A 57,477-nucleotide genomic window follows, 5' to 3' on the forward strand; every position below is an offset into this window, starting at 1 on the left:
CCCGTTGATTGGCAATCGGTAGCCAAATAACAACAGCCGTAGGATGGGTTGAGCGCAGCGATACCCATGCTGCCGAGTGATGGGTATCGCAGGCTCAACCCATCCTACGTACCACTTACTCCTGGGGAGCTAGCGCCTCACGCAGGCGCTGGATCGCTGCCTGACAGGCGCTGCTGTCGGCGAATGCCGGGCTTTGCGCGACGCACTCGTCGTCCAGCCAGACGCCAAAGCCGCCGTCCTGCTCGCGGATATCCAGTGCTTCGCCGGACTGCAGACGCTTGTTGATCATGCCGGCCGCTTTGCCATCGGCAAACGACTTGGACAGCAACAGCTGCTCACCGGCGGCATCCAGCAGGCGGAAACGGAAGCTGCCGTCGTCGTCGCGGAAGCTGACAAAGCGACTTTTCTTGGCTTTTTTCTTAGCTGCTTCAATTTCAGCGATCCCTTCAGCCATTCCCTCAGCAAACTCTTGGGCTTTTCCCAAAAGGCGCGCCACTCCTCTTCCAACATCCTGAAGAGTAAGTTGTTGCTGAACTGGTTTTGGCTTGAATGAACGCAGGCCCACAGCCTCGCGTAGCTCGCCGAGGAAAGGCCTGGCGATATTTCGGGCCTTCTCGGCGCCAACAAGGAGGATATCCTCCAGATCCGCCGGCTTGCTGATCAGTGCCTGATAACGCTCGCGGGCTTCGCCCAGCTCATTATTGAGCAGTTGAAACAGGCGGCTCTTTGCTTCGCCCCAAGCCAGACCATTAATCAACTCGGCACGGAACTCCGACAGCTGAGCAGGCGTGGCGAAGGCTTGATAGAGAGTGAACAGATGTGAGTTGTCTGGATCTTTAGGTTCACCCGGAGCTTTCGAATCGGTAACGATCAAAGAAATAACTTTCTTGAGCTCTTTCTCACAACTGAACAGCGGAATGGTGTTGTCGTAGCTCTTGCTCATCTTGCGCCCGTCGAGGCCTGGTAGGGTGGCCACGTCGGCTTCGATAACCGCTTCGGGTAAGGTGAACAACTCTCGGCCTTGGCCAAACAGATGGTTGAAGCGTTGAGCGATGTCACGGGCCATTTCTACGTGCTGGATCTGGTCACGGCCGACCGGCACCTTATGCGCGTTGAACATCAAAATGTCCGCGGCCATCAGCACCGGATAGCTAAACAGCCCCATGGTGATGCCCGCATCCGGGTCTTCACCATCGATCAAGTTCTTATCCACCGACGCCTTGTAGGCGTGGGCGCGGTTAAGCAGGCCCTTGCCGGCGACGCAGGTAAGCAGCCAGCACAGCTCGGGAATCTCGGGGATATCCGACTGACGGTAGAAAGTTGCCTTGTCGGTATCCAGACCCAGCGCCAGCCAGGTGGCGGCGATTTCCAGACGCGAACGCTGAATGCGCGCAGGGTCGTCGCATTTGATCAGCGCATGGTAGTCAGCCAGGAAGTAGAACGAATCCGCATCGGCGGCGCGGCTGGCAACGATGGCCGGGCGAATCGCGCCCGCGTAGTTGCCCAGATGCGGCGTGCCGGTGGTGGTGATGCCGGTAAGGATACGAGTAGTCATAACGTTCGCTTATTGGGGCTCAATCAGATCAGAGACGCGGCAGCAGTAGATCTTTGAGATCAGTAAGCTTGCCGTGAAAAAAGTGGCCGCATTCTGCCACTTTCAGCAGCTCATGGGCACGCCCGAGTGCCGCCGACCATTGGTAGACCACCTGCGGGTCGATCACTTCATCGTCTTCGGGCTGAATCAGGATCAACGGGCAGTTGCTGGCTGGGGGCACCTCCTCGCTCAGGCGATGCACCGCCGGGGCCACCATAAACAGCTTATCGAGCTTCACACACTGGGCTTCCAGGCGGGCGCCGAGCGCAGCGGCAACAAAACCACCGAAGGAAAAACCCAGCAAAGTCAGCGGCAACTCGGGGCGCTGCGCACGCAGCCAGTTGGCCACGGCTTCGGCATCATCCACTTCACCGCTTTCCATATCGTGGCTGCCGGCGCTGGCGCCGACGCCGCGGTAATTAAAGCGCAACGTGGCCAGGCCACTGTCACGGGCAGTGCGCTGCAGGGTGGAGACCACCTTATTGAGCATGGTGCCGCCCTGCACCGGGTTGGGGTGGCAGATCAGCGCCACGCCACGGGCGTCGGGGGTGTCCAGCCACAGGGCTTCGAGTTGGCCGCAGGGGCCAGCAATCATCAGAGGGGTTTCGCGGGTGAGCAACAGGGAACTCCGTGACCTCGCAGTGGGTCGACTCGTCTAGCTGACAGCCTGCGCTGCTACACAGCCATACCGCCGCACACATCTCGGCATTGCATTGCGGTATACAGCACAGGTTCGAGCCGTTAACGTAAAGCAAAGCCGTTTAGAGAGGAAGGACTCGTGGAACAGACGCTTACCGCCTGGTTGCTACCCGCCATTACCCTGGTAGCAGGCATTGCCATTGGCTTCCTGATTGCCCGCCTGGCGCCCAATGCAGCCCCTAGCCGCACCCAGCGCCAGCTGGATGAAATTCAAGAACGCTTCGATACCTACCAAAGCGAAGTGGTGACTCATTTCAACACCACCGCCAATCTGGTGAAAAAGCTCAGCCAGACTCAACTGGACGTGCAACAGCACCTGTCTGACGGGGCCAACCGCCTGGCACTCGACGAGCTGACCCGCCAGCGCCTGCTCGCCACCCTGCATGCCGATGAAAGCAGTGAAAAGCGCGAACGTATCAAGGCACCGGTCCACCATGAAATGCCTAAGGACTACGCGCCGAAAAGCGCCGATGTGCCAGGCATGCTCGATGAAAGCTACGGTTTGAAGAACAAGTAACAGTGGCTGATCCGGTCACTTCGATGACCGGATAGGCAATAAAAAGCCCCGCACTAGACGGGGCTTTTTAATGTGCAGCAGATTTAGATCGCGCCGCGCTCACGCAGCAGAGCCAATACAAGCTTGACCCCTTCATCTACCGACACAGACTGCGTATCGATCACCAGATCGGCATTCAGCGGCACGTCATACGGGAAGGACTCACCCGGGATATTGTCGCCACCCGCCGCGTACAAGCCTTGCGGGTCACGCTCGGCGCAAACCTGCGGGGACGCCTGCACGTACACGGTGATCAGGCGTTCGGCACCGATCAGCGCTTTGGCCTGCTCACGGCCTTCGGCATCCGGCGCAACAAAGGCTGCCAGGGTCAGCAAGCCGGCTTCGTTGAACTGACGCGCAACGTGCGCGGCACGGCGCCAGTTCTCGGTACGCCCGGCGCGATCCTGCGGCAGCCCCTTGTTCAGGTCATGGCGCAGGTTCTGCCCGTCCAGCACATAGACCGCGCGACCGGAGTCGAACAGCTTGCGCTCCACGGCATAAGCCAGGGTGCTCTTGCCAGCGCCGGACAGGCCACTGAACAGCACGGTGGCCGGCTGCTGGCCGAAGCGTGTAGCCCGCTCTTCAGTAGACACATGCGCCAGCTTGCCGTGATGGCCGCCCGAACCCTGCGCGCCAACTGGCTCGGCGATGATCATGCCGGCGCCGACGGTGCCGTTGGTCAGGCGATCAATCACGATAAACGAGCCGGTGGTGCGGTTGTGCGCATAGCCGTCCAGCGCAATCGGCGCATCCAGGGCGATGCGCACCTGGCCGATTTCATTGAGCTGCAGGCTGCTCGCCGCGCCCTCTTCCAGAGTGTTCACATCGACGCGGTGGTTGATGCTGGCAATCGAGCCCGGCACATAGCTGGTGGCGCGTTTGATGTCGTACTTCTTGCCCGGCAGCATCGGCTCTTCGGCCATCCACACCAGCATGGCGTCGAAGCTGTCGACCACCTGCGGACGGTTGTCGGCATGTACCAGCATGTCGCCACGGGAGACGTCGATTTCGTCTTCCAGGGTGATGGTAATTGCCTGACCTGGACCGGCCTGTTCCAGTTCACCTTCGAAGGTGACGATGGATTTGACCTTGCTGCCCTTGCCCGACGGCAGGGCGATGACTTCATCGCCCTTGCGCACGATGCCGCTGGCCAGGGTGCCGGCGAAACCACGAAAGTTCAGGTTGGGACGGTTGACGTATTGCACCGGGAAACGCAGGTCGGTGAAGTTGCGATCACCGGCGACTTCCACGGTTTCGAGAATTTCCATCAGCGACTGGCCGGTGTACCAAGGCGACTGCTCGCTCTTGTTGACCACGTTGTCGCCCTTGAGCGCCGACATCGGTACGAAGTGCAGCGAGCTCGGCTTGAGCGCGATACCTTCGGCGAACTTCAGGTAATCAGCCTTGATCTGCTCGAATACGCCTTGATCGAAGCCCTTGAGGTCCATCTTGTTGATGGCCACAACGATATGCTTGATGCCCAGCAGGCTGGCGATAAAGCTGTGGCGTTTGGTCTGGGTCTGCACACCATAGCGCGCGTCGATCAGGATGATCGCCAGGTCGCAGGTGGAGGCGCCAGTGGCCATGTTGCGGGTGTACTGCTCATGGCCGGGGGTGTCGGCGATGATGAATTTGCGCTTGGCGGTGCTGAAATAGCGGTACGCCACGTCGATGGTGATGCCTTGCTCGCGCTCAGCCTGCAGGCCGTCGACCAGCAACGCCAGATCCACCTCCTCGCCGGTGGTGCCGGACTTCTTCGAGTCACGGGTAATGGCTTCCAGATGGTCTTCGTAGATCATCTTCGAGTCGTGCAGCAGGCGGCCAATCAGGGTGCTCTTGCCGTCGTCAACGTTGCCGCAGGTGAGGAAGCGCAGCAGTTCCTTGCGCTCGTGCTGGGCCAGGTAAGCGAGGATGTCTTCGCTGATCAGATCGGATTGGTGCGACATATTAAAAGTACCCCTGACGTTTTTTCTCTTCCATGGAACCGGCGGCATCGTGGTCGATAACGCGGCCCTGACGCTCGGAAGTACGGGTCAGCAGCATTTCCTGAATGATGTCGGTCAAGCTGGTTGCAGTGGACTCCACCGCGCCGGTCAGCGGGTAGCAGCCGAGGGTGCGGAAACGCACCATCTTTTTGGTGATACGGGCTTTCTCTTCGTCGGAGAGGTGCTCAAGGATGCGGTCGTCGTCGATCATGATCAGCGTGCCGTTCTTCTCGATCACTTCACGCTCGGCGGCGAAGTACAGCGGCACGATCGGGATCTGCTCCAGATAGATGTACTGCCAGATGTCCAGCTCGGTCCAGTTGGACAGCGGGAACACACGGATCGACTCACCCTTTTTGACCTTGCCGTTGTACACGTTCCACAGCTCAGGACGCTGGTTCTTAGGGTCCCAGCGGTGCTTGCTGTCGCGGAAGGAGTAGACACGCTCTTTGGCGCGGGACTTTTCTTCATCGCGGCGCGCACCACCGAAGGCGGCGTCAAAACCGTACTTGTCCAGCGCCTGCTTGAGACCCTCGGTCTTCATCACGTCGGTGTGCTTGGCACTGCCGTAGGTGAAGGGGTTCATGTCCTGCGCCACGCCATCGGGGTTGATGTGGGTGATCAGGTCCAGGCCGTACTCTTTGACCATCTTCTCGCGGAAGCTGTACATCTCCTGAAACTTCCAGCGCGTATCGACGTGCATCACCGGGAAGGGCAGCTTGCCCGGAAAGAACGCCTTGCGCGCCAGGTGCAGCATCACGGCGGAGTCTTTACCGATGGAGTACAGCATCACCGGGTTATCGAACTCGGCGGCTACCTCGCGGATGATGTGGATGCTTTCCGCCTCCAACTGCTTCAGATGCGTCAATTTATCGAGCATGGCTACTCACGGCTATCTCATGAAGAGAGCGTTATTGGACGGCCTACGGGCCGTGGACGAGGGCGGCACTTTATCACAGCACCCTATTCTATTCAGGAGGCCTCTTAGATCGAAACGATCTAGCTTTATACCTACAGGAAAGGCCGGAAATGCGACCTAAATGGGATTGGGGCAATCGATAAACACATGCTCAATGGCAAAGCGCCGCGCCAGATAATCGCCCAGCGCCTGCACCCCATAACGCTCGGTAGCATGATGGCCAGCGGCGATAAAGCTGATGCCGTTTTCCCGGGCGCTGTGGAAAGTCTGCTCAGAGGCTTCGCCTGTCAGGTACAGGTCAACCCCGGCGGCAATCGCCTGATCGATATAGCCCTGGCCACCGCCAGTGCACCAACCAACCCGGCGAATCATCGCGCCCCCCTCAACCAGCAGCGGCTCACGGCCGAGCACCTGATGCACATGGCGGGCGAAATCACGCGCGGTCATGGCTTCTGCCAGCGAGCCGATCAGGCCGACGGTACGCGAATTTTCCGGTTCCAGCGGGCCTTCCACGGTAATCCCCAGCTGCGCGGCCAGTTGTACGTTATTGCCCACCTCGGCATGCACATCCAGCGGCAAGTGATAGGCCAGCAGGCTGAGGTCATTGGCCAGCAGGGTCTGTAGACGGCGGCGCTTCATCCCGGTGATGCAGGGGTTTTCGCCCTTCCAGAAGTAGCCGTGGTGCACCAGCAGCACATCGGCTTGCGCTTCGACCGCTGCATCGACCAACGCTTGACTGGCGGTAACGCCGCTGACGATCCGCCGCACCTGTGGCCGGCCTTCGACCTGCAGGCCATTGGGGCAGTAATCATTGATGCGCGCAGCATTCAGGTAGCGGTCGGCTTCTTCCACCAGGGTCGCCAGAGCAATGGCCATAAGGTTTCCTTATCAACAGTTGCACGGCGCTGCTTTATTCGCAGCGGCTTCTCTATAATGGCGCACCTTAAGGGGCACACCCGCCCCCGGCAACCCTCAGGATTGGATCGATGTTCAAGTCCCTGCGTTTCCTCGGCTGGCCCCTGCTGGTCGGCGTGCTCTCAGCACTGCTGATCATGCAGTATTTCCCGCAATGGGTCGGCCTGCCGGGGCAAGACGTGCACGTACGTCAGGCACCGTTCTATAGCCGCATGCAGGAAGGCCCGGTGTCCTATGCCGATGCAGTCACCACCGCATCGCCCGCCGTGGCCAATCTCTACACCACCAAATTCGTTAACAAAGCCGCACACCCGCTGTTCGAGGACCCGCAGTTTCGCAAGTTCTTCGGCGACAACCTGCCCAAGCAGCGGCGCATGGAGTCGAGCCTGGGCTCGGCAGTGATCATGAGCCCGGAAGGCTATCTGCTGACCAATAACCACGTGGTCGCCGGTGCCGACCAGATCGTTGTGGCCCTGAAAGATGGCCGCGAAACCCTGGCGCGGATCATTGGCAGCGACCCGGAGACCGACCTGGCGGTGCTGAAGATCGACCTGCAGGACCTGCCCTTTATCATCCTCGGCCGCTCGGACAATATCCGTATTGGCGACGTCAGCCTGGCCATCGGCAACCCGTTCGGCGTCGGTCAGACCGTGACCATGGGCATTATCAGCGCCACCGGGCGCAACCAGCTGGGCCTCAACACCTACGAGGACTTCATCCAGACCGATGCGGCAATCAACCCCGGCAACTCCGGCGGCGCGCTGGTGGATGCCTACGGCAACCTGGTGGGCATCAATACCGCGATCTTCTCCAAATCCGGCGGCTCGCAAGGCATCGGCTTTGCCATCCCGGTAAAGCTGGCGATGGATGTAATGCAGGCGATTATCGAGCACGGCCAGGTGATTCGCGGCTGGCTGGGGATCGAGGTGCAACCGCTAACCCCGGAGCTGGCGGAATCCTTCGGCATGGACGGTCGCCCTGGCATCGTCGTGGCTGGCATCTACCGCGACGGCCCGGCACAGAAAGCCGGCCTGCAACCGGGCGATCTGATTCTCAGCATCGACGGCGAAGCCGCCGGCGATGGCCGCCGCTCGATGAACCAGGTGGCACGCGCCAAGCCGGGACAGAAGATCAGCATCGACATCCTGCGCAACGGCAAACCGCTGCAACTGAGCGCAGAAATCGGCGTACGGCCGCCCGTCAACGGCAGCTAACCCCCTCCTTTTGCAAATTGCGCAACGCAAGCGATAACTCTTCTCAGATTTAATGTTATGTTATTACATTAAATCTCAATTGAAGGATGCTCTCCCTTGCGCGCCGCCCACGCCTTACTTGCCAGCCTGCTGGTTCCCAGCGCCTTTGCCGCTGCAGCAGAAAACCCCGTTGAGCTGTCCACCATCACCGTCACCGCGCGCCAGGAACAGGCGGATGGCCCCGTGCAAGGCTATCGCGCCACCCGCTCAGCCAGCGCTACCCGCACCGATACGCCGATTGCGCAGATCGCCCAGAGCATCAACGTGGTACCCGCACAGGTGCTCGATGACCTGGGCACCACGCGCATCGACCGCGCCCTGGACTTTGCTGGCGGCGTGTCCAGGCAGAACAACTTCGGCGGCCTGACCTTCCTCAATTACAGCGTGCGCGGCTTCACCACCGGCGAGCTGTACAAGAACGGCTTCACCATCAACCGCGGCAGCTCCAGCTCGCCGGATACCTCGGGTATCGAGCGCATCGAGGTGCTCAAAGGTCCGGCCGCCAGCCTGTATGGCCGTGGCGACCCGGGCGGCATGATCAATATCGTCAGCAAGAAACCGCAGGCCGAAGCTTTCAGCCAGCTCAGGGCCAGCGCCGGCAGCTGGGACCGCTACCGCAGCAGCCTGGACGTCAACACCCCGCTGAATGACGAGGCCACCCTGTTGTCGCGGATCAACCTGGCGGTGGAGGACAACCAGAGCTTTCGCGATCACGTCGGCAGCGAACGGCAGATCGTCAGCCCTTCGCTGAGCTGGCAGCTGAACCCCGACACCCTGCTGCTGATCGAGAGCGAATTCAGCCGCACCGAGTCGGTATTCGACCGTGGCATTCCGGCGGTGAACAACCGCATGGGCGCGGTGAAAAACTCCAGCTTTATGGGCGAACCGAACGACGGCAGCGTGCGAAACGACAACCAGATGCTGCAGGTCAGCCTGGAGCGCTACCTTAATGACAGCTGGAAACTGCGCCTGGCCAACCACTACGCCCAGGGCCGCCTGCAGGGCAACAGCTCCGAGCCATCGCGCCTGGTCGGCGACACGCTGACGCGCTTCTATCGCCAGCGCAGCTTTGAGTGGAACGACAGCATCACCCAGGCCGAGCTGCACGGCAGCTTCAACCTGGGCAGCTGGCAGCACCAGACCCTCGCCGGCCTGGAGTACGAGAACTACCGCAACAGCCAAAAGTACCCGCAAAGCGCGACAACCCTGGGCTACGGCCAGAACATCTACCAACCGCAGTACGGCCAGGCCAAGCCGGCCATCGTCAACCCCAACGATTTCTTTGAGCACACCGAGAGCTATGCCCTCAACCTGCAGGATCAGATCAGCTTTAGCGAGCGCCTGAGTGGCCTGATCGGCGCACGCCTCGAACGCTTCGAGCAAACCGCGCTGAACCGCAGCACGCGGGTCAGCAACAAGCAGAACCAGGATGTCGCCACCGCCCGCACTGGCCTGCTCTATCAACTGACCCCGCAGGTCGGGGTGTTCGCCAACGCCTCCACCTCGTTCAAACCCAACAGCATCAGCAGCCAGGGCACGGTATTCAAACCGGAAAAGGGCCTGGGCTATGAGACTGGGCTCAAGCTCGACCTGCTTGATAGCCGCCTGGGTGCAACCATCGCGCTGTTTCATATCGACAAGGAAAACGTGCTGACCGCTGACCCGGGCAACCCCGGCGACAGCATCGCCGCCGGCAAGGCCCGCAGCCAGGGCCTGGATATGCAGTTCAGCGGCCAGCTCAGCGATGCCGTGCGCATCATCGGCGCCTACGCCTATATCGATGCCGAAGTCACCGAAGATAACAGCCTGCCCGTAGGCAGCAAGCTGCTCGGCGTCGCCCGCCACAGCGGCAGCCTGCTGACCGTCTACCAGTTTCAGGACGGCCGCCTGTGCGGCTCGGACATCGGCGCCGCGTTCAACTACGTGGGGGATCGCTCGGGGCAAGCTGGCAGCAACTTCCAATTACCGGCCTACAACACCGTCGATCTGCTCGCCCACTACCAGGCCAGCGATGACCTGAGCATCGGCCTCAACCTCAACAACCTGTTCGACCGCGAGTACTACGAGCGCGCGTACAACAGCGTCTGGGTCATGCCCGGCGAGCCGCGCAACCTTAGCCTCAGCCTGACCCTTAATCTCTGACCCACCATTCAAGGAACCCCAGTATGCGTACTGCCAAACCCATCATGCTTACCGCACTGCTCGCCGCCCTACTCGCCGGGCACGTCCAGGCCCACGGCCTGTGGACCGAACAGCGCCGCGGCCATATCGAAACCATCTACGGTCACGGCGCCGAGGACAATGCCTTCAAGGCCGAGAAAATCAGCGGCGCCTGGGCCTATGACCGCGCTGGCAAGATGATCCCGGTCAGCGTCCAGCGCCTGGACGATCACGCGCGCCTGCTACCACTGAAAACCCCGGCGGTGCTCGGCGTGGCGCTGGACAACGGCGCCTGGTCACTGACCCCGGACAAACAGTGGATCAACCAGGGCCGCAGTAAAGTGCCGAACTCGACCGAGTCGCTGCACACCTTTAAATACAGCCTGGCGATCTACCAGGAAGGCGCCAAGTTGCCGAAGCTGGATCAGTTGAAGATGGTTATCCTGCCGGAAGTCGACCCGCTCAAGGTCGGCCCCGGCAAGCCGTTGGCGGTGCGGGTGCTGGTGGATGGCAAGCCGGCTGCCGGGGTTGAGTTGGTGGGTGACTACCGTGGTGCGCCGCATCAGGTCAGCGCCACCACCGATACTGAAGGGCGCGCCCAGGTGCTGGTACGCAACGAAGGGTTGAATATCATCAGCGCGTCCATCAGCCTGCCGGTCAAAGGCGACAAGGATATCGAAACGCGCGGCCTGTTTACCTCGCTGACCTTTCTCGGCAAAGCGCACCACGAGTAACACGCAGGCAATAAAAAGCCAGCGCGGCTTACGCGGCGCTGGCTTTTGCGTAGCCCGGATGCAATCCGGGGTAGGTAGTGGCGCTCCCGGATTGCATCCGGGCTACAAGCTACAAGTCTTGCAGCGCATCCAGCAGCGCCTGGTTCTGCTCCGGCGTGCCAATGGTGATGCGCAGGAACTGGGCAATGCGCTGCTGCTTGAAGTGACGCACGATCACCCCCTGTTCCCGCAGGCCAGCGGCCAGGGTCGCGGCATCTTTATCCGGGTGACGGGCAAAGACAAAATTCGCCGCCGAAGGCAACACCGCAAAGCCCAGCTTCTCCAGCCCAGCCACCACAACCTCACGGTTGTCGATCACCTGCTGGCAGGTTTGCTGGAAATACGCTTTGTCCGCAAACGCCGCCGCAGCGCCGGCAATCGCAATGCGATCCAGCGGGTCGGAGTTGAAGCTGTTCTTGATCCGATCCAGCGCCTCGATCAGATCAGGATGGCCGACCGCGATACCGACCCGCAGCCCCGCCAGGGAGCGCGACTTGGATAAGGTCTGGCTGACCAGCAGATTGGGGTATTTATCCACCAGACTGATCGCCGTCTCACCGCCGAAGTCGATATAGGCCTCATCCACCAGCACCACGCTATCCGGGTTGGCCTGGAGCATGCGCTCGATGGCCTCCAGCGCCAGAGGGCAGCCAGTCGGTGCGTTCGGGTTGGGGAAAATAATGCCGCCGTTGGGCCGCGCGTAATCTTCCACGCGAATCTGGAACTGTTCATCCAGCGGCACCTGCACGGAGTCGATGCCATACAGGCCGCAGTACACCGGATAGAAGCTGTAGCTGATATCCGGGAACAGCAGCGGTTGGCCATGCTGGAACAGGCCGTGGAAAGCGTGCGCCAGCACCTCGTCGGAGCCATTGCCGACAAATACCTGGGCGGTCTGCACGCCGTAATAATCGGCCACCGCTTGCTTCAAACGGTCGCTGTTGGGGTCCGGGTACAGGCGTAGGTTGTCATTGACCTCGGCCTGCATGGCCGCGATGGCCTTGGGCGACGGGCCATAAGGGTTTTCATTGGTGTTGAGCTTGACCAGCTTGGCCAGTTTCGGCTGCTCACCCGGTACATAAGGCACCAGGTCTTTGACGAAGGGGCTCCAGAATTTGCTCATCTGCCCTTCTCTCCTCGAATTCTTCGGTTTGCGCAGGGTGGAAAACCGCGAAGCGTTTTCCACCGGACAAGACGGTGGACAAGCAAAGCGTTGTCCACCCTACAAAACAGCCATCAGCTCTTGATGCGGTACTCGGCGCTGCGGGCGTGGGCGGTCAGCGACTCGCCACGGGCCAGCACACTGGCAACCTTGCCCAACTCCGATGCACCCTCGGCCGAACAATGAATGATCGACGAGCGCTTCTGGAAGTCATACACCCCCAGCGGCGAGGAATAGCGCGCCGTGCCGGAGGTTGGCAGCACGTGGTTGGGGCCGGCGCAGTAATCGCCAAGGGCCTCGGCGGTGTAGCGGCCCATAAAGATCGCGCCCGCGTGACGGATCAGCGGCAAGTACTGCTCGGGGTTTTCTACCGAGAGTTCCAAGTGCTCTGGGGCAATGCGATTGGCCACTTCAATGGCCTGCGCCATATCGGCCACCAGAATCAGCGCACCGCGACCTTCCAGCGAAGTGCGGGCAATCGTCTCGCGCTCCAGGGTCGGCAGCAGTTTGGCGATGCTCTCGGCGACGCGGTCAAGGAAGGCCGCATCGGGGCTGACCAGAATCGACTGGGCGTCTTCGTCGTGCTCGGCCTGGGAGAACAGGTCCATGGCAATCCAGTCCGGATCGGTCTGGCCGTCACACACCACCAGAATCTCCGAAGGACCGGCGATCATGTCGATGCCGACCTTGCCGAACACGTGGCGCTTGGCGGTGGCGACATAGATATTGCCGGGACCGACGATCTTGTCCACCGGCGGCACGCTCTCGGTGCCATAGGCCAACGCGGCCACGGCCTGGGCGCCGCCAATGGTGAATACCCGGTCGACCCCAGCGATGCAGGCGGCCGCCAGCACCAGCTCATTGATTTCGCCACGCGGGGTTGGCACCACCATCACCACTTCTGGCACGCCGGCAACCTTGGCCGGAATCGCGTTCATCAGTACCGAGGATGGGTACGAGGCCTTGCCGCCCGGCACATACAGGCCGGCGCGGTCCAGCGGCGTAACCTTCTGCCCCAGCACCGTACCGTCGGCCTCGGTGTAGCTCCAGGAGTCCTGCTTCTGCCGCTCGTGGTAGCTGCGTACGCGCTCGGCGGCTTTTTCCAAGGCGCTGCGCTGCTCCGGGGTGATGCGGGTCAGGGCCAGCTCCAGGCGCGCGCGCGGCAGAATCAGATCCGCCATGGAGGCCACATCCAGACCGTCGAACTGCTTGGTGAACTCGACCAATGCCACATCGCCACGCTCACGCACCGCCTTGATGATCTCCAGCACGCGATGGTTGACCGCATCATCCGAGACACTTTCCCAGCTCAGCAGATGATCCAGATGCTGGGCAAAGTCCTGGTCAGCGGCATTGAGTCGGCGGATAGCGATAGGAGCGGTCATAGCGGGCCTCTTAAATTGGCAAATGCTCAAGCGCCCGTAGAGTAACAACCACTCCGCGCGGGCACCTGAGAATTTTGGCTATAACGCGGATAGGTTAGGCCGCACAGCGGCGGCCATAAGACTCAGCGGGGGTGTCGCGCTTCGACCGCATCGCGCAGGGTGTCGATCAACGCCTGAATGCGCGCGTGCTGCATCTTCATCGACGCCTTGTTCACCACCAGGCGCGAGCTGATCGTAGCGATCAGTTCCTGGGCTTCCAGGCCATTGGCGCGCAGGGTGTTGCCGGTATCGACCACGTCGATGATTTTGTCAGCCAAGCCCACCAGCGGCGCCAGCTCCATCGAGCCATACAGCTTGATGATATCGACCTGACGGCCCTGCTCGGCGTAATACCGCTTGGCCACGTTGACGAACTTGGTCGCTACACGCAGCCGGCCTTTCGGCTCAGGTGCCCCGACAGCACCAGCAGTCATCAGTTTGCACTGGGCAATACGCAGGTCCAGCGGCTCGTACAAGCCCTGGCCACCGTATTCCATCAGCACGTCTTTACCGGCCACACCAAGATCGGCCGCACCGTGCTCGACATAGGTCGGCACATCGGTGGCACGCACGATCAGCAGGCGCACATCGTCCAGCGTGGTGGGGATGATCAGCTTGCGGCTTTTGTCCGGGTTCTCGGTCGGCTCGATGCCCGCCGCCGCCAGCAGCGGCAGGGTGTCATCGAGAATCCGGCCTTTGGAAAGGGCAATAGTCAGCATGGCATCAACCCGGAATACGGCGGATTTTGGCACCCAGCATCTGCAGTTTTTCTTCGATGCACTCGTAGCCACGGTCGATGTGGTAGATGCGGTCGATCAAGGTGTCGCCCTCGGCAACCAGCGCCGAGATCACCAGGCTGGCCGACGCACGCAGGTCGGTGGCCATGACTGGCGCGCCCTTGAGGGTTTCGACGCCGGTAACAATGGCAGTGTTGCCTTCGACCTGAATCTGCGCGCCCATACGGATCATTTCATGCACGTGCATAAAGCGGTTTTCAAATACGGTTTCGATCACCGTACCGGTGCCCTCGGCAATCGCATTGAGGGCAATAAACTGCGCCTGCATATCGGTGGGAAACGCCGGATACGGCGCAGTACGCAGGTTGACGGCCTTCGGCCGCTTGCCATGCATGTTCAGTTCGATCCAGTCGTTGCCGCAGGTGACTTCAGCACCGGCCTCCTGCAACTTGGACAGCACCGCCTCCAGGGTGGTCGGATCGGTGTCCTTGACCTTGACCCGGCCACCGGTGGCCGCCGCAGCCACCAGGTAGGTGCCGGTTTCGATACGGTCAGGCATCACGCTGAAGCGCGCGCCGTGCAGGCGCTCAACGCCATCAATGGTGATGGTGTCGGTGCCGGCACCGCTGATTTTCGCGCCCATGGCGATCAGGCAGTTGGCCAGGTCAACCACTTCCGGCTCACGCGCGGCGTTTTCCAGCACGCTGCGGCCTTTGGCCAGAGTGGCGGCCATCATGATGTTTTCGGTACCGGTCACACTGACGGTATCGAAGAAGAAGTGCGCACCACGCAGACCGCCTTCCGGGGCCTTGGCCTTGATGTAGCCGGCTTCGACATCAATGATTGCACCCATGGCTTCGAGGCCACGGATGTGCAGGTCAACCGGACGCGAGCCGATGGCGCAGCCACCTGGCAGGGCCACTTCGGCATAACCGAAGCGCGCGACCATCGGGCCGAGCACCAGGATCGATGCGCGCATGGTTTTCACCAGCTCATAGGGTGCAACCAGGGTCTTGATCGCCCGCGCGTCGACTTCCACACTGAGCTTCTCGTCGATGATCGGCTCGATCCCCATGCGACCGAACAGCTCGATCATGGTGGTGATGTCGTGCAGGTGCGGCAGGTTGCAAATAGTGACAGGCGCGTCACCGAGCAGGGTGGCAGCGAGAATCGGCAGGGCAGAGTTCTTCGCCCCGGAAATGCGGATTTCGCCATCAAGGCGCACACCGCCGGTAATAATCAGTTTGTCCATGATTCTCTCGGTTTAGGAGCGCGCAGCCCAATCGGCACGGCTGAAGAATTTCATACTCACGGCGTGGATGCTGCCATCGGCGATCCAGGCATTGAGGTGAGCGTAGATCTGCTGCTGGCGTTTAACCGGGCTAAGGGCGGCCAATTCGTCACTGATCAGGTTCAGCTGAAAGTTGCAGCCTTCGCCTTCAACTTCCACCTGGGTATCGGGCAATTTAGCCTCAAGGAGACTCTTTACTTCTAAGGCCTGCATGCTCAACCTCGATCACTGCATGAATTAACGACTGCCGAGCAGACGCTCGCGGGCCGAGCATCATACAAAAAAGCCCCCCGCCTGCGAACCCCGCATTATTGCCAGCCGACCGAAGCCCCGCTCAGACCTGCAGCGGAAGAATCTCCAGCAGCCCGCAAACGCCCGCGATCTCACGCATATCCTTGGGCAGATTGCTCACGCTCAGGCTCTTGCCGGCCGCATTGGCGTCACGCATAAACGCCAGTAACAGCGCCAGCCCGACGCTGCTGGACTTCTCCACGCCGGCGCAATCGAGCACGCACGCAGCGGCCGGACTGACCTTGAGCAGGCGCGCGCCTTGTTCGCGCAGCGCCGGGACGCTCAAGTAGTCGAGTACACCGACCAGGCTGAAAACCCCGGGCGACGCCTCGCTGATACTGGCCTGACTCACGATGCATTAGCCCCTTGGCGGGCTTTGGCGACGGTTTCGGTCCAGTTATCGATGACCTTGTCCAGGTCATTGCGATTGTCCTGCATGGCCTGGGCGAACTGGTCACGGAACAGTTTTCCGACGTTGATGCCATTGATCACCACATTGCGCATCTTCCAAGTGCCGCCCTGATTAACCATGGTGTAGGACAGCGGGTAGACCACGCCCTTGCCGTCCCTGATTTCCATATTAACCGCTGTACGCTCTGGGTCCTGCTGACCAGCAACCGGCAGAACACGAATGTCCTGGTTGTTGTATTCGAGCAGGGCATTGCCATAGAACTGCATCAGGCTGCGTTTGAAGTTTTCCTGAAAGCGCTGCATCTGTTCCGGCGAAGCCTGGCGCGAGTAACGCACGGTCATCACGCCACGGGACATACCATCAGCATCCATTACCGGGCCGAGAATGCTGTTCAGGGCGTTGTAAAACGCGCCCGGATCGGTGCGGTACTGCTCCTTGTTGGCCTTGAGGTCGGCCAGCAGCGTGGTGGTGGTCTGCTGCACCACTTCATGGGCCGCCGGAGCCGCCAGCAACGGCAAGGACATGGCGGCCAAACAGATAAACAGACCGTTACGCAGTGCTTTGAACATAATCAGTACCTCTATTTAATTAGCCTGGTCTTTGTTGACCGAATTAAGCAGAAACTTGCCAATCAGGTCTTCCAGTACCAATGACGACTGCGTGTCGTGAATAGTGCCGCCATCGCGCAGCACCTCTTCTTCGCCACCCACGCTAATCCCAATGTACTTCTCGCCCAGCAGGCCCGCGGTCAAAATCGAGGCAGTGGAGTCTGCCGGAAGGTTATCCACGGCATCATCCAGCACCATGGTGACACGCCCCATATAGCTGTCGCGGTCCAGATCAATCGCGGTGACCTTGCCGATGGTCACTCCGGCCATGGTCACTTTCGATCTGACCGTCAAACCGGCGATATTCTCAAAGTGCGCATACACCTTGTAGGTATTGTCGCTGCTGCCGACGGTCAGGCCGCTGACGCGCAAGGCCAGCAGCAGCAAAGCCAACAGCCCGGCCAACAGGAACAAGCCGACACCAACTTCCAGCGTGCGGTTCTGCATCAGAAATCTCCAAACATCAAAGCGGTCAGAATAAAGTCCAGCCCCAATACGGCGAGTGAGGCGTACACCACGGTTTTCGTGGTGGCACGACTAATCCCTTCCGAAGTCGGCTCACAGTCATAGCCCTGGAACACGGCGATCCAGGTCACGACAAACGCAAAAACCACGCTCTTGATCACGCCATTGAGCACATCTTCGCGAAACGAAACACTGCTTTGCATATTGGCCCAGAACGAGCCTTCATAAACCCCCAGCCAGTCGACGGCGACCATCGCGCCGCCCCAGATACCAACCACACTGAAGATCATCGCCAGCAGCGGCATCGAGATAAAACCAGCCCACAAGCGCGGTGCGACAATATATTTGAGCGGGTCAACGCCGATCATCGCCAGGCTCGACAGTTGCTCGGTGGATTTCATATTGCCGATTTCTGCGGTCAACGCCGAGCCGGCGCGCCCGGCAAACAGCAAGGCAGTCACCACCGGCCCCAGCTCACGCAGCAGCGTCAGGGCGACCATCTGCCCCACCGCCTGCTCCGAGCCGTATTTGGCCAGAATGCTAAAGCCCTGCAGCGATAGCACCATGCCGATAAAGATGCCGGACACGACAATGATGGCCAAGGACATCACCCCAACCGAATACAACTGCTTGATCAACAGCTGAAAACTGTTGCCGGTCGAACCCCGACCAAACAGTGCGCGCAGCAGAAAAAGCACCGAACGCCCCAGCGTAGCCACCACATCAATACCGGCGCGACCGAACAAGCGCACCCGCTCGAGCACAGATGTCTTGCGCATCAGCGCTCCCCCAGAAGATCGTCGCGGTAATTGGCCGCAGGAAAGTGAAACGGCACCGGACCATCGGGAATGCCCTGCATAAATTGACGTACGCGGGGGTCCTCAGATGCTTTCAACTCGTCAGGCGTGCCCTGCCCCAGCACCTGGGTGTCGCCGACGATATAGATGTAGTCGGCAATGCTCGCGGTTTCCGCCAGGTCATGGGACACCACTATGCTGGTGATCCCCAGCGCATCTGTCAGCAGACGAATCAGACGTACCAGAACGCCCATGGCAATCGGGTCCTGGCCGACGAAAGGTTCGTCATACATCAGTATTTGCGGGTCCAGGGCAATCGCCCTAGCCAGCGCCACGCGGCGCTTCATACCGCCCGACAACTCATCCGGCATCAGCTCCAGAGCACCGCGCAGGCCCACTGCCTGCAATTTCATCAGCACGATGTCGCGAATCATCTCTTCCGGCAGCTTGGTATGCACTCGCAGCGGAAAAGCGACGTTCTCGAACACGTCCAGGTCTGTAAACAGCGCACCACTCTGGAACAGCACGCCCATCTGCTTGCGCATATCGAACAGTTCACTGCGCGACAGCGTCGGCAAATTCAGGCCATTGACCCAGACTTCACCCTGGCTCGGCTTAAGCTCAGCGGCGATCAGGCGCAGCAGGGTGGTTTTGCCACAGCCAGACGGCCCCATGATCCCGGTGACCTTGCCACGGGGAATCTGAATATCGATGTTTTGGAAAATATCCCGCTCGCCGCGTTTAAAGCTGACGCCCTTCAGCTCAACTGCATACGGGTTCTCGGCGCTCATCTGGACTCCTTGCTCAACGCTTGCCTGACTGACGCACCGCCCCGAACAAAGGGCACTACGGCTCGTCGAACGTACCGAAAATGGCCGCGAACTATACCATCGCCGCATTCCTCGCCCAAGACTGAAGGTGTTGCCGAAGATAAGCGCCGCACAGTTCCAACCAACAACTGACAATTGGAAACACTGGGCAGGCGCCCCTTTACCGTTATAATCGGCAGCTTTTAGCCCGTACGCCGCAGAGAAGTCATGAGCCAGTCCACCGATCTGATCCAGTCAGCGCAGCGCACCATTCGCCTGGAGCTCGAAGCCATCCAGGATCTGCTGGCGCGTATCAACGGTGATTTCGTAAGCGCCTGCGAGCTGATTCTCGCCAGCAAAGGCCGCGTGGTCGTGGTCGGCATGGGCAAGTCCGGCCATGTCGGCAACAAGATTGCCGCCACCCTGGCCAGCACCGGCACCACCGCGTTCTTTGTGCATCCGGCCGAAGCGAGCCATGGCGACATGGGCATGATCACCCGCGACGACGTGGTGCTGGCCCTGTCCAACTCCGGCTCCACCGCAGAAATCGTCACCCTGCTGCCGCTGATCAAGCGCCTCGGCATCCGCCTGATCAGCATGACCGGCAACCCGGAATCGCCACTGGCCAAGGCCGCCGAAGTCAACCTGGACGCCCGCGTGTCCCAGGAAGCCTGCCCGCTGAACCTGGCCCCAACCTCTTCCACTACTGTATCGCTGGTACTGGGCGACGCCCTGGCCATTGCCCTGCTGGAAGCCCGCGGCTTTACCGCCGAAGACTTTGCCTTCTCCCACCCGGGCGGTGCATTGGGCCGACGCCTGCTGCTCAAGGTGGAGAACGTCATGCACGCCGGCGACAGCCTACCACGCGTCAAGCGCGGCACCTCGCTACGCGACTCGCTACTGGAAATGACCCAGAAGGGTCTGGGCATGACCGTGGTGACCGAGAACGATGGCCGCCTAGCCGGAATATTTACCGACGGCGACCTGCGCCGCACCCTGGATCGTAATATTGACGTGCGCCAGACCATTATTGATGACGTAATGACCGTCCACGGCAAGACCGCCCGCGCGGAAATGCTCGCGGCAGAGGCTTTGAAAATCATGGAAGACCACAAGATCAGCTCGCTGGTGGTGATCGACGACAACGACCTACCAATTGGCGCGCTGAACATGCACGACCTGCTCCGCGCCGGGGTGATGTGATGAGCGCCGACGTGATCAACCCCGATCTGCTACAACGCGCCAAAGCCGTCAAACTGGCGATTTTCGACGTTGACGGCGTGCTCACCGACGGCAAGCTGTACTTTCTGGTCGATGGCAGCGAATTCAAGACCTTCAACACCCTCGACGGCCATGGCATCAAGATGCTGATCAACTCGGGCGTGCGCACCGCTATTATCAGCGGCCGCAAAACCCCGGTGGTTGAGCGCCGCGCGCAGAACCTGGGGATTCAACACCTGTACCAGGGCCGCGAAGACAAGCTGGTGGTACTCGATGAGCTACTCGGCGAACTGGGCCTAGACTATGCACAGGTCGCATACCTGGGTGACGACCTGCCCGACCTGCCGGTGATCCGCCGCGTAGGCCTGGGCATGGCGGTCGCCAGCGCCGACGGCTTTGTCCGCCAGCATGCCCACGGAATCACCCGTGCTCGCGGTGGCGAAGGCGCCGCACGTGAGTTCTGCGAACTGATCATGCACGCCCAAGGCACCCTTGAAGCCGCTCAAGCCGCTTACCTATAGGCCAACCATGCCCCGCAAGTTATTCAATATTGTTCTGTTCGCCTTTGTCGCCCTGCTAGTGGCGGCACTCGGCTACTGGAACCTCAGTCCGGATGGCTTTAGCCAGCAATCGCGCAGCGCTGAAACTGACAACGCCATCGATTTTTACGCCACCAACACCTATACCGTGCAATACCAGGCCGATGGCAAGCTGCACTACGAGCTAAACGCCGACAAGGTCGAGCACATCAAGGCCAGCGACATCACCCTAATGACCAGCCCGAACATGAACCTGTTCCGCGGCACCGAGCTGCCCTGGAAAATCCGCAGCGAACGCGGCGAAGTATCGCCAGGCGGTGTTGAGGTCGAACTGATCGACAAGGTGCGCGTTGAGCGTACCGACGCCAAAGGTCGCCCGACTATCCTCACCACCAGTCGCCTGACCGTATTCCCCGAGAAGGAATATGCGCAGACCCAGCAAGCCGTTAGAATCGACGCGGCCAATGGGGTGACCACGGCAAAAGGAATGAAAGCGTACATGAATGACGGCAGGATGCTCCTGCTGTCCAACGTAAGAGGTCAGCATGAGGCTCGTTAACACCCTCCCCCTACTACTTAGCCTCAGCGCCGCACTCGGAAGTGTCAGCGCCTGGGCCCTGCCGTCCGACCGCGAACAGCCGATTCGCATCCAGGCCGACAGCGCAGAACTGGACGACAAGCAAGGCGTGGCGGTTTATCGCGGCGACGTCGTCATCACCCAGGGCACCATGAAGGTCACCGGCGACACCGTGACCATCACCCAGAACGCCCAGGGCGATGTCGAGGTATTTACCTCGGTTGGCAAGCCGGCCTACTACGAGCAGAAACCGTCCGCCGACAAGCAGATCGTCAAAGCCTACGGCCTGACCATCCAATACTTCATGGCCAATGATCGCGTTGTATTGATTGACCAAGCCAAGGTGATTCAGGAAGGCAACACCTTCGAAGGCGAGAAAATCGTCTATGACACCCAGCGCCAGATCGTCAACGCCGGCCGCGCCACAGGCAGCAACGTCACTGCGCCACGTCCGCGCATCGACATGGTGATCCAGCCGAAGAACAAACCAGCCGACCAGCAGGCGCAGTAATAATGGCCACATTGAAAGCCCAACACCTGGCTAAAAGCTACAAAGGCCGCCAGGTCGTGCGTGACGTCAGCCTGAGCATCGACAGCGGACAGATCGTCGGCCTGCTAGGCCCCAACGGCGCCGGCAAGACCACCTGCTTCTACATGATCGTTGGCCTGGTACAGGCCGATCAGGGCCGCGTGATGATCGACGACCTCGACGTCAGCCATCAGCCCATGCATGGCCGCGCCCGCGCCGGTATTGGCTACCTGCCACAGGAAGCCTCGATTTTCCGCAAGCTCAGCGTGGCCGACAACATCATGGCCATCCTGGAAACCCGCAAGGACCTCGACGGCGCCTCACGCCGCAAGGAACTTGAAAGCCTGCTGCAGGAATTCCATATCAGCCACATCCGCGACAACCTCGGCATGAGCCTGTCCGGTGGTGAGCGCCGCCGCGTGGAAATTGCCCGCGCCCTGGCAACCAACCCCAAGTTCATCCTGCTCGACGAGCCGTTCGCCGGTGTCGACCCGATTTCCGTGGGCGACATCAAGCAGATCATCCATCACCTCAAAGCCAAGGGCATCGGTGTGTTGATCACCGATCACAACGTGCGCGAGACCCTGGATATCTGCGAAACCGCCTATATCGTCAGCGATGGTCAACTGATCGCCGAAGGTGATGCCGAGGCAATTCTGGCCAACCAGACAGTCAAAGAAGTTTACCTGGGGCATGAGTTCCGGCTGTAACCACAGCTTTTCTCAAGCTGACTGCAGCCAAGGCTAGGCAAAACCCTTAAAGTCAGGCATATAATTTGCTTCCTAGTGGCGCTTTTTGAAAACGCCCTGTAGTGGATTGCGCACAGACGCCGGTAAATAAGGTCTGCAATGAAACCATCGCTAGTCCTGAGAATGGGCCAGCAGCTGACGATGACACCGCAGCTGCAACAGGCCATCCGCCTGCTCCAACTGTCTACCCTGGATCTGCAACAAGAGATCCAGGAGGCCTTGGAGTCCAACCCGATGCTCGAACGCCAGGAAGATGGCGATGATTTCGACAATTCGGACCCTATGGCCGATGGCGCAGAAAGCGCCAGCCCCAGCGAACAGCCCGAAGCGCCCTATCAGGAAACCAACTACCAGGAAGCCACGCAGACCGTGGACAACCTGGAAGAAGGCGATTGGGGCGAGCGTATTCCCAACGAGCTGCCCGTCGACACCGCCTGGGAAGACATCTACCAGACCAGCGCCAGCAGCCTGCCCAGCAGCAGCAACGATGACGACGAGTGGGATTTCACCACCCGCACCTCCAGCGGCGAGAGCCTGCAAAGCCACCTGCTGTGGCAGCTCAACCTGGCCCCGATGTCGGATAAGGATCGCCTAATCGGCGTCACCCTGATCGACTGCATCAACCAACAGGGCTACCTGGAAGAGACCCTGGAAGAAGTGGTCGAAGCTTTCGATCCGGAATTGGATATCGAGCTCGACGAAGTCGAAGCCGTGCTGCATCGCATCCAGCAGTTCGAGCCTACCGGCATCGCCGCGCGCAACCTGGGCGAGTGCCTGCTCCTGCAACTGCGTCAGCTGCCGACGAAAACCCCATGGTTGAGCGAAGCTCAGCGCCTGGCCAGTGACTACCTCGACCTGCTCGGCAGCCGCGACTACAGCCAGCTGATGCGCCGCATGAAGCTCAAGGAAGATGAGCTGCGCCAGGTTATCGACCTGATTCAGAGCCTCAACCCGCGCCCCGGCTCGCAGATCGAATCCAGCGAGCCGGAATACGTGGTGCCCGACGTAATCGTGCGCAAACACAACGAGCGCTGGCTGGTGGAACTCAACCAGGAAGCCATGCCGCGCCTGCGGGTGAACGCGCAATACGCAGGGTTTGTGAAACGCGCCGACTCCAGCGCCGACAACACCTTTATGCGCAACCAGCTGCAGGAAGCGCGCTGGTTTATCAAAAGCCTGCAAAGCCGCAACGAGACGCTGATGAAGGTCGCCACGCAGATCGTCGAGCACCAGCGCGGCTTCCTCGATTACGGCGACGAGGCGATGAAGCCTTTGGTGCTGCACGATATTGCCGAAGCGGTGGGCATGCACGAGTCGACCATCTCGCGTGTGACCACGCAAAAATTCATGCATACCCCGCGTGGCATTTACGAGCTGAAATACTTCTTCTCCAGCCATGTCAGCACCTCCGAGGGCGGCGAATGCTCGTCCACTGCGATCCGCGCCATCATCAAAAAACTGGTCGCGGCGGAAAATGCGAAAAAGCCGTTGAGTGACAGCAAGATCGCTGGTTTACTGGAAGCACAGGGCATTCAAGTCGCTCGCCGCACGGTCGCCAAGTACCGTGAGTCCCTCGGAATAGCGCCTTCCAGTGAGCGCAAACGATTGATCTAAGGCGGCACGAAGAAGGAAGACGACCACTCGATACAGAACACCCCCGGCCTCGCCTTTTCGCAAAAGCAGCCATACTGCCAACAAGCAATCAGCGACCGTGCCAGGCTCGTTCCGTAGAGTCTTCCACGCCACAGTGTTCCGGCGGCAGGTCTCTCGCCTGCCTCTTACACACGGCAACAAGGAGAAAGCGGTATGCAAGTCAACATCAGTGGACACCAGCTGGATGTGACCGACGCCCTACGCGACTACATCGCCGAAAAACTCGGCCGATTGGAGCGCCACTTCGACAAAATTACCAACGTGCAAGTCACCATGGAGGTCGAGAAACTCAAACAGAAAATCGAAGCGACCCTGCACATTGCCGGCGGCGAAGTTGTTGCCAACGCCGAGCATGAAGACATGTACGCAGCCATCGATCTACTGACTGATAAACTCGACCGACAACTCATCAAACACAAGGAAAAACAGCTCGAACGTCAACAGGGCGCTATGGCCCGCTGACATCGTCTATCTCCTATGATCCGACTTGAAACTATCCTGACCCCCGGCCGTTCCCTGGTGAACGTGCCGGGCGGCAGCAAAAAACGTGTTCTCGAACAGATTGCCAACCTGGTGGCGCGCGAGCTGCCTGACCTGGACGGCCAAGACATCTTCGAAAGCCTGATTGCCCGCGAAAAACTCGGCTCGACCGGTTTCGGTAATGGCATTGCCATTCCGCACTGTCGCCTGCCCGGTTGCACTGCGCCGATCAGCGCCTTGCTGCGCCTGGACGCCGCCGTGGACTTCGATGCCATCGACGGTGCACCGGTGGACCTGCTGTTTGTCCTGCTGGTGCCAGAGGCCGCCACCGATGCTCACCTGGAACTGCTCAGGCAGATCGCCAGCATGCTTGATCGCAGCGATGTACGTACCAGTCTGCGCCAAGCCGAAAGCAGCGAAGCCCTGTATCAGGTGGTCGTGGACGTACAAAGCCAACTCAACCGAGCCTGAGCATGCGCCTGATCATCGTCAGCGGTCGCTCCGGCTCAGGAAAGAGCACCGCCCTCGATGTACTTGAGGACAACGGCTTCTACTGCATCGACAACCTGCCGGCCGGGCTGCTGCCTGAATTGGCCGAGCGCGCCCTGCTGCACACCGAACTGCTGCATCCGCAGGTCGCGGTGTCGATTGATGCACGCAACCTGCCGAGCCATCTCAAGCGCTTCCCTGAGCTGCTTGAAGAAGTTCGCGCGCGGCATATCAAGTGCGATGTGATCTACCTGGATGCCGACGAAGAGACCTTGCTCAAGCGTTTCTCGGAAACCCGTAGGCGCCACCCGCTGACCAACGAAAGCCGCTCGCTGGCCGAAGCCATCGCCGATGAAAGCCTGCTGCTCGGGCCGATCATCGATTTGGCCGATCTGAAAATCGACACCACCCATCTCAATCTGTATCAGCTGCGCGACAGCCTCAAGCTGCGCCTGCTCAATCAGCCAGAGCCGGGCACCGCGTTTCTGCTGGAATCCTTCGGTTTCAAGCGCGGTATGCCGGTGGATGCCGACCTGGTATTCGATGTGCGCTGCCTGCCCAACCCCTACTGGAAGCCGGACTTGCGCGATTTCTCCGGGCTCGACCAGCCGGTAGTCGATTACCTCTCGGCCCAGGCCGATGTCGAGGACATGTACCAGGACATTCTCGCCTACTTGACCAAGTGGCTGCCGCGCTTTGCTGCCAGCAACCGCGCCTACGTCACGGTGGCGATTGGCTGCACCGGCGGCCATCACCGCTCGGTGTACCTGGCCAACCGCCTGGGTGAAACCCTCAAACCCATCCTGAAAAATGTTCAGATTCGCCACCGCGACCTCAGTTAAGGAATTGCCGCGATGCCCGCCTGCGAAATCACCATTATCAACAAGCTTGGCCTGCACGCCCGCGCGGCAGCCAAGTTTGTCGGCGTCGCCGGGCGTTTCCCCTGTCAGGTCAAAGTTGGCCGCACGCCGGAGAGCCTGGTCGATGGCAAGAGCATCATGGCGGTGATGATGCTCGCCGCCGGTAAAGGCACGGCCGTACACCTGCATACCGAAGGCGAACAGGATGCCGAAGCGCTGCAGGCGCTGAGCGAATTGATCAACAACTACTTCGACGAAGGCGAATAGCTGATCGAGGGACAGTAAAAAGGGGCTGAGCGCTTACGCGACAGCCCCTTTTTCATACACGCGGAATCAACTACCGGCCACCGTCATGCGCTCGATCAGCACCGAGCCGGTGCGGATATTGCTGCGCAGTTCCAAATCATTACCCACCGCAACAATCTGCTTGAACATGTCGCGCATATTGCCGGCAATGGTGACTTCCTGCACCGGGAACTGGATCTCGCCATTCTCCACCCAGTAACCACCGGCACCACGCGAATAGTCGCCGGTGACCATGTTCAGGCCCTGCCCCATCAGTTCGGTGACCAACAGGCCGCGGCCCATGCGCTTGAGCAGCGCCTTCTGGTCTTCATCGCCGTGACTGACAAACAGGTTATGCACGCCGCCGGAGTTGGCGGTGCTGGGCATGCCCAGCTTGCGTCCGGAGTAGGTGCCGAGCACATAGGACAGCAGCTCGCCGCGCTCGACAAAGGATTTGGCATAGGTCGCCAGACCGTCGCCATCGAAGGCCGCGCTGCCCAAGGCGCGAGGGATATGCGGGCGTTCATCCAGCGTCAACCACTCAGGGAATAGCTGCTGACCGAGTGTCCCTTCAAGAAACGACGATTTGCGGTACAGATTGCCGCCGGAAATAGCCGCGAGAAAGCTGCCAAACAGGCCACCCGCTAATTCTGCAGCGAACAGCACCGGCACTTCGCAGGTCGGCACCGGACGCGCGCCCAAACGGCTTACTGCACGCTCGGCAGCGCGACGGCCAATGCTGCCGGCATCGGCCAGCAATTCGCCCTGGCGATTGACGTCGTACCAGTAGTCGCGCTGCATCTGCCCGCCATCTTCGGCGATCATCACGCAGCTCAAGCTGTGCCGCGTGCTGGCGTAACCGCTGATAAAGCCATGGCTGTTGCCATAAACCCGGCAACCCTGATGGGTATTCAGCGTCGTGCCATCGGCGTTCTTGATCCGCTGGTCTGCGGCAAAGGCCGCTGCCTCGCAGCTCAAGGCCTGTTCAATAGCCTGCTCCGGGGTAATCGACCAGGCGTGATACAGATCCAGCTGCGGCAGTTCGCGGGCCATCAAGCCCGCATCGGCCAAACCGGCGCATTCGTCCTCGGAGGCATGTTTGGCAATCGCCAACGCGGCCGCTACGGTCTCGCGAATCGCCGCTTCGCCACTGGCCGAGGTGCTGGCCGAACCCTTGCGCTGACCGACATACAGGGTGATACCGAAACCCTGGTCGCGATTGAATTCAACCGTTTCCACTTCACCCTGACGCACCGTGGTGGACAAGCCCTGCTCTACCGAAACTGCCACTTCACAGGCACTCGCGCCCTGCTTTTTCGCTTCAGCAATAATCTGCTCCACCTGCGCCTGCAAATGCGGCACAGCCTGGGGGCCGACGATGTCTACTGCACTCATAAGAACTCCTGAACGATAAGCGGCAAGCGCGGCCAAACAGGCCAGACGCTTACAGCTGGAAACTTGCTGCTATCATGTCGGCGTTTTCCACTGGACCGCCACCATGTCTGAATACCTTGACGACTTCTCCGGCGAGAAGAGCAAAACCCAGGTCAAGCGCGAGTTTCATGCGCTACAAGATCTGGGGCAACGCCTGACTACCCTGAAACTCGACCTGCTGAACAAGCTGCCGCTGACCGACGAGCTGCGCCGCGCGCTGGCCGAAGCGCCCAAGCACACGGCCAATGCCGCGAAAAAGCGCCATGTGCAGTTTATCGGCCGACTGATGCGCGATCAGGACATCCCAGCCATCCTGACCCTGCTCGACCAGCTGGATGCCTCCACCCGCCAGTACAACGAACGCTTTCATAATCTGGAGCGCTGGCGTGACCGTTTGCTCAACGGCGACGACGACACCCTGGAAAAATTTGTCGGTGAATACCCCGACGCTGACCGCCAGCACCTGCGCCAGCTGATCCGTCAGGGCCAGCACGAACTGGCGCAGAACAAAGCGCCTGCCGCTTCACGCAAAATCTTCAAATACATCCGCGAGCTGGATGAAACCCAGCGCGGTTTGCGCTAGGCCTCTCGGTCATGATGGGTTACGCCTTCGGCTAACCCATCCTACAAATCTCAACCGCCCGTCCCGCCCACCGTAATCGCATCGATCTTCAGCGTCGGCTGGCCCACGCCAACCGGCACCGACTGACCGTCCTTGCCGCAGGTACCGACGCCGCTGTCCAGCGCCAGGTCGTTACCAACCATCGACACCTTGCTCATGGCTTCCGGACCATTGCCGATTAGCGTTGCTCCTTTGACCGGGGCGGTGATCTTGCCGTCCTCGATCAGGTAAGCCTCGCTGGTGGAAAACACGAACTTGCCGCTGGTGATATCCACCTGGCCGCCGCCAAGGTTGGCGCAGTAGATGCCTTTCTTCACCGAACGGATGATTTCTTCCGGGTCACTCTCGCCAGCCAGCATGTAGGTATTGGTCATGCGCGGCATCGGCAAGTGCGCATAGGACTCACGGCGACCGTTACCGGTGCACGCCACGCCCATCAGGCGGGCATTCAGCTTGTCCTGCATGTAGCCCTTGAGCACGCCGTTCTCGATCAGCGTGGTGCACTGGGTCTGCGTGCCTTCATCGTCCATGCTCAGGGAGCCGCGGCGCTCGGCCAGGGTGCCGTCATCGACGATGGTGCACAGGCTGGAGGCCACCTGCTCGCCCATACGGCCGCTGTAGGCCGAACTACCCTTGCGATTGAAGTCGCCTTCCAGGCCATGGCCGACTGCTTCATGCAGCAGCACGCCAGACCAGCCTGCGCCCATCACCACGGCCATAGTGCCTGCCGGGGCCGGAATCGCTTCGAGGTTGACCAGCGCCTGGCGCAGGGCCTCACGGGCATAGCCCATGGCGCGCTCTTCGTTGTTGCTGGTCTGCTCAAGGAAGTAGCGGTAATCGGTACGTCCGCCGCCGCCATGGCTGCCGCGCTCGCGGCGACCGTTCTGCTCGACGATCACGCTGACATTGAAGCGCACCAGCGGGCGAATATCCGCGCCCAGGCTGCCGTCGTTAGCGGCGACCAGAATGCGATCCCACACCCCGGCCAGGCTGACCGAAACCTGCTTGATGCGCGGATCAAGGGCGCGAGTGGCGACGTCGATGCGCTTGAGCAGCTCGACCTTTTCCGCCCGGCCCAGCACATCCAGCGGGTTGTCCTGGGCATACAGCGGCTTGACCAGCGGGCTGCTGAACGCTTGCACGCGGCCGTTCTGCCCGGCGCGGGCAATCGAGCGGGCCGCGCGTGCCGCCTGGCTCAAGGCGTCAGCGGTAATCGCATTGCTGTAGGCAAAACCGGTTTTCTCGCCGGACTGAGCGCGCACGCCGACGCCCTGATCAAGGTTGAAACTGCCTTCCTTGACGATGCCATCCTCCAGCGCCCAGGTTTCCGAAACCTGGCTCTGGAAGTACAGATCGGCCGCATCGATTCCCGGCCCGGCCAGGTCGGCCAAAATTCCAGGCAGATGCTCAATGGTCAAACCGCCCGGCCCCAGCAGATGTTCACTGACGGACACCAACATATTGTTCATTGCTCAATCTCGTTTATGACTGTTGCACCTGGCAGCCGTGGTTCGGCTGCCGCAAAAAATCGTTTATGCCGCGCCACCGGCATACGCTGACGGATCGCCGCCTGCTCGGCCGCATCACGCTCGGCCAGCAGGACGCCCGGCCCCTGTGGCAGTTCGGCGAGCACGCGCCCCCAAGGGTCGACCAGCGCCGAATGGCCAAAGGTCTCGCGCCCGCCCGGATGGCTGCCGCCCTGACCGGCCGCCAGTACATAGCACTGGGTTTCGATGGCCCGCGCGCGGGTGAGTATTTGCCAATGCGCCGCGCCGGTAACCGCAGTAAAGGCCGCCGGCACGCTGATCAACTCGGCGCCAGCCGCACGTAACGCGCTGTACAGCTCGGGGAAGCGCAGGTCATAACACACCGTCAGACCCAAACGCCCAACCGGAGTATCGGCTACCACCACCAGGCTACCGAAGGCGTAATCGTCAGACTCGCGATAGCGGCCGTGGCTGTCGCTGACATCCACATCAAACAGGTGCAGCTTGTCATAACGCGCCACCCGCTGGCCTTGATTATCGATCAGCAGGGAGCAGGCATGAGCCTTGGCGTCAGGCTGGCCATCCGGTGGCAAGGGCAAGGTGCCGGCGACAATCCACAGGCCCAGATCGCGGGCAGCCTGTTGTAACCAGGGCAGAATCGGCCCCTCGCCCAACGCTTCGGCACGCCCCAGTGCGGCCTGATCACGCCGGCCCATGGCCGCGAAGTTTTCCGGCAGCACCGCCAGCCGCGCACCTTGCGCAGCAGCCTGTTCGAGCAACTGCCGAGCCTGCGCCAGATTGGCCAGGACATCGGCCTGGCTGACCATTTGAATGACTGCGAAAGTCATGACTGCCTTATCTCTCTATCGGTATCAGGCTTCAGCTTACAAGCCATACCGGCAGACTGCACGGCTGCATATTCGCCGTGCGGGTTTACTGCGGTTTCTCGAAGGGTTTGTCGAAACTGATATCCGGGTTCTGCCAGGAGCCCTTGACGTCGTACTGCACGCTGGCAAAGCGCGCCACGCGGTCACCCAGCAGCTTATCGGCGATAAACAGCGCCCCACCAATAGCCGGCGCACCAACTATCAACGCGGCCAAAGGCAGGTTGTTGGTCACCGGCAGGGTCACCAACAACTTGGCATCAATGCGATCATTGGCCATGTCCAGGGTGCCATTGAGCTCCAGATTGCTCGACGGCCCTTCAAGGGTGATCGGCTCGCGGGTCACGAACACACCGTTATCGGCCACCAGCAGGCCCTTGACCCGGTCATAGCTCAGGCCCTTGCCAAGCAGATCGGAGAAGTCCAAGCGCAGGCGTCGACCAATCGAGTTGAAATTCAGCAAGCCGAATACCCGCAGCGCCGAAGCCGGACCTTCCACCTCGGAGAACTGGCCCTTGCGCAGCGAGGCATCCAGCGTGCCGCTAAAACGCTTCATGCCAAACCAGGCCGGCGAGCCGGGCCAGTCGCCATCCACATCCAGATGAAAATCTCGGCTGCTGGCGGTGGGGGCAAAGCCCCAGGCGATCAATACATCAGCCAGATCGGCGCCACCCATACGCCCCTTATAGCTGCTGCGCATGCCGCTTGCGGCGTTTAGCCAGGTGGCCCGACCGCCAATCTTCAAGCCCTTGAGGTTGAGGTCCAGCTCGTTGAAATGCACCCCGGTGCCGACCGGACGCGCCTTGAGCGACCAGCTGCCCAGCGGTTCGATGCCCTGATAAACCTGGGCAATACGCACGTCCAGCGCCGGGAAGCTGCTCGGATCAACGCTGGCCAGCGGGTCTGGTGCCTCGACCACAGGCTCGCCTGCAGCCTTCTTCTCTGCCGCCGGTAAGCGCAGGTAATCGAGCGTCAGGGCAATCGGCAGCTCACGGGTATCCGGCAAGCCGACCTGGCCTTTCAGCTGCGCACTGTCGAGGCTGACTGCCCAGGTTGCAGCATCGCGCTGAACCGCCACTTCTAACGCATCCAGGCTGATGCCAAAACCGCTGAAACGGCCAATACGCAGCTGCGCGTCCTTGAACAGCCGCTGCGCATCATCGACTGGCACGCTGGCATAGGGCTGCAACACCTGCTGCCAGGCCGACCAGTCCAGCTCGGCCACGCGCCCGCGCACACGCAGGCCCTGACTGGTCGGCAGGCTGGCCGGGCCATCGGCCAGGCGAATCTCGCCGCGACCTTGGTTGAACTGCCCCGGACGGGCGGCCAAGGTCAGGCTCAGCAACTCGGCGTAATCCAGCCAGTAGCGCTGCTCACGGCCACCCAGGGTCATGCGCCACTGCGTCACACGCTCCTCGGCAGCGGTCTTGCCGAACGGTGCCGGCAGCGCCAGCGTGGCGCCTTTGAGGGTGGAACTCACACGTAACTGACTGTCGGCGCCGTCCAGGGTCAGGTTGAGGCGATAGGGTAGATTGCCACTGATGGGCAGCGGCTGGGTCACGCCCAGCCAGCTGCTCAGCTCCTTGACGGCGATCTGCCCGTTGGCCTCGATGCGACTGCGCGCCTTGCCGCGCGCGCCTTCGGCCAGCGCCTTGGCGCGCATCGCATGACCCAGTACCTGGGCACGAATATCCGGGGCGCTGAGGCCGCTGGCGGTGTTGTAACGAAAGGCGCCCTGCAACTGACTGAACTGCAGCGGCGGGTTGGGCAGGCTGAGTTGTGCGCTTTCAGTGGCGAAATCCACCACCACTTCCGGGGCAAGGCCTTTACGTAGCGGCAGGTCGAGCTTGAGCTTGCCAGCCAGCGCCCCCGCGCCAGTCCAGCCAGCGAAGGTTTCTGCAGTGCCGATCGGCGCTTGCTGCAAGATATGCAGGGCATCATCGACATTGCTGCTCAGCTCGCTGGTCAACAACAGACGTGGCGGCTGACCGGGCAATGCAGTCGCGATCAGCGCCTGGGCATTGTTCACTCGACTATCGAGAATGCGTCCTTCAGCCAGTTCGACGCGCACGCCGCTGTCTTCGATCAACACCTTGCCACGCCCCTCGCGCAGCGATGGCCAGCCGGGCTGAAAGGCCAGCTCGGCATCATGCACGGCGAAGAATAGGCTGATGCTGTGCGCAGCATGCTCGGCCCCCTTGTTCAGCGAGCCCTGGTACTGGAAATAACCTTCATCGACCGCGCCACCACGGATGGCAGTTTTCAGCCAGGCGTCCAGGTCGGCACTCATGCCCGGCGCGCGGCTCGGCAGGTATTTCTCGGTAAAGCGCGCGTCGCCGTTACGCAGGCCGACGCGCAAGTCCATATAGTCTTCTTGCGTCGGGTCGAAACGCAGGCGAATCAGAAAATCACCGGCAGCCGGCCCCTCCTCACCCACCACTTGCAGATACGGACTGCGCAGGGTGAACGCTTCCTCATCTATCTGCCAGGTCAGCAGGGCATTGGCTTTCTGGTAGTGCCAGGGTTTGGGGAACAGAGTATCGAGGTGCAGGGAAAAGTCTTCGCTATCAACCCGCAGCTCACCTTGACCGAGATCACCACTGATGCTGCCGCTGACATTTTCTGCAGCAGGCGAGCCGTGCCATGCAGCAAAGCCAATGCGCTCTAGATTGGCCGAGAACTGCAGACGCTTGCTATCGGTCAGGTGCGGCCGGTAGTCGAGCTGAATATTGCGCAGCGCGCCATGCGGCTTGAGCTGCTCGAGTAACCCCAGGGCGTTATCCGGCAGCGGTGCAAGCCCCGCCACCAGCGGCTGCAGCGGCGCCAGGTCGAGTCGATCAGCACTCAGCAACCATTGCTCCTGCACGTCTGCGCTTTCCGCCTGCTGGGTCAGCGCCAGGCGCACCTCGCCCCAGCGCTGCTCATCACGACTGAAGGCCAGGTCATCCAGCACCAGCTTGAAACCCAGCTCGGTGCGGGTGAAATAGGCATTCAACGCCAGATTATGCAGCGCCACCGCTTCGCGCTTGGCATAGCCGGCCTTGAGCTGTGGCACATGCAGACGACTGACCGCCCGCTGTACGCCGCCATTGGCCCAGCTCAACCAGACCTCGCCGCCCAGCTGTAACTGCTCAAGCCGCCATTGCGCCAGCAGGCTCGCCGGCACCCAGGCAGCCCAATCGCTCTGCGGCAAGCTCAGGTACAGCTCGGCTTCGGCCTCCTGCCAGCGTTTGGCGCTTATCCGCGTGCGCAACTGCAGGGCCAGTGGCTGGCCGTCAGGCAACAGCAGGCGGCCGTCCAGACGCTGTCGAATACTGCCGTTACGCAGGGTGAGATTGACATAGGTCAGGGTCCGCGCCGGCTGCTCGAAGGCTTGTACGGTGATCTGGCTGTTAAACAGCGACAGGCGCTTGACCATCTGCGATTGCGTCAGCACCTGAGCCAGATCCAACGGCGCCGGGTCGCTGCGTTGCGGTAAGCCTTTGAGCGACCAGCGACCGTCCTCGCCCTGCTGCACCACCAGTTGCAGGCCATCCAGCTCGAGCCGGGCGATACGTAGCTGCCGCGCCAGCAGGCTGGCCAGCACATCCGGCACCACGCGCACCTGATCCAGCTGCAAGGCCCCGGCGCCCTCACCGACCGCCACATCGTGAGCGATCAGCACCGGCGAAAAACCTTGCCAGAGGCCTTCCAGCGCACCGATCTGCACCGGCATGGCCAGCGCTGCACGGGCCTTGTCTTCGGCGTCCAGGCGGTATTCGGCGACCAGCGGCACCAGCTCGCGGCCAAGGCTGACATACAGCGCTGCCAATACCAGCGCCAAAGCGCACACCCCCAATGCGCCACGCAGCAGCAGGGCAGTCCAACGCGCCAACGCCTGCATTCAGTTCACGCCCATATCAGAGCAGCACCACATCGTATTGCTCCTGGGAATACATGGTCTCGACCTGAAACTTGATGGTACGACCAATAAAGGCTTCGAGATCGGCGACATTGCCCGACTCTTCATCGAGCAGACGGTCGACCACTTTCTGATTGGCCAGCACACGATAGCCTTCCGGCTGGTAAGCCCGCGCCTCACGGAGAATCTCGCGAAATATTTCGTAGCAGGTGGTTTCCGCCGTTTTCAGCTTGCCGCGTCCCTGGCAGCAGCTGCACGGCTCGCACAACACCTGCTCAAGGCTTTCACGGGTGCGCTTGCGGGTCATTTGCACCAGGCCCAGCTCGGTGATGCCAATAATATTGGTCTTGGCGTGATCGCGCTCCAGCTGCTTCTCCAGGGTACGCAGCACCTGACGCTGGTGCTCCTCATCGATCATGTCGATAAAGTCGATGATGATGATCCCGCCGAGATTGCGCAGGCGCAGCTGGCGAGCAATCGCGGTGGCGGCTTCCAGATTGGTTTTGAAGATGGTCTCTTCCAGCGTGCGATGGCCGACGAAGGCGCCGGTATTCACATCGATGGTGCTCATCGCCTCAGCCGGATCGATGATCAGGTAGCCACCGGACTTGAGCGGCACCTTACGCTCCAAGGCCTTCTGGATTTCGTCCTCGACGCCATACAGATCAAAGATCGGCCGCTCGCCGGGATAGTGCTCCAGGCGGTCGGCGATTTCCGGCATCAGCTCATCGACGAACTGGGTGATTTTGCCGAAGGTCTCCCGCGAGTCGACGCGGATCTTCTCGATTTTCGGGCTGACCAGGTCGCGCAGGGTGCGCAGCGCCAGGGACAGATCCTCGTAGATCACCAGCGGCGTCGGACCGACTTTCATCTGCGTGGCAATCTGCTCCCACAGACGGCGCAGGTAACGGATATCGGCGAGGATTTCATCGGCCCCGGCGCCGTCGGCCGCAGTGCGCAGGATAAAGCCGCCGCTTTCCTCAATGCCTTCGGCGGCCACGCAATCGGCCACCACCTGCTTCAGACGCTCGCGCTCAGCTTCGTCCTCGATTTTCAGCGAGATGCCAACGTGGGCGGTGCGCGGCATATACACCAGGTAACGCGAGGGGATCGACAGCTGAGTGGTCAGGCGCGCGCCCTTGCTGCCAATCGGGTCCTTGGTGACCTGCACCACCAGGCTCTGGCCTTCATGCACCAGGGCGCTGATGCTTTCCACCGCAGGGCCTTCGCGACTGGAGATTTCCGCCGCGTGAATAAACGCCGCACGCTCCAGGCCGATATCGATAAAAGCCGCCTGCATGCCCGGCAGCACGCGCACCACCTTGCCCTTATAGATATTGCCGACGATGCCACGCTTCTGCGTGCGTTCGACATGCACTTCCTGCAGTACGCCGTTTTCCACCACCGCCACGCGCGACTCCATCGGCGTGATGTTGATCAGGATCTCTTCACTCATGCGCTTATCTCTTGTGAGAGCATGCTGAAAGCCGGGACTGTGGCACTCGTGCCAGCCATCACCCGCGACCCGCAACCTCTTGACTGTGATCTGGCAGCGACTGCCAGCACGGAATAGCAAATTCTGCGAGCAACGCGGCAGTCTCACACAGTGGCAAACCCACCACCGCCGAATAACTGCCGTGCAACTGGCTGACAAACACCGCCGCCAGGCCCTGAATACCGTAACACCCGGCCTTGTCCTGCGGCTCGCCGCTGGCCCAGTAAGCCTCGATTTCCGCCTGACTCAACGCACGGAAGGTGACCTGGCTTGTGACCACCCGCGACTCCAGCCGTTCGCGGCTGGCCAGTGCCACGGCCGTCAGCACCTGATGAGTGCGCCCGGACAAAGCACTCAAGGTCGCCAGCGCATCGTCACGGTCGACAGGCTTGCCGAGAATCCGCCCATCGAGCACCACGGCGGTATCGGCGCCGAGCACCACGGCATCCGTAGTATCGGCCAATGGCGCCAGCCCAGCCTGCGCCTTGGCGCGAGCCAGACGCTCTACATAGGCGATTGGCGACTCACCTGGCAATGCATTTTCATCAATTGGGGCGATTTGCGTGAGGAAGGGCACAGCAATTTGCGTCAGCAGTTCACGGCGACGCGGCGACCCGGAAGCGAGATAGAGGGTGGCCATGCTGACTTCTCCCTGTCGGATAAACGCAAGGCCGAGCGGCCTTGCTTAATTGACGCCTAGACGCTGATGCAGCCCGCGCAGCAAGGTGCAGACCCAAGGCCAGAGCAAGGCACTGACCAGCGCCGGCAAGACAAAGGTCAGAGTCGGCGGGCGACTGCCGGTCAGGGCGTTCAGCCACAGCTGCACCAGCTGCGCCAGGCCGAACACCACCAGCAGCACCGTGCTCTGCTGCCACATTGGGAACATGCGCAAACGCTGATGCAGGGTCAGCACCAGGAAAGTGATCAGGGTCAGGATCAGCGCATTCTGCCCCAGCAAACTGCCATTCAGCACATCGGCCAACAAGCCGATGGCCCAGGCCGTGGTCATGCCTACGCGATGTGGCAACGCCAGCACCCAATAGGTCAGAAACAGCGCCAGCCACAGCGGCCGGCCCAGCTCCATAAACTTGGGCATGCTCGATACGCTAAGCAACAGCGCCAGAGCAAATGTCAGCCAGACCACCCAGATATTGCTTGAACGTGCGGCCATTATTGCGCTGCCTCCGACGGATTGGCGGGCGCTGCTGGTGCGTCGGCCGCGGGTTGCGCCTGCTGCAGGATTTCACGATCCAGGGCTTCCTGCGCCTGCGCCGACTCGGTGGCGCGCTGCTCCGGCGTACGCGGATCGGTAAATACCAGCAGCATATAGCGGCTGCGGTTCAACATAGCCGTGGGCACCGCACGGACAATCGCAAACGGCTGGCCGGAGTCGTGGATCACTTCACTGACCATGGCCACCGGATAACCGGCCGGGAAACGCTGCCCCATACCGGAGCTGACCAGCAGATCACCTTCCTTGATATCCGCCGTGTCGGCGACATGCCGCAGCTCCAGGCGCTCCGGGTTACCGGTGCCGCTGGCGATGGCACGCAGGCCATTGCGATTGACCTGCACCGGAATGCTGTGGGTGGTGTCAGTCAGCAGCAATACGCGCGAGGTGTAGGGCATGACCTCGACCACCTGGCCCATCAGGCCGCGGGCGTCCAGCACCGGCTGGCCGAGGAACACGCCATCCTTCTCACCCTTGTCAATCAGAATGCGATGGGTAAAGGGGTTGGGGTCGATACCGATCAGCTCGGTGGCCAGTACGTCATCATCGACCAGCGCAGCCGAGTTGAGCAGCTCGCGCAGGCGCACGTTCTGCTCGGTGAGGGCGGCAAGCTTCTGCAGCCGGCGCTGCATCATCAGCTGTTCGGCCTTGAGCTTTTCGTTCTCGGCGGCCAGCTCATTGCGCGTACTCAGTTCCTGAGTCGCGCTCTCCCACACCCGCACCGGCAAGCGACCGACCCAGTAGACCGGCTCGACGATCAGGCCCAGCTGCGCCCGCACCGGCTGCAACAGAGTGAAGCGCGCATCGACCACCATCAGCGCAGCCGACAGCACGGTGAACACCAGCAGGCGCACACCCAGCGAAGGACCTTTGGCAAATAGCGGTTTGATCGGCAGCTCCTCACAGCGTCAGGCAGCAAAACAAAAGCTGCAAGCGAGTAAAACCCGGCTTGCAGCTCAAGACTTGGAGCGGTCGCGCTTATTCCGAGGACAGCAAGTCCATGGTGTGGCGATCCATCATTTCCAGAGCCTTACCGCCACCGCGTGCAACGCAGGTCAGCGGGTCTTCGGCGACGATAACCGGCAGGCCGGTTTCCTGCGACAGCAGCTTGTCCAGATCACGCAGCAGCGCGCCACCACCGGTGAGCACCAGGCCACGCTCGGCAATGTCGGAAGCCAGTTCTGGCGGCGATTGCTCCAGCGCGCTTTTCACCGCCTGGACGATGGTCGCCAGGGATTCCTGCAGCGCTTCGAGCACTTCGTTGGAGTTCAGGGTAAAGCTGCGTGGCACGCCTTCGGCCAGGTTGCGGCCACGTACGTCGACTTCACGCAGTTCGCCACCAGCGTAAGCGGTGCCGATTTCCTGCTTGATGCGCTCAGCGGTGGATTCACCGATCAGCGAACCGTAGTTACGGCGCACGTAGGTGATGATCGCTTCGTCGAAACGGTCGCCGCCAACGCGCACAGACTCTGCGTAAACGACACCATTAAGCGAGATCAGGGCGATTTCAGTGGTACCACCACCGATATCGACGACCATCGAACCACGCGCCTCTTCAACCGGCAGGCCGGCACCGATGGCAGCAGCCATTGGCTCTTCGATCAGGAACACTTCGCGAGCACCGGCACCGAGGGCCGACTCACGGATGGCGCGGCGCTCGACCTGGGTGGATTTGCACGGCACGCAAATCAGCACGCGCGGCGATGGCTGCAGAAAGCTGTTTTCGTGCACTTTGTTGATGAAGTACTGCAGCATTTTTTCGCAGACGCTGAAGTCGGCGATCACGCCGTCTTTCATCGGCCGAATGGCCTGGATGTTGCCCGGGGTACGACCGAGCATACGCTTGGCCTCGGTACCGACGGCGACCACGCTCTTCTGGTTGTTGCCGCTGGTACGGATGGCAACCACGGACGGCTCGTTCAGCACAATGCCGCGATCGCGGACATAAATCAGGGTATTGGCAGTGCCCAGGTCAATCGACAGATCGCTGGAAAACATGCCACGCAGTTTTTTGAACATGGGATAAGGACCCTAGGCAACGCGTGGGTAAAGACGAAGCGCGGTAAAGGCGCTGCTAAAAAGTGCGGCAAACTCTAACAACGGCAGGGATTTTGAGCAAGGCACCAATATGTTAGATTGCCGGTTTTTCAGGGCTTTAAGGCCCATCATCGCGGCCTTTGACCGCCACCTGTCACTATCTGTTCCCTGCGCACCCGTGCATGGCGACTCGTTCACATTTCCAAAGGCGGCCAGCGACTGCGCTGCTTTATATAGGGAGAAACCTGATGGCGCTTGAACGCTCCGACGTGGAGAAAATCGCTCATCTGGCTCGACTGGGCCTGAATGAAGCCGATATCCCGGGTACCACTGAGACCCTCAATAACATTCTCGGCCTGATTGATCAGATGCAAGCAGTCAATACTGACGGCATCGAGCCGCTGGCCCACCCGCTGGAAGCCACTCAGCGCCTGCGCGCCGACCAGGTCACCGAACGCAACCAGCGCGAGGCCTACCAGGCCATCGCCCCGGCTGTGGAAAACGGCCTGTATCTGGTTCCGAAAGTCATTGAGTAAGGGAAAAGCCTAGCCATGCATCAATTTACCCTGGCCGAGATCGCCCGCGGACTCGCCGACAAACAGTTTTCCGCTGAGGAACTGACGCGCAACCTGTTGGCGCGCATCGCCCAACTCGACCCGCAGCTCAACAGTTTTATCACCGTCACCGAAGAGCTGGCGCTTGAGCAGGCGCAAGCCGCCGACGCACGCCGCGCTAATGGTGAAAGTGGCGCCTTGCTTGGCGCACCGATTGGTCACAAAGACCTGTTCTGCACCCAGGACGTACTCACCAGCTGCGGCTCGAAGATCCTCACCGGCTTCAAGGCTCCGTATAACGCCACCGTGGTCGACAAACTCGCCGCCGCCGGCGCCGTGACCCTGGGCAAGCTGAACATGGACGAATTCGCCATGGGCTCGGCCAACGAATCCAGCCACTACGGTGCGGTGAAAAACCCGTGGGACGTCACCCGCGTGCCGGGCGGCTCCAGCGGTGGCTCGGCTGCAGCGGTCGCTGCACGCTTGCTGCCAGCGGCTACCGGCACCGACACGGGCGGCTCGATCCGCCAACCCGCTGCGCTGACCAACCTTACCGGGATCAAGCCGACCTACGGCCGCGTTTCGCGCTGGGGCATGATCGCCTACGCCTCCAGCCTCGATCAGGGCGGCCCACTGGCCCGCACGGCTGAAGATTGCGCATTGATGCTGCAAGCCATGGCCGGTTTCGATGCCAAAGACTCGACCAGCGTCGATCAGCCGGTGGACGACTACCTCGCCGTCCTCAGCCAGCCGCTGAATGGCCTGCGTATCGGCCTGCCGAAGGAATACTTCGGCGCCGGCCTCGATGCACGCATCGGCGAGAAGGTAATGGCGGTGGTGGACGCGCTGAAAAAGCTCGGCGCGACCGTCAAAGACATCAGCCTGCCGAATATGCAGCACGCGATTCCCGCCTACTACGTGATCGCTCCAGCCGAAGCCAGCAGCAACCTGTCGCGCTTCGACGGCGTGCGCTTTGGTTATCGCTGCGAAAACCCGGTGAACCTGGAAGACCTGTACAAGCGCTCGCGCGGCGAAGGCTTCGGTGCTGAGGTTAAACGGCGCATTATGGTCGGCACCTACGCGCTGTCCGCCGGTTACTACGACGCCTATTACCTCAAGGCGCAAAAGATCCGCCGGCTGATCAAGAATGATTTTGTCGCCGCCTTCAATGACGTCGACGTGATCCTCGGCCCAACCACGCCAAACCTGGCCTGGAAACTTGGCGAGAAGAACAACGATCCGGTCGCCGCCTACCTGGAAGACATCTACACCATCACCGCCAACCTCGCCGGCATCCCCGGCCTGTCGATGCCTGCCGGCTTCATCGATGGCTTGCCGGTTGGTGTGCAACTGCTCGCCCCTTACTTCCAGGAAGGCCGCCTGCTCAACGTCGCCCACCAGTACCAACAGGTTACTGACTGGCACACCCAAGCTCCGGCTGGATTCTGAGGACGACACACATGCAATGGGAAACCGTGGACCGTGGTCTGCCTGGAAATTCACGCCTGGCTCAACGCCAGCAAGTCACTGACTGGCATCAACCAGTCCTGAGCGGATTCTAAGGAGCACAGACATGCAATGGGAAACCGTAATCGGGCTGGAAATCCACGCCCAACTCAGCACCCAATCGAAGATTTTCTCCGCCAGCGCCATCGCCTTCGGCGCCGAGCCCAACACCCAGGCCAGCCTGGTTGACCTCGGCATGCCCGGCACCCTGCCGGTGCTCAACGCCGAAGCCGTGCGCATGGCCTGCAAGTTCGGCCTGGCGATTGATGCCGAAATCGCGCCGAGCAACGTCTTTGCGCGTAAAAACTACTTCTACCCAGATCTGCCCAAGGGCTACCAGACCAGCCAGATGGACCACCCCATCGTCGGCAAGGGCTTCCTCGACATCACCCTGGAAGACGGCACGCAAAAACGCATCGGCATCACTCGCGCGCACCTGGAAGAAGACGCCGGCAAGAGCCTGCACGAAGACTTCCACGGCATGAGCGGCATCGACCTTAACCGCGCCGGCACGCCGTTGCTGGAAATCGTTTCCGAGCCGGACATCCGCTCAGCCAAGGAAGCCGTGGCCTACGTCAAGGCGATCCACGCCCTGGTGCGCTACCTGGGCATCTGCGACGGCAATATGGCCGAAGGCTCGCTGCGCTGCGACTGCAACGTCTCGGTACGCCCGGTCGGCCAGGCCGAGTTCGGCACCCGCGCCGAGATCAAGAACGTCAACTCCTTCCGCTTCATCGAGAAAGCCATCAACCATGAAGTGCAGCGCCAGATCGAGCTGATCGAGGACGGCGGCAAGGTGGTGCAGGAAACCCGTCTGTACGACCCGAATAAGGACCAGACGCGCTCCATGCGCAGCAAGGAAGAAGCCAACGACTACCGTTACTTCCCCTGCCCGGACCTGCTACCGGTGGTGATTGAGCAAAGCTTCCTCGACGAGATTCGCGCCAGCCTGCCGGAGCTACCAGTCGAGAAACGCGCGCGCTTCGAAGCCGAGTTCGGCCTGAGCACTTACGACGCCGACGTACTGGCCGCCAGCCGCGAACTGGCCAACTACTTCGAGGCAGTCAATGCGGTGTGTGGCGACGCCAAGCTGGCCGCCAACTGGGTGATGGGCGAGCTGTCCAGCCTGCTCAACAAGGACAACCTGGAGATTGAACAGTCGCCGGTTTCCGCCGAGCAGCTGGGCGGGATGATCCTGCGCATCAAGGACAACACCATCAGCGGAAAAATCGCCAAGATGGTCTTCGAGGCCCTGGCCGCCGGCAAAGGCGCAAGCGCCGACGAAGTGATCGAGAAGAAAGGCCTTAAGCAGGTCACCGACTCGGGCGCCATCGAAGCGATGCTCGACGAAGTGCTGGCAGCTAACGCCGAGCAGGTCGAACAGTATCGCGCTGCTGATGAAGCCAAGCGCGGCAAGATGTTCGGCTTCTTTGTCGGCCAGGCCATGAAGGCCTCGAAAGGCAAGGCCAACCCCGGCCAAGTGAACGAACTGCTGAAGAAAAAGCTCGACGCTTGAGCCTTGTGGTAATACACAACGCCGGGTCAGCCCGGCGTTGTTTTTTCCGCCGCCCCATCATGGAGCCGCCATGCGCCTTCTGTTAATCGCCCTAACCAGCCTCTTGCTCAGCGCCTGCGCCAGCCAGGGCCAGGTCGACCCGCAGGGTTACCGTGCCGAAGGGCAGGCGTCCTATTACGGCGCGCGCCATCACGGCAACAAAACCGCCAGCGGTGAACGCTTCGACCAGAACGCCCTGACCGCCGCACACCGCAGCCTGCCGTTTGGCAGTCGGGTACAGGTAACCAACCTGCGCAACGACAAAACCGTGGTGGTGCGCATCAACGACCGCGGCCCCTACAGCAAGAAGCGCATCATCGACTTGTCACAAAAAGCCGCCGAGCAGCTGGATATGCTGCGCGACGGCGTAGTACCGGTGCGCGTGGAACAACTGGCCAACTGAACACAGCTGTTTACAAAGAAGCACTAGACAGCCCTGATCAGCCTCTGGCGCAACGCAAGCCGATGATTAAACTAGCGCCACTTTCCTGGAGCCCCTTGCAATGACCCTGATGACCTTTGTTTACCTGATCGCCGGCCTGGTGCTGCTGGTGGCCGGCGCTGAAGTACTGGTACGCGGCGCGGCCAAACTGGCGGCGCAATTCGGCATTCCGCCACTGATCATCGGCCTGACCGTAGTGGCCTTCGGCACCAGCGCGCCGGAAACCGCCGTCAGCGTGCAAGCGGCGTTCAACAACAGCGGTGATTTGGCCATTGGCAACGTAATCGGCAGCAACATTGCCAACATTTTGCTCATCCTTGGCATGACTGCGCTGGTGGCACCGCTGATTGTCTCGCGCCAGCTGATCCGCCTGGATGTGCCGATCATGATCGGCGCCAGCCTAGTGGTTTACGCCCTGGCCTGGGACGGCAGTTTGAGCCGCCTGGACGGCATCATTCTGTTTACGGGCGTGATCAGCTACACCGGCTTTTTGATCATTAGCTCCCTGCGCGACAAAAGCTCAGGTGAGGATGATGAGTTTGCCAAAGAGTTTGGTCTCGACGAGCCTGCCAAACCCTACGCCTGGGTGATCAACCTCGGCTTGATCATTGCGGGCCTGGTGCTGCTGGTTACCGGCTCCAATTTCCTGGTTGAAAGTGCCTCCACCTTGGCCCGCGCCTGGGGTATTTCAGAGCTGGTCATCGGCCTGACCGTGGTGGCCATCGGCACCTCGCTACCGGAACTGGCCACCTCGATCATGGCCGCCATCAAGGGCGAACGTGATATTGCCGTGGGCAATATTGTCGGCAGCAACATCTTCAACCTGCTCTGCGTACTGGGCCTGGCTTCCATGGTTGCCCCTCAAGCGATTAAGGTGGCCGCCAATGCCCTGGCCTTCGACTTCCCGGTAATGATCGCCGTGGCCGTAGCCTGCCTGCCGATCTTCTTCGCCGGCTACCGCATCAACCGCTGGGAAGGCCTGCTGTTCCTCGCCTACTACCTGGCCTATACGGTCTACCTGGTGCTGTCGTCGACTGGCCGCCCGTTTGCCGAAGTTTTCGGTGATGCGATGCTGGGTTACGCCCTGCCGCTGACCGCGGTGACCCTGGTGATCATTGCGGGGCGCGCCTGGCACAAACAGCGCATCTGAGCCTCTAGACGGGGGTTTGGCCATGACCCTCGCTGGGCGTTGTCCATAAACGCCCCAGGCGGTGATAAGCCTCAGGGATAGCTGAAGCTTTTGACCAAGGTCAGCTCACCTGTAGAACGCATAGGCACGATATACGACTCCTGCCGTTCGTTTATCGTGCCTTCCTGACTGATCAGGGTGATCTGCGCGGTGGTCAGTGCCGACGCGCCTGCGCCGCCGTAATAGTTCACATACACCAGGTATTGACCCGGCTGCGGCGTCGGCGAGGCGATCATCTCCGGCCCATAGCCGGTGGTCACATCAACATCCAGCGCCGCGCCGTTGGCCAGGCCCCGCTCGCCATACCAGACATGCCCGCCGTCCGGCGTAACCAGGTGCAGATCGAGGTCGGTGTTGTCCGTGTCCCATGCCAGCACCACCCGCAGCTTGGCAGGGGTCTCGCCGCTGCCCTGGTTGTAGAACTGCACACGCCGCGTTTGCTGGCCATCCGGGCTGCGCACTTCGACATTATTGCTGCCCGACGGAAATACGAACGGCCGGTCGAAACGGCCGTCCTCCTGCACTTTGAGTGGCATGCTGATGCCATTGACGATCAGCCGCGCCGGTTTTTCCGCAACCTTGGGCACGCCCTGAATGAGGCCACGGATGCGTGTCGTCTCGGCCTGATCGACCGCACTATTGACCGAAGAGGCCGGGTAATTGACCGCCTGCATAAAATGCGCGCCTTCGGCCGAGCCCTCGCGCCAGCCAGCGCGCGGGGTATCCAAACGGATTTCGGCGGCAGCAACGAATGGCAACAGGCTGACCAGTAACAGAGCAATTGGGGTGCGGCGAAAGATCATGGCTATTCCAGCAGCAGGTGGCGGGCAAGGTGTTCTATGTAGTCTTCGTCCTGGCTATTGGGGTGCGCCTCAAAGGCCAGGTGCAGGTACTCATGAGTCAGGTCGAGGCGATCCTGCAGGGAGTACAGGCCACGGACGAAGATACGCCGCCGCTCGCGGTCGACGTAGGGGCGCCCGGAAAGCAACTGACAGACCGCAAATTGACGGGTTTCACTGTAGCCGGGCTCAGCATCGAGTCGCGTGCGCCAGGTGCGTTGCTGCGCCAACAACCAGGCTTCGGCAGCGACCAGGGGCTGGCAAGCAGCATGGGGTTTATTCCAGCGCGTCAAGCTGGCACGCGGGAAGGCACGCAGCAGAATACTGTCGTAGCGCATTCCCGCCGCAGCCTGTTCCATGGCGTGCTGCCAGGAAAGCCGATCACTGCCGGGCAGGTCGGCGTGATAATTCACCGCACTACCCGCGAGCACCAGATCGGTAGTCCACGCGGTTACTTCACGGGCGGCGGCCGAGGCCGGCCGTGGCGCTACGCGCTGTCGGGCGCTGCTGTCGCTGATCGCCAGGCAATCGCCGCGGCGCTCGGCGCTTTGCAACAGATAGGTGCGAATAGCCACCGCCAGAGCCTTGGCCGCCTCGGCCGGTTGTGCGCTCGCCTCACGATCGAGCACCCGCGCCACGTACTCCTCGCGCGCTAACCGCGCCGTCAGTTGCGGGGCAGATGCACCGACAGCCAAAAATAACTCGCCGGAGCTGTCGACCGACAAGCGGTTGCCATTGACGAACTGCACCTCAAATGAGCCGCGCAGGGCGCCATTGGCGGCGCGCTGGCCTGTATCGCGCTGCAGCACCGCCTGCACCGGGTAGCGGGCGAACAGCGCCACCTCGACGCAGCGCCCTTCATCCATCGAAGGGCCGTTCGGCAGCGCCGCCTCCAATGCCTCGGCATAGCGTTGGAGAACATCTTGGCTGGTGCCCGAACCGCCCACCCAGAGCGGCGTGCCGTCGACCAACCAGCCCGCGAAACCGCCCTGACGCGCACGGGTATCATGCTCAGCCAGCCAACTCCAGGTCTTCACCCGCATGCGTGCCCCCAACACGCTGAGGGTCTTTTCCTGGGAGGGTTGCAGCAGCACGTCGAGAAGCACTTCACGTGCCTGCTGCTGGGCGGGCAACCGCGCCAAAACACTCAACAACTCGCTGACCGGCACCCTGTGTTGCGGCTCAAGGCGGGTCAAGTCTTGCAGCCATGCGGGCGCGTCATGCGCCTGCCAATAGCGCGCCCAATCCTGCGCCACCAACTGCAAACGTTGCGGGGCGAAATACAGGCCGCAGGACTGCACCAACGCCTGATCGCGCTCGATGCTCTCGCCAGAGGCGCAGCAATACAACTCGTCGCGGTTCTCGCCCTTGCACATGTAGGGCTGTTCGGGCTGCTGGTTGTCGACCAGATAGGCATAGACGAACAACTTCCACAGACTGCCCAGTGGCGCCTGCAGCTCGGCAGGCACCGCGCCGCGCGACAGCACCTGGCGTTGATCGAGTTGCAGCAGGCGTGCTTCCGGCCCGGCGCCAAGCGCCAGCTTCAGCGGCGCAGCAGGCGCAGCCAGCGGCAGGCAGGCAAGCAGCCAGCAGGCCAGGCGCACCGACTTACTCAACCTCAAGCTCAGCCAGTGCCGGCTGGCTTTCCAGCGCCTGATCCTGTGGCGCGTACATGCGTTGATAACGCACTGGCGGCAGACTGAACTGGCCCTTCTGCGAGAAGCGCACCAGGTGACGGAATACCTGTGTGCCTTGCAGGCTGTCGATCGGCACGGCATAGAGCAATTGACCGGGTTCGTGACGGGCCTTTTCCAGTGGTGCGGCTTCTGCGGAACCCAAACCACTGACCTGAATACCCCAGGTGGTGCGTTCGACATCGGCGCCAGGCGGCAATGGCACTTCCAGCAGGCCGTAGCGCAGCGGGCGTTCGGCCTCAGTGTGCAGGGTCACTTCGTCGAGGTAGAGGCTGTCACTGGAAAGCGTATCGTCACCCACTTCCTCGGCGCTGAACTCGAAAGCATTCTCCCCTGGCACCAGGCGCAGCAACCGCCGGCTGACCTTGACCGGCAGGTTGCTGAGCGGCGCTTGGCTGCTGCGCAGGCTCACTGCAACTTGCAGCGATTGTGCAAGATTCTCCGGTAGATCCAGGCTGCTGGGCAGGCCTTCTCCTTGCCAATGCCAGACGCGCTCGCCACTGGTGCTTGGCTGCGCCAGCCAGCCAGCGCCCAGCTCCGGCGCGGCGAGCACTGGCACCTCCTCAATAACGCGCTTGAGCCAGGTCAACACCAGGGCCCGCTCTAGCGTCGACTGCTCCGGCGCCAGACGCTGCAGCAAGGCAACGGCGCGGGCCTGATCCGGAACAGCCAGGGTCAGCTTGATGGCTTCGGCAAATGGATGATCGCTGGCGACGAGCACACCCTCGGCCTGTTCCAGCTGCACCTTGAATGAAGGCGGCACAGCCACCTTGGCTTGATTCGCCAGGTGCGCGGTCAACACGCGGGCGATGGCTAACCCGAGGGTCGAATCTGGAGCACTCATAATCAGGCTGGCTACACCATCATCGGCAAGGGTGATAGCTTCGCCCTCCCCGGCGCGGCCAAGATCGGCGAGCAGGCCTTCGAGCAGGCTGTTCACCGGCAGCTGCATGTCACGGGCGAAGGACAGGATCAGCGCGCGCTGCAACGGCGGGGTGTTCAGCGCCTGCTTGGCATAGACCTCCAATACCCGCTGCCAATGCTCCGCTGGCAAGGCGATATTCAGTACGCGGCTGGCATGCCAGTCGGCGTAATAGGCATAGGCCGTAAGGAAGGCATCCGCCTCGCCAGCTTCGCCCCACCAAGTGAACGCGGCCTCCGGCCCAGCCATCTGCACCAAGCGCAGGCGGCTGTTCTGCATGATCAGGCGCAGGCGCTCGCCGATCCGCGGCTCACCCTTGGCCAGCGCCGGATAGACCAGGCTTAGCGGCAGCAGGCGACTGGCAGTCTGCTCAACGCAACCATAGGGATATTCCAGCAGCGCATCCAGGTTGTGCATAAACAGACTTTGCACGCCGTTCTCCAGGCGCAGGCTTACCTCTGAGGCATCGGCCGGCAGGCTCAGCGGGTTGCTGCCCGCATTGGCGGTCAGGCGTTGGCTTTGCAGATCCTGCCAGCCGGCAGCGTGGGTGCGCAGGCTGACGTTCAGGGCATCGACGGTCTTACCGTCCTGTTGCAACTCGCCGCTCCATTGCGCCGCAGTGACTGCATCCTGGGCCAGCGCCACGTAGTTGATGCCTGGGGCCAGGGCCAGTTCGATGCGTTTTTCCTGCCCGGCATAACGGCTGAGCAACTCAGCCTTGGTCGCCGTCTCACCCTGGTTGAAGACGAACAAGCCCAAGGCCGGGCGGTCGCCGCTGCGAAACAGGCTTGGCCCACTCCATTTCAGGTACAGGGGTTTTTCCGAGCGGATGAACTGCTTCTTCTGGCCGACCTGGCCATCCTCGTTGACCGCACGCGCAGTGATGCGCCAGCGGGTCAGCGAATCCGGCATGCGGAAGCTGAAGCTCACCTTGCCGTCGGCACCGGTAACCAGATCCGGTTGCCAGGCAGCCGTGTCGACGTCTTCGCGGCGTGGCCGCTCCAGCACTTTGACCCCGCGCTCGCTGCGATTGGCGCGGCCGGGGGCGGTTGGCGCACCAGGCAAAGCGACGTCGTAGCTGATAAATGACAGGCTGGCGCTGGTGCGCACGTTGTTGCGCCGCGGGTGATAGAAGAACTGATCAATTCCCGGGGCGACTTCCGGTTGCAAGGCATAGATCATCTCGTCCACCACGCTGAGCGTCAGGCGCGTGGCATTGGGCTGGCCGGCAAAGCGCGTGGCGATCTCGACGGTGACAGTCTCGCCCGGCTGGTACTGCTGTTTATCGGCGACGATGTCGATCTCGATCTGTGGCTGGGAGACCTTGATCCCGGCATTCTGAAAGCTGTAATCCCCGCCCTTGGTGTAGAGCACGGAGAACGTCAGGTTAGGCGAGAAATCCGCCTTGACCGCAATTCGCGCGCGGTACTGGGTATCGTTGAGCTTTTCCAGTTCCAGCCAATCAGCGCCCTGGGACAGCAGCGCGGTGGCTTCCACCTGATCGCGCTCCAGGGTCAGCAAGGCATCGTTGATCGGTTCGGGGAAGGTGATCAGCGCCAGCGCTTCGTCGCCCGCCAGGTACTCGGGCTTGTCGAAGACGATCTCCACCGTGCCGGCCACGGCCTTGATCCCTTCACCGCTAACCGTGTGACCGGTGGCACCGAGGATCAGGCCATGCCGGTTTTTCAGGGTAATGCTATAGGTGCCGGGCCGCTCGAAGGCAATGGTGAACCCTTTGCTCTCAGCCTCCAGGCTGGCGTCGCCCTGGCTCTGGTCTTCCAGGCGTACCCACTCGTAGCGGGCAGGCTTGAGAGTGCTCGGCTGCTCGGCGCTGTAGCCGAACGTGATGCGCTCGCCGACGCGGCTAAAGCGCTGCGCGGCTGCCAGACGATAGTGCGCGGCACCGCGCTCGATAAGGATTTCCTTGCTGGTTTTGACCCGGTAAGCCGCGCCATCACTGGCGAACACGGTCAGCAGGTAACGGCTGGGTTTGTCCGCCGCCGGCAGCTCCAGGGCCGCGCGGCCCTTGCTGTCGGTACGCAGCTCGGTGCTGCTGAGCTCCACCGGGAACTGACCGAGGTATTGCAGCTCGTTGTCGATCATCGACAACTGCTGCGCGCGCAGACTGAGTTGCAGGCGCGCATCCTTGACCGGTTTACCGTCTGGATAGAGTAGCGTCAGATTGCCAGTAATCGCCTCGCCAGTACGCAGGTCGGCCTTGTCCAGATTCAATGCGATTTCAAAATGCGGCTTGATGTAGTCCGCCACGCGGAAGGCACTGCTGTAGAGCTGATCACGGTAGGCGAAGCGCAACTCGTAGCCCCCGGCCACGGCATTCTCCGGCAACTGGAAACGGCCTTGGGTGCCGGCCTTGCCATCCAACTCCAGGCGCAGGGTTTGCAACACGCTGCCGGTCGCATCGAGAACGCTTAGCGCCACCGGGGCGTTGGTCGCGGCGACCGAATCGCGGGCATTCTTGAACTCACGCCCAACGATTTTCACCTCGACCCAATCGCCCGGCCGGTACAGCGGCCTGTCGGTAAAGGCGTAGAGCTTGGTGTCATAGATTTCGCTGTCGTAATAGAAGTTCTCGGAGACGAACACACCGCCCTCGGCATCCTCACCAAGCACATAGGAACGCTCCGGGCTGGCATGCTGCAAGCGCAACAGCCCCCGGGCATCGGTGGTGCCGCTGCTCATCACGCCCAGACCGTCACTCCACAGCACCTTGGCGCCGCTCACCGGACTGCCCTCATGCTTACGCGCGGTCCAGACCAACAACTGGCCGCCAGCGATCTTGCTCACCGCCACTGTATTGGAAACGAACACCACGGTGGTGGCGCGATATTTACCAACCAGCGCCTCGACCAGATATAAGCCCGGCTTGAGCTTGCCCAGGGGGATGTAGACATTACCCGGCATGCTGTTGACGAACTGGCTGGACGAGCCTGCCAGCTCTACGCCCTCTGGCGGGGCGATGCTCTTCGCCTCCCAGAGCGGATAGCGGAACTGACTGACCATGGGCAGGCCAGGCATCGGCGCGTACTGCGGCTGCGCCTCGAATTCGCTGGGTGCAACGATCGCCTCGCCCATCCTCAGTTCCGGCGCTTCTTCGGTGACTTGCCTGCGCGACTCGTAGGAGAAGGCCCGTTGCATCACCCGGCGTGATTTGCGGTACCAGTTGTCCCACAAATACGACAGGGTATTGGACAGTCCCTCACCCTTGAACTGACCTTCGGCAACCACCCGATGCAAATTCTTCTGTCGCTTGAGAAAATCCAGCGGCTGATCAATACGGTACACCCGTACATCGACCCCGCCGTAAGGCTCCATCAGGTAGCGGCGATAATCTCGCCCCGGTGCCTCCAGTCGCACCTGGGCGGTTTCGTCGCTGGCGAAACTGCTGTCGGCAAGCAGGAAGAACGACTCACCGCTCAACGGCGTGTAGCCGCTGCTCGCTACCGAATCGTCGGCTTGCACGACGGGTACCAGCAACGCCGCGCACAGCGCCACCCCGGGCAGCCAGGTGTGGCGGCCAACGGCAATCAGCGTGCGAGAAAATGCAGCCGATAAATGCCGATAAAGTTGGGGTTGATTGCATCGGGTATCCATCGGGTGTCCTTCCATGTCATGAGTTGTTGCACGCTGACCGCGCGCATGCCGTTGTCGGTCGGGGTGCTGGAGCCAGTGTGATAGGCAATGTCGCGGCCCATCCAGATCATCAGGTGCTGATCGTCGCCTTGGTCGAAGAACAGCAGATCGCCGGGGCGCGCCTGGTTGAGGTCGCGGCCACCGAAGATGCTGTTGTGTTGAATAAGTTTGATCGCGTTAACGTAGGGCCCGACCTCGCCATTGCCCTGTTGCCACTGCTGCGCCAGGCGCCGCCGGGCATCACTCAGCGCCAGCTCCGGCGGTAGATAACGGTTGGACAAGCCATTGCTGCGCAGCCACTTGGCGTCGTGCACTTTCAGCGCTTCATTGGCGGCAAAGCGCACCAGGCCCGCGCAGTCCTGCTGATGCCAGCGCGGGCTAGGCCCCTGACGCAGTTGCTCCTGGGCGATGCGCACAAACCAGGCACGAAACACCTGAGACTGCTCAGGATCGAGCGTCACCGGCGGCTCCGCTCGCAGGCCCAGGCTCGCGCACAACAGCCACAGCGCAACGCAGACTCGCCAAATGCTCACAGCGCACGCCACTCCAGAGGCAGCCATTGCCAGGCTTCCTTGGCCTCACTGCCGGCGGGCAAGGTCAGGGCATATTTGCCGTGTCCGGCCAGGGCTTTCAGTTTGGGCAGCAGCAATGTCTGCGCGGCGTTACGAAATACCGGCTCCATGTCCGCCGGCAGGCTGTCGAAAGTCTCCTGCTCGAACAACGCCGAGAGGCTGTCCGGCGCCAGGTACGCCGGCACCAGAACGTTCTGAGGCAGCACGTCGGCGAGTGGCGGGAAGCGTTTGTCGAGGGTGCTGAGCGCCTTGTCGACCAGCCGATCGTCCAGAGAAAAAAGCAGCGTCGAACCATGTCGGGCCATGCTTACCCGGAAAAAGCCGCGCGCCGCCATAGCCTCGGGTTGCTGGGCATCGCTGGCAGGATAAGGGCCAAAGTTGGAACTCACCTCACGGCGCCAGGTTCGCTGTTCACCCAGGCTTTGTGCGATCACGGGGAAGCTGCCCTCCGCCGTATTGGCCTCCCAGGCACCGATCAGCGAGCCGAATAGCGTGCCCATCTGCTGATCCAATTCGGCGCTGGGCGGCGCACTCAGCAGACCGACCAGCAACGGCGAATGCAACCGCGATTCGGCGTACCAGCAGAGCCCGGCCGCGCCGCTGAGCTGAGCAGTGAGTGCCTTGGCCACCGCCTCCTCAGTGCCCACCTTGCTCAACAGGCGCTCGGATACTCCCCCTGCCACCGGCAGCGCCACACAGGCGCTGGCGCCCATCGGCATGGCCCGCCATACCGGGGCGAAATCCAGCGTCGGCTGATCGTCGGCTTCGTTAAGCGCCAGGTAGCTGCGCCAGCCGCCGGCGTCCATCTCGAAGCGCACGCCGGCGAATGCCGGAATGAAGCGCTGATAGCCAAGGGCAAGGAAGCTCGACGCCAGCGTAATGCGTTGCTCCAGTTGTTCACGCGCCGGCAAGCCGAATCGCTCCGGGAAGGGTTGCCCACCCTCCAGCAGCGCCGCAACTGTGTGCGCCGACACCCTGGCCAGCGCCGGCGAGGCCGGCTCCAGCATCGGCGCCTCGGCGTCGACTGACGGGGCCTCGTCTATCTCTACGGCACTGGCAACATACTCGGACTCGGGCGCCAGGAGCATGTCAGCGCTCGATAGCAGGAGCAACTGATCGCCATAAGAGACGAACAACAGCGAGCGATGACTGTTGTAGCGCAGGCTATAGAACGGCACGACTTCATCATTGACCAGCAACTCACCGGCCTGGCTAAGCTGCTGGTCGTCCAGCGCCACCTTGGCCAGAGGCTCCAGCACCTTGGCCAGGCCGCCGCGCTGAATACGCACCAGGAAATGCTTGAGCTTGCCACTGGCATCGCGCCACATGGCAACATCGGCGGGCTGGTCGAGCAGCTCGTCGAGCAGACTATCGCGCAGCTGCAGGTCATGTTCGAAGATGATCCTGCGCAGGCTGCCGGCCAAACCGAGTCGATCGGCATTGCCCTCGTAATAGAACACCAGGTCTTCGGTCAGGGTGTCGCGCAGCAGCGGCACGGCCAGCAGATCCCTGGGCAGACGGCTCAGGGAGCTGCTTTCGATCAGCACGTCCGGGCGCGCCATATCCAGCCCGAGGACGTTTTTCTCGGCCAGCTCCGGGCCGCTTCGTATGGCCTGGAACCAGCCAAACAGTCCGGCCGCGACTATCGGCACAGCCAGGGCAAGGCCGATAAGCAGCGGGCGCAGGCGCCGAACAGACGCGCTGGCGCTGGCGGGTGTGGTGTTGTCACTCATGTATGGAAACCCCAGTTCTTCCCTGCTGTGGGAGCACTCAATAGTTGAAAGACTTGATCAGTAGCAGATCGCCGATAGTGCGCAGCGGCACGACGAAGGTCTCGCGCTTTTCATTGACGGTGTTTTCGTTGAAGACCAGGTTGATCTGCGCGGTGATCACCTCGTTCTGATTGCTACCAGCCTGGAAGTTGTAACCCTGGCTGTTCAGGTTGCCCCAGTAGTTGACGTAAATCAGGTAGGTACCGTGCAATGGCGCGCTCATGGTAAACATCTCCGGGCCCGGGCCATCGACGCTGTCGACGTCCAACCCACCCCCATTGCTCAGCACCGGGCGGGCCCAGAACGCATGCTGGCCATCCGGAGTCACCACATGCAGGTCGAGTTCGGCCTTGGGATCGTCCCAACCCAGGGCAATCCGCACCCGCGCCGGGGTTTTGCTCAGGTTGGCTTCGTAAAACTGCACGCGTTTGAGCCGCTGGCCTTCGGCACTGACCAGCTCGACGCTGTTCGAGCCAGCGCCAAAGTTGTAGGGACGAGCAAAGCGACCTTCGGCATCGGTATAAAGAGGCAGGGGGTTGCCGTTGACCACCAGGCGGTGCGGCGTACGCTCTGCGGCAAGGTCTTTCAGCTTGCCTTCGATCATGCTGCGGCTGCGCTGGCCACCGCGATCAATCGGCGGCGTTGGATACGCCACGCGCGGCGTTTGCATGTCATTGAGCAAGCCGGAATAGCGCCAGCCGGCAGTCGGTCCATCCAGGCTCATCGCCGGTTCGGCCTGCAGTCCAGTCGCCAGCAACAGGCCGAGACACACGTAAACACCGCGCATGCTTAATCCTTTAAAACGGGTGCGAGGGGACGCAAATTAAAGACTTGCAAGCGAACTGACAATCTCCACCGGGTCTCGGTGACGAGGTTTCCGGCATCCATCACACTTTACTCGGCTGGTGGGGCAGCTCCAGCAGATGCAGCCTTGTCGCACGACTCAGATCCAACCGCCCCACTGCAGCACAAACAGTCCGAGGTTGGTGGTCACTACCGTGGCCAGGGTGGTCAGCACGATGATCGCCGCCGCCAACTGATGATTACCGCCCACCGCCTTGGCCATCACGAAACTGGCCGCCGCCGTGGGGCTGGCGAAGTACAGAAAGAGAATCGCCAGATCGGCATCGCGAAAGCCCCACAGCCAGGCGCCCAGGGTTGCCAGCAAGGGCAGCCAGAGCACCTTCATCAGGCTTGAGCTGAGCGCCATGCCACTGCTCTCGCGCAGCGACTCCAAGGTCAAGGTGCCGCCAATGCAGATCAACGCTAGCGGCAGGCTCATCTGCGCAAAGTACTCGCCAGAAGTCAGCAGCCAAACCGGCAGCGCAATCTGCCAGACGGCAAAGGGAATGGCCGCCAGCACGCCGATGATCAGCGGATTGCTGAAGATGTTCTTGGTCAGACTCCAGGCATCGGTTTTGGCCTGTGGGCTATAAATCGCCAGGACAATTGCCGACAGGGTGTTGTAGCTGAGGATCACCACCCCACCGAGCACCGCGCCGACCGATAGGCCGTAATCGCCATACATGCTGGTGGCCAGCGCCAGGCCGATAATGCCGTTGTTGCCGCGAAACGCGCCCTGGGTGTAGATGCCGCGATCCGCCTCAGGGCAGCGCAGGATCGCCCAGCCCCAGGCCAACAGAAAGCAGCCCAGAGTCGCCAGCACAAAATACACCAGCAAGGCCGGCTGCAAGGCGGTGCGCAAATCCGCCTGGACGATACCGAGAAACAACAGGGTGGGCAGCGTGCCACGAAACACCAGCGCGGATGCGGTGTTGATAAAGGCCGCATCAATCAGCCCCAGACGCTTGAGCGCCACGCCGAGAAACAGCATGGAAAACACCGGGGCGGTTACGCTGATGGTTTGCTGAACAACGGCGAGCATGACAGCCCCTGACCAGTTAGATAGGGGGCTAATGATAGCAAGGTTGCCTGGCGGAAAGCTTTCAGCAGCCTTTCATGCCTAGAACATAACGTTTAGCGACGTACCGGACGCTTCTGCAATTTGCGCTGCAAGGTGCGCCGGTGCATGCCCAAAGCGCGGGCGGTGGCGGAGATATTGCCTTCGTGCTCGCTAAGTACGCGCTGGATATGCTCCCACTGCAGGCGGTCCACCGACATCGGGTTTTCCGGCACCAGGGTATCCAGGTCGGCATGCTGGGTTAGCAGCGCCGCCAGCACATCATCGGCATCGGCCGGCTTGCACAGGTAGTTGCAGGCGCCGCGTTTGATTGCCTCTACGGCGGTGGCAATGCTCGAATAACCGGTGAGGATCACCACACGCATCTCAGCGTCCAGCTCCAGCAGCTTGGGCAGCAGCACCAGACCAGAATCACCTTCCATCTTCAGGTCGACCACGGCGTAATCCGGCACATCCTGTTCGGCCAGGGCCAGGCCTTCTTCGGCCGAGCCAGCGGTGGAAACCCGCAGGCCACGACGGCTCATGGCGCGGGCCATAACGCGGGTGAAGGTCGGATCGTCATCGACCAGCAGCAGGTGCGGTTGTTCTTCGCCTTCGAACAGCACTTCATCGCTCATTCGGGTATTTCCTTAGCTTCGGCCATAGGCGCGCGGCAGTTTCAGCTCGGTGAGCGTGCCGCCTTCTTCGTGGTTATACAGTTTAACCGTGCCGCCAGCACGGGTGACGCTGGCCTGACTGAGGAACAAACCCAGGCCGAAACCCTTACCCTTGGTGGTGAAAAACGGCCGCCCCAGCTGCTCGGCAATCGCCAGCGGCACACCCGCGCCAAAGTCGCGGATGCTCAGGCGCAGCCATTGATGATCCCAGTCCAAACGGATATCCAGCTTGTCCGGGCAGGCATCGGCAGCGTTGTTCAGCAGGTTGAGCAGCGCCTGGGTCAGATCGGCTGGCGGCATCATACGTGGCGGCGCGCCACGGCCCAGGCATTGGTAGCGATAACTGGCTTCGGGGCGCATCAGGTGCCAGCGGTTGAGGGTGGTTTCCAGCCACTCCACCGAAGACAACTCGATCACCGCCTGACGCCGATCCGCTTCGGCGGCGCGCACCAGATGCTGCAGGGTTTCCTTGCACAGTTTGACCTGCTCCTGCAGCACCGCCAGATCCTCTTGCAGGGTCGGTTCCTGATGCTCGCGGCGCAGTTCCTTGATCAACACGCTCATGGTCGCCAGCGGCGTACCCAGCTCATGCGCGGCACCCGCCGCCTGGGTTGCCACGGCGAGCAGCTGCTGGTCACGCAAACCCTCTTCACGGCGCTCGGCGCGCAGCTCTTCTTGGTGACGCAGCTCTTCGGCCATCTTCGCCACAAAGAAGGTGATCAAGCCGGCGGCCAAAGCAAAGCTCAACCACATGCCGTAGATCAGCAGGCTTTCCCGTGGCCCCTGCGGTAACTCCAGCGGGTGCGACCAGACCAGCAGAAAGGTGTAACCGCCCAGCGCCAGGCCGGACAGGGTGATGGTGTAGAGCCAGGGCAAGGTCG

At 61.4% G+C, this 57,477-nt stretch carries 53 protein-coding genes (1 of these 53 only partly in view); 20 read left to right on the forward strand and 33 right to left on the reverse strand.

What is annotated here, in order from left to right; translation table 11 throughout:
- Nucleotides 1-115: 115 nt before the first annotated feature.
- Nucleotides 116-1,555, reverse strand: a complete 1,440-nt coding sequence (locus Q8M42_RS02955) for a tryptophan--tRNA ligase (RefSeq protein WP_305283301.1) — start codon at nt 1,553-1,555, stop codon at nt 116-118.
- A gap of 28 nt (nt 1,556-1,583) precedes the next feature.
- Nucleotides 1,584-2,213, reverse strand: a complete 630-nt coding sequence (locus Q8M42_RS02960) for an alpha/beta hydrolase (protein ID WP_305283303.1) — start codon at nt 2,211-2,213, stop codon at nt 1,584-1,586.
- A 159-nt stretch (nt 2,214-2,372) separates the two neighbouring features.
- Here Q8M42_RS02960 and Q8M42_RS02965 point away from each other — a divergent pair, with 159 nt between their 5' ends.
- Complete coding sequence (locus tag Q8M42_RS02965; protein ID WP_090255468.1) at nt 2,373-2,810, forward strand: YhcB family protein; 438 nt, start codon at nt 2,373-2,375, stop codon at nt 2,808-2,810.
- An 83-nt stretch (nt 2,811-2,893) separates the two neighbouring features.
- Here the strand turns inward: Q8M42_RS02965 and cysN are convergent, their stop codons facing one another.
- The 3 genes from cysN to Q8M42_RS02980 all read right to left on the reverse strand — a co-directional run bounded on the left by cysN (nt 2,894) and on the right by Q8M42_RS02980 (nt 6,629).
- Nucleotides 2,894-4,795, reverse strand: a complete 1,902-nt coding sequence (gene cysN / locus Q8M42_RS02970) for a sulfate adenylyltransferase subunit CysN (RefSeq protein ID WP_305283311.1) — start codon at nt 4,793-4,795, stop codon at nt 2,894-2,896.
- 1 nt (nt 4,796) lies between these two features.
- Nucleotides 4,797-5,714, reverse strand: a complete 918-nt coding sequence (cysD, locus tag Q8M42_RS02975) for a sulfate adenylyltransferase subunit CysD (RefSeq protein WP_275961860.1) — start codon at nt 5,712-5,714, stop codon at nt 4,797-4,799.
- 156 nt (nt 5,715-5,870) lie between these two features.
- Nucleotides 5,871-6,629: a Nif3-like dinuclear metal center hexameric protein gene (locus Q8M42_RS02980; protein ID WP_305283314.1), complete on the reverse strand. Its 759-nt coding sequence runs from the start codon at nt 6,627-6,629 to the stop codon at nt 5,871-5,873.
- 110 nt (nt 6,630-6,739) lie between these two features.
- Between Q8M42_RS02980 and algW the strand changes: the two genes are divergently transcribed.
- The 3 genes from algW (at nt 6,740) to Q8M42_RS02995 (ending at nt 10,815) form a co-directional block, all read left to right on the forward strand.
- Nucleotides 6,740-7,882 (forward strand): Do family serine endopeptidase AlgW, encoded by a 1,143-nt coding sequence (algW, locus tag Q8M42_RS02985; protein ID WP_305283316.1) that lies wholly within the window; start codon nt 6,740-6,742, stop codon nt 7,880-7,882.
- Nucleotides 7,883-8,056: 174 nt separating this feature from the next.
- A complete protein-coding gene (locus Q8M42_RS02990) occupies nt 8,057-10,063 on the forward strand; it encodes a TonB-dependent siderophore receptor (protein WP_370870307.1) in 2,007 nt (668 codons plus the stop codon).
- A 23-nt stretch (nt 10,064-10,086) separates the two neighbouring features.
- Nucleotides 10,087-10,815, forward strand: coding sequence for a DUF4198 domain-containing protein (locus Q8M42_RS02995; protein ID WP_305283318.1), 729 nt, complete (start codon nt 10,087-10,089; stop codon nt 10,813-10,815).
- A 109-nt stretch (nt 10,816-10,924) separates the two neighbouring features.
- Here the strand turns inward: Q8M42_RS02995 and hisC are convergent, their stop codons facing one another.
- The 10 genes from hisC to Q8M42_RS03045 form a co-directional block, all read right to left on the reverse strand.
- Nucleotides 10,925-11,977: a histidinol-phosphate transaminase gene (gene hisC / locus Q8M42_RS03000; protein ID WP_305283320.1), complete on the reverse strand. Its 1,053-nt coding sequence runs from the start codon at nt 11,975-11,977 to the stop codon at nt 10,925-10,927.
- 113 nt (nt 11,978-12,090) lie between these two features.
- Nucleotides 12,091-13,401, reverse strand: a complete 1,311-nt coding sequence (gene hisD, locus Q8M42_RS03005) for a histidinol dehydrogenase (RefSeq protein WP_305283322.1) — start codon at nt 13,399-13,401, stop codon at nt 12,091-12,093.
- Nucleotides 13,402-13,523: 122 nt separating this feature from the next.
- On the reverse strand, nt 13,524-14,159 hold the full coding sequence (hisG, locus tag Q8M42_RS03010) for an ATP phosphoribosyltransferase (RefSeq protein WP_304868352.1): 636 nt from the start codon (nt 14,157-14,159) through the stop codon (nt 13,524-13,526).
- Nucleotides 14,160-14,163: 4 nt separating this feature from the next.
- Nucleotides 14,164-15,429 (reverse strand): UDP-N-acetylglucosamine 1-carboxyvinyltransferase, encoded by a 1,266-nt coding sequence (murA, locus tag Q8M42_RS03015; RefSeq protein ID WP_136665413.1) that lies wholly within the window; start codon nt 15,427-15,429, stop codon nt 14,164-14,166.
- Nucleotides 15,430-15,441: 12 nt separating this feature from the next.
- Entirely contained in the window at nt 15,442-15,681 is a 240-nt protein-coding gene (locus tag Q8M42_RS03020; RefSeq protein WP_090255487.1) for a BolA family protein, read from the reverse strand.
- A gap of 121 nt (nt 15,682-15,802) precedes the next feature.
- A complete protein-coding gene (locus Q8M42_RS03025) occupies nt 15,803-16,111 on the reverse strand; it encodes a lipid asymmetry maintenance protein MlaB (protein WP_304868347.1) in 309 nt (102 codons plus the stop codon).
- Nucleotides 16,108-16,740, reverse strand: coding sequence for a phospholipid-binding protein MlaC (locus tag Q8M42_RS03030; RefSeq protein ID WP_304868345.1), 633 nt, complete (start codon nt 16,738-16,740; stop codon nt 16,108-16,110). Before Q8M42_RS03030 ends, Q8M42_RS03025 begins: the two co-directional genes overlap by 4 nt.
- Nucleotides 16,741-16,755: 15 nt before the next feature.
- Nucleotides 16,756-17,226 carry an outer membrane lipid asymmetry maintenance protein MlaD gene (gene mlaD, locus Q8M42_RS03035; RefSeq protein ID WP_304868343.1) on the reverse strand — a complete coding sequence of 157 codons (471 nt, stop codon included), beginning with the start codon at nt 17,224-17,226 and terminating at the stop codon, nt 16,756-16,758.
- The gene (gene mlaE / locus Q8M42_RS03040) at nt 17,226-18,023 is read right to left on the reverse strand and encodes a lipid asymmetry maintenance ABC transporter permease subunit MlaE (protein WP_304868341.1); all 798 of its coding nucleotides are present in this window, start codon (nt 18,021-18,023) and stop codon (nt 17,226-17,228) included. The genes mlaD and mlaE overlap by 1 nt, the downstream gene beginning before the upstream one ends.
- Entirely contained in the window at nt 18,023-18,832 is an 810-nt protein-coding gene (locus Q8M42_RS03045; protein WP_304868339.1) for an ATP-binding cassette domain-containing protein, read from the reverse strand. Before Q8M42_RS03045 ends, mlaE begins: the two co-directional genes overlap by 1 nt.
- A gap of 246 nt (nt 18,833-19,078) precedes the next feature.
- On the opposite strand from Q8M42_RS03045, the gene Q8M42_RS03050 reads away from it, so the two are divergent.
- From Q8M42_RS03050 to Q8M42_RS03095, 10 genes are all read left to right on the forward strand, one after another.
- Nucleotides 19,079-20,053, forward strand: a complete 975-nt coding sequence (locus Q8M42_RS03050) for a KpsF/GutQ family sugar-phosphate isomerase (protein ID WP_304868337.1) — start codon at nt 19,079-19,081, stop codon at nt 20,051-20,053.
- The gene (locus tag Q8M42_RS03055) at nt 20,053-20,592 is read left to right on the forward strand and encodes an HAD family hydrolase (RefSeq protein WP_304868335.1); all 540 of its coding nucleotides are present in this window, start codon (nt 20,053-20,055) and stop codon (nt 20,590-20,592) included. Before Q8M42_RS03050 ends, Q8M42_RS03055 begins: the two co-directional genes overlap by 1 nt.
- Nucleotides 20,593-20,599: 7 nt before the next feature.
- The gene (gene lptC / locus Q8M42_RS03060; RefSeq protein WP_304868333.1) at nt 20,600-21,169 is read left to right on the forward strand and encodes an LPS export ABC transporter periplasmic protein LptC; all 570 of its coding nucleotides are present in this window, start codon (nt 20,600-20,602) and stop codon (nt 21,167-21,169) included.
- Nucleotides 21,156-21,698, forward strand: coding sequence for a lipopolysaccharide transport periplasmic protein LptA (gene lptA / locus Q8M42_RS03065; RefSeq protein WP_304868331.1), 543 nt, complete (start codon nt 21,156-21,158; stop codon nt 21,696-21,698). The genes lptC and lptA overlap by 14 nt, the downstream gene beginning before the upstream one ends.
- Before the next feature lie 2 nt (nt 21,699-21,700).
- Complete coding sequence (lptB, locus tag Q8M42_RS03070) at nt 21,701-22,426, forward strand: LPS export ABC transporter ATP-binding protein (protein WP_304868330.1); 726 nt, start codon at nt 21,701-21,703, stop codon at nt 22,424-22,426.
- A 138-nt stretch (nt 22,427-22,564) separates the two neighbouring features.
- Nucleotides 22,565-24,079, forward strand: a complete 1,515-nt coding sequence (locus tag Q8M42_RS03075) for an RNA polymerase factor sigma-54 (RefSeq protein ID WP_304868328.1) — start codon at nt 22,565-22,567, stop codon at nt 24,077-24,079.
- 192 nt (nt 24,080-24,271) lie between these two features.
- The gene (hpf, locus tag Q8M42_RS03080; RefSeq protein ID WP_090255510.1) at nt 24,272-24,580 is read left to right on the forward strand and encodes a ribosome hibernation-promoting factor, HPF/YfiA family; all 309 of its coding nucleotides are present in this window, start codon (nt 24,272-24,274) and stop codon (nt 24,578-24,580) included.
- Between the two features lie 15 nt (nt 24,581-24,595).
- Nucleotides 24,596-25,069, forward strand: coding sequence for a PTS IIA-like nitrogen regulatory protein PtsN (ptsN, locus tag Q8M42_RS03085; RefSeq protein ID WP_304868325.1), 474 nt, complete (start codon nt 24,596-24,598; stop codon nt 25,067-25,069).
- A gap of 2 nt (nt 25,070-25,071) precedes the next feature.
- Nucleotides 25,072-25,929: an RNase adapter RapZ gene (rapZ, locus tag Q8M42_RS03090; protein ID WP_275961879.1), complete on the forward strand. Its 858-nt coding sequence runs from the start codon at nt 25,072-25,074 to the stop codon at nt 25,927-25,929.
- A gap of 12 nt (nt 25,930-25,941) precedes the next feature.
- Nucleotides 25,942-26,214, forward strand: coding sequence for an HPr family phosphocarrier protein (locus tag Q8M42_RS03095; protein ID WP_304868323.1), 273 nt, complete (start codon nt 25,942-25,944; stop codon nt 26,212-26,214).
- Nucleotides 26,215-26,280: 66 nt separating this feature from the next.
- Here the strand turns inward: Q8M42_RS03095 and pmbA are convergent, their stop codons facing one another.
- A complete protein-coding gene (gene pmbA / locus Q8M42_RS03100; RefSeq protein ID WP_304868321.1) occupies nt 26,281-27,627 on the reverse strand; it encodes a metalloprotease PmbA in 1,347 nt (448 codons plus the stop codon).
- A 103-nt stretch (nt 27,628-27,730) separates the two neighbouring features.
- On the opposite strand from pmbA, the gene yjgA reads away from it, so the two are divergent.
- Entirely contained in the window at nt 27,731-28,249 is a 519-nt protein-coding gene (yjgA, locus tag Q8M42_RS03105; RefSeq protein ID WP_304868319.1) for a ribosome biogenesis factor YjgA, read from the forward strand.
- 50 nt (nt 28,250-28,299) lie between these two features.
- Here yjgA and tldD read toward each other — a convergent pair whose 3' ends face one another.
- From tldD to mreB, 8 genes are all read right to left on the reverse strand, one after another.
- Nucleotides 28,300-29,757 (reverse strand): metalloprotease TldD, encoded by a 1,458-nt coding sequence (gene tldD / locus Q8M42_RS03110; protein ID WP_304868318.1) that lies wholly within the window; start codon nt 29,755-29,757, stop codon nt 28,300-28,302.
- Nucleotides 29,754-30,623, reverse strand: coding sequence for a carbon-nitrogen hydrolase family protein (locus Q8M42_RS03115; protein WP_304868317.1), 870 nt, complete (start codon nt 30,621-30,623; stop codon nt 29,754-29,756). Before Q8M42_RS03115 ends, tldD begins: the two co-directional genes overlap by 4 nt.
- Before the next feature lie 85 nt (nt 30,624-30,708).
- Nucleotides 30,709-34,542, reverse strand: a complete 3,834-nt coding sequence (locus tag Q8M42_RS03120) for a YhdP family protein (RefSeq protein WP_304868316.1) — start codon at nt 34,540-34,542, stop codon at nt 30,709-30,711.
- Between the two features lie 16 nt (nt 34,543-34,558).
- A complete protein-coding gene (gene rng / locus Q8M42_RS03125; protein WP_304868315.1) occupies nt 34,559-36,016 on the reverse strand; it encodes a ribonuclease G in 1,458 nt (485 codons plus the stop codon).
- A gap of 58 nt (nt 36,017-36,074) precedes the next feature.
- Nucleotides 36,075-36,695, reverse strand: a complete 621-nt coding sequence (locus Q8M42_RS03130) for a nucleoside triphosphate pyrophosphatase (protein WP_304868313.1) — start codon at nt 36,693-36,695, stop codon at nt 36,075-36,077.
- Nucleotides 36,696-36,740: 45 nt separating this feature from the next.
- Entirely contained in the window at nt 36,741-37,226 is a 486-nt protein-coding gene (gene mreD, locus Q8M42_RS03135; protein ID WP_275961888.1) for a rod shape-determining protein MreD, read from the reverse strand.
- Entirely contained in the window at nt 37,226-38,128 is a 903-nt protein-coding gene (mreC, locus tag Q8M42_RS03140; RefSeq protein WP_370692726.1) for a rod shape-determining protein MreC, read from the reverse strand. Before mreC ends, mreD begins: the two co-directional genes overlap by 1 nt.
- A gap of 136 nt (nt 38,129-38,264) precedes the next feature.
- Nucleotides 38,265-39,305, reverse strand: a complete 1,041-nt coding sequence (gene mreB, locus Q8M42_RS03145; RefSeq protein ID WP_304868311.1) for a rod shape-determining protein MreB — start codon at nt 39,303-39,305, stop codon at nt 38,265-38,267.
- 266 nt (nt 39,306-39,571) lie between these two features.
- Here mreB and gatC point away from each other — a divergent pair, with 266 nt between their 5' ends.
- The 5 genes from gatC (at nt 39,572) to Q8M42_RS03170 (ending at nt 44,530) form a co-directional block, all read left to right on the forward strand.
- Nucleotides 39,572-39,859, forward strand: a complete 288-nt coding sequence (gatC, locus tag Q8M42_RS03150; protein WP_160089142.1) for an Asp-tRNA(Asn)/Glu-tRNA(Gln) amidotransferase subunit GatC — start codon at nt 39,572-39,574, stop codon at nt 39,857-39,859.
- Nucleotides 39,860-39,874: 15 nt separating this feature from the next.
- Entirely contained in the window at nt 39,875-41,326 is a 1,452-nt protein-coding gene (gene gatA, locus Q8M42_RS03155) for an Asp-tRNA(Asn)/Glu-tRNA(Gln) amidotransferase subunit GatA (RefSeq protein ID WP_304868307.1), read from the forward strand.
- A gap of 124 nt (nt 41,327-41,450) precedes the next feature.
- Entirely contained in the window at nt 41,451-42,899 is a 1,449-nt protein-coding gene (gene gatB / locus Q8M42_RS03160; RefSeq protein ID WP_370692723.1) for an Asp-tRNA(Asn)/Glu-tRNA(Gln) amidotransferase subunit GatB, read from the forward strand.
- A gap of 70 nt (nt 42,900-42,969) precedes the next feature.
- Nucleotides 42,970-43,341, forward strand: coding sequence for a septal ring lytic transglycosylase RlpA family protein (locus Q8M42_RS03165; protein WP_304868305.1), 372 nt, complete (start codon nt 42,970-42,972; stop codon nt 43,339-43,341).
- A 100-nt stretch (nt 43,342-43,441) separates the two neighbouring features.
- Nucleotides 43,442-44,530, forward strand: coding sequence for a calcium/sodium antiporter (locus Q8M42_RS03170; RefSeq protein ID WP_304868303.1), 1,089 nt, complete (start codon nt 43,442-43,444; stop codon nt 44,528-44,530).
- Between the two features lie 71 nt (nt 44,531-44,601).
- Here Q8M42_RS03170 and Q8M42_RS03175 read toward each other — a convergent pair whose 3' ends face one another.
- The 9 genes from Q8M42_RS03175 to Q8M42_RS03215 all read right to left on the reverse strand — a co-directional run.
- Entirely contained in the window at nt 44,602-45,372 is a 771-nt protein-coding gene (locus tag Q8M42_RS03175; RefSeq protein WP_304868301.1) for a YfaP family protein, read from the reverse strand.
- Between the two features lie 2 nt (nt 45,373-45,374).
- A complete protein-coding gene (locus Q8M42_RS03180; protein ID WP_370692722.1) occupies nt 45,375-47,024 on the reverse strand; it encodes a DUF2300 domain-containing protein in 1,650 nt (549 codons plus the stop codon).
- Entirely contained in the window at nt 47,017-51,636 is a 4,620-nt protein-coding gene (locus Q8M42_RS03185) for an alpha-2-macroglobulin (protein ID WP_304868299.1), read from the reverse strand. Before Q8M42_RS03185 ends, Q8M42_RS03180 begins: the two co-directional genes overlap by 8 nt.
- Nucleotides 51,570-52,235: a DUF1175 domain-containing protein gene (locus Q8M42_RS03190; RefSeq protein WP_304868297.1), complete on the reverse strand. Its 666-nt coding sequence runs from the start codon at nt 52,233-52,235 to the stop codon at nt 51,570-51,572. Before Q8M42_RS03190 ends, Q8M42_RS03185 begins: the two co-directional genes overlap by 67 nt.
- Complete coding sequence (locus Q8M42_RS03195; RefSeq protein WP_304868295.1) at nt 52,205-53,980, reverse strand: DUF2138 domain-containing protein; 1,776 nt, start codon at nt 53,978-53,980, stop codon at nt 52,205-52,207. The genes Q8M42_RS03190 and Q8M42_RS03195 overlap by 31 nt, the downstream gene beginning before the upstream one ends.
- A gap of 37 nt (nt 53,981-54,017) precedes the next feature.
- Entirely contained in the window at nt 54,018-54,806 is a 789-nt protein-coding gene (locus Q8M42_RS03200) for a YfaP family protein (protein ID WP_304868293.1), read from the reverse strand.
- A 156-nt stretch (nt 54,807-54,962) separates the two neighbouring features.
- Entirely contained in the window at nt 54,963-55,904 is a 942-nt protein-coding gene (locus tag Q8M42_RS03205; protein WP_304868291.1) for an AEC family transporter, read from the reverse strand.
- Between the two features lie 92 nt (nt 55,905-55,996).
- On the reverse strand, nt 55,997-56,557 hold the full coding sequence (locus Q8M42_RS03210) for a response regulator transcription factor (RefSeq protein ID WP_304868289.1): 561 nt from the start codon (nt 56,555-56,557) through the stop codon (nt 55,997-55,999).
- A 12-nt stretch (nt 56,558-56,569) separates the two neighbouring features.
- A protein-coding gene (locus Q8M42_RS03215) for an ATP-binding protein (protein ID WP_304868287.1) crosses the window boundary here: on the reverse strand, nt 56,570-57,477 show its 3' portion. The gene runs 346 nt beyond the window's last position; the window shows 908 of its 1,254 coding nt (coding positions 347-1,254); its start codon lies beyond the right edge, outside the window; the stop codon is at nt 56,570-56,572.

The organism is Pseudomonas sp. (genome assembly GCF_030684895.1).
Lineage (GTDB): Bacteria > Pseudomonadota > Gammaproteobacteria > Pseudomonadales > Pseudomonadaceae > Aquipseudomonas.

Excerpts from the sequence above, each read along its gene's own strand:
- algW (WP_305283316.1), top strand. The coding sequence starts at position 6,740 with ATGTTCAAGTCCCTGCGTTTCCTCGGCTGGCCCCTGCTGGTCGGCGTG.
- rapZ (WP_275961879.1), top strand. The coding sequence starts at position 25,072 with ATGCGCCTGATCATCGTCAGCGGTCGCTCCGGCTCAGGAAAGAGCACC.
- Q8M42_RS03130 (WP_304868313.1), bottom strand. The coding sequence starts at position 36,695 with ATGGCCACCCTCTATCTCGCTTCCGGGTCGCCGCGTCGCCGTGAACTG.
- cysD (WP_275961860.1), bottom strand. The coding sequence starts at position 5,714 with ATGCTCGATAAATTGACGCATCTGAAGCAGTTGGAGGCGGAAAGCATC.
- lptA (WP_304868331.1), top strand. The coding sequence starts at position 21,156 with ATGAGGCTCGTTAACACCCTCCCCCTACTACTTAGCCTCAGCGCCGCA.
- ptsN (WP_304868325.1), top strand. The coding sequence starts at position 24,596 with ATGATCCGACTTGAAACTATCCTGACCCCCGGCCGTTCCCTGGTGAAC.
- Q8M42_RS03175 (WP_304868301.1), bottom strand. The coding sequence starts at position 45,372 with ATGATCTTTCGCCGCACCCCAATTGCTCTGTTACTGGTCAGCCTGTTG.
- mlaD (WP_304868343.1), bottom strand. The coding sequence starts at position 17,226 with ATGCAGAACCGCACGCTGGAAGTTGGTGTCGGCTTGTTCCTGTTGGCC.
- Q8M42_RS03170 (WP_304868303.1), top strand. The coding sequence starts at position 43,442 with ATGACCCTGATGACCTTTGTTTACCTGATCGCCGGCCTGGTGCTGCTG.
- lptB (WP_304868330.1), top strand. The coding sequence starts at position 21,701 with ATGGCCACATTGAAAGCCCAACACCTGGCTAAAAGCTACAAAGGCCGC.
- hisC (WP_305283320.1), bottom strand. The coding sequence starts at position 11,977 with ATGAGCAAATTCTGGAGCCCCTTCGTCAAAGACCTGGTGCCTTATGTA.
- Q8M42_RS03115 (WP_304868317.1), bottom strand. The coding sequence starts at position 30,623 with ATGACTTTCGCAGTCATTCAAATGGTCAGCCAGGCCGATGTCCTGGCC.
- Q8M42_RS02955 (WP_305283301.1), bottom strand. The coding sequence starts at position 1,555 with ATGACTACTCGTATCCTTACCGGCATCACCACCACCGGCACGCCGCAT.
- tldD (WP_304868318.1), bottom strand. The coding sequence starts at position 29,757 with ATGAACAATATGTTGGTGTCCGTCAGTGAACATCTGCTGGGGCCGGGC.
- Q8M42_RS03095 (WP_304868323.1), top strand. The coding sequence starts at position 25,942 with ATGCCCGCCTGCGAAATCACCATTATCAACAAGCTTGGCCTGCACGCC.
- Q8M42_RS03045 (WP_304868339.1), bottom strand. The coding sequence starts at position 18,832 with ATGAGCGCCGAGAACCCGTATGCAGTTGAGCTGAAGGGCGTCAGCTTT.
- lptC (WP_304868333.1), top strand. The coding sequence starts at position 20,600 with ATGCCCCGCAAGTTATTCAATATTGTTCTGTTCGCCTTTGTCGCCCTG.
- Q8M42_RS03030 (WP_304868345.1), bottom strand. The coding sequence starts at position 16,740 with ATGTTCAAAGCACTGCGTAACGGTCTGTTTATCTGTTTGGCCGCCATG.
- Q8M42_RS03050 (WP_304868337.1), top strand. The coding sequence starts at position 19,079 with ATGAGCCAGTCCACCGATCTGATCCAGTCAGCGCAGCGCACCATTCGC.
- gatB (WP_370692723.1), top strand. The coding sequence starts at position 41,451 with ATGCAATGGGAAACCGTAATCGGGCTGGAAATCCACGCCCAACTCAGC.
- Q8M42_RS03055 (WP_304868335.1), top strand. The coding sequence starts at position 20,053 with ATGAGCGCCGACGTGATCAACCCCGATCTGCTACAACGCGCCAAAGCC.
- mlaE (WP_304868341.1), bottom strand. The coding sequence starts at position 18,023 with ATGCGCAAGACATCTGTGCTCGAGCGGGTGCGCTTGTTCGGTCGCGCC.
- gatC (WP_160089142.1), top strand. The coding sequence starts at position 39,572 with ATGGCGCTTGAACGCTCCGACGTGGAGAAAATCGCTCATCTGGCTCGA.
- hisG (WP_304868352.1), bottom strand. The coding sequence starts at position 14,159 with ATGCTGACTATTGCCCTTTCCAAAGGCCGGATTCTCGATGACACCCTG.
- gatA (WP_304868307.1), top strand. The coding sequence starts at position 39,875 with ATGCATCAATTTACCCTGGCCGAGATCGCCCGCGGACTCGCCGACAAA.
- hpf (WP_090255510.1), top strand. The coding sequence starts at position 24,272 with ATGCAAGTCAACATCAGTGGACACCAGCTGGATGTGACCGACGCCCTA.
- mreB (WP_304868311.1), bottom strand. The coding sequence starts at position 39,305 with ATGTTCAAAAAACTGCGTGGCATGTTTTCCAGCGATCTGTCGATTGAC.
- rng (WP_304868315.1), bottom strand. The coding sequence starts at position 36,016 with ATGAGTGAAGAGATCCTGATCAACATCACGCCGATGGAGTCGCGCGTG.
- Q8M42_RS03205 (WP_304868291.1), bottom strand. The coding sequence starts at position 55,904 with ATGCTCGCCGTTGTTCAGCAAACCATCAGCGTAACCGCCCCGGTGTTT.
- Q8M42_RS02980 (WP_305283314.1), bottom strand. The coding sequence starts at position 6,629 with ATGGCCATTGCTCTGGCGACCCTGGTGGAAGAAGCCGACCGCTACCTG.
- Q8M42_RS03185 (WP_304868299.1), bottom strand. The coding sequence starts at position 51,636 with ATGGATACCCGATGCAATCAACCCCAACTTTATCGGCATTTATCGGCT.
- murA (WP_136665413.1), bottom strand. The coding sequence starts at position 15,429 with ATGGACAAACTGATTATTACCGGCGGTGTGCGCCTTGATGGCGAAATC.
- Q8M42_RS03075 (WP_304868328.1), top strand. The coding sequence starts at position 22,565 with ATGAAACCATCGCTAGTCCTGAGAATGGGCCAGCAGCTGACGATGACA.
- hisD (WP_305283322.1), bottom strand. The coding sequence starts at position 13,401 with ATGACCGCTCCTATCGCTATCCGCCGACTCAATGCCGCTGACCAGGAC.
- Q8M42_RS03190 (WP_304868297.1), bottom strand. The coding sequence starts at position 52,235 with ATGGCTGCCTCTGGAGTGGCGTGCGCTGTGAGCATTTGGCGAGTCTGC.
- Q8M42_RS03120 (WP_304868316.1), bottom strand. The coding sequence starts at position 34,542 with ATGCAGGCGTTGGCGCGTTGGACTGCCCTGCTGCTGCGTGGCGCATTG.
- mreD (WP_275961888.1), bottom strand. The coding sequence starts at position 37,226 with ATGGCCGCACGTTCAAGCAATATCTGGGTGGTCTGGCTGACATTTGCT.
- yjgA (WP_304868319.1), top strand. The coding sequence starts at position 27,731 with ATGTCTGAATACCTTGACGACTTCTCCGGCGAGAAGAGCAAAACCCAG.
- pmbA (WP_304868321.1), bottom strand. The coding sequence starts at position 27,627 with ATGAGTGCAGTAGACATCGTCGGCCCCCAGGCTGTGCCGCATTTGCAG.
- Q8M42_RS03020 (WP_090255487.1), bottom strand. The coding sequence starts at position 15,681 with ATGCAGGCCTTAGAAGTAAAGAGTCTCCTTGAGGCTAAATTGCCCGAT.
- Q8M42_RS03210 (WP_304868289.1), bottom strand. The coding sequence starts at position 56,557 with ATGAGCGATGAAGTGCTGTTCGAAGGCGAAGAACAACCGCACCTGCTG.
- Q8M42_RS02995 (WP_305283318.1), top strand. The coding sequence starts at position 10,087 with ATGCGTACTGCCAAACCCATCATGCTTACCGCACTGCTCGCCGCCCTA.
- cysN (WP_305283311.1), bottom strand. The coding sequence starts at position 4,795 with ATGTCGCACCAATCCGATCTGATCAGCGAAGACATCCTCGCTTACCTG.
- Q8M42_RS03165 (WP_304868305.1), top strand. The coding sequence starts at position 42,970 with ATGCGCCTTCTGTTAATCGCCCTAACCAGCCTCTTGCTCAGCGCCTGC.
- Q8M42_RS03200 (WP_304868293.1), bottom strand. The coding sequence starts at position 54,806 with ATGCGCGGTGTTTACGTGTGTCTCGGCCTGTTGCTGGCGACTGGACTG.
- Q8M42_RS03195 (WP_304868295.1), bottom strand. The coding sequence starts at position 53,980 with ATGAGTGACAACACCACACCCGCCAGCGCCAGCGCGTCTGTTCGGCGC.